This is a genomic window from Pseudomonas sp. 3A(2025) (assembly GCF_054589175.1).
In genome coordinates, this window is sequence record NZ_BAAILM010000008.1 from 1 (window position 1) to 57,671 (window position 57,671).

At 60.8% G+C, this 57,671-nt stretch carries 51 protein-coding genes and 1 pseudogene (1 of these 52 running past the window's edge); 30 read left to right on the top strand and 22 right to left on the bottom strand.

Going from position 1 to position 57,671, the window contains the following annotated elements; all coding sequences use genetic code 11:
* On the top strand, positions 1–2,471 hold a 2,471-nt coding region (locus ACYP2A_RS02120), incomplete at its 5' end, for a beta strand repeat-containing protein (RefSeq protein WP_459742327.1).
* Positions 2,472–2,502: 31 nt separating this feature from the next.
* Positions 2,503–3,726 (top strand): glycosyltransferase family 4 protein, encoded by a 1,224-nt coding sequence (locus ACYP2A_RS02125; protein ID WP_459742328.1) that lies wholly within the window; start codon positions 2,503–2,505, stop codon positions 3,724–3,726.
* A 5-nt stretch (positions 3,727–3,731) separates the two neighbouring features.
* On the opposite strand, the gene ACYP2A_RS02130 is transcribed toward ACYP2A_RS02125, so the two are convergent.
* Positions 3,732–4,634 (bottom strand): LysR family transcriptional regulator, encoded by a 903-nt coding sequence (locus ACYP2A_RS02130; RefSeq protein WP_459742330.1) that lies wholly within the window; start codon positions 4,632–4,634, stop codon positions 3,732–3,734.
* A 99-nt stretch (positions 4,635–4,733) separates the two neighbouring features.
* Here ACYP2A_RS02130 and ACYP2A_RS02135 point away from each other — a divergent pair, with 99 nt between their 5' ends.
* The 9 genes and pseudogenes from ACYP2A_RS02135 to pqqD all read left to right on the top strand — a co-directional run bounded on the left by ACYP2A_RS02135 (position 4,734) and on the right by pqqD (position 13,282).
* Positions 4,734–5,609 carry an MBL fold metallo-hydrolase gene (locus ACYP2A_RS02135; RefSeq protein WP_459742332.1) on the top strand — a complete coding sequence of 292 codons (876 nt, stop codon included), beginning with the start codon at positions 4,734–4,736 and terminating at the stop codon, positions 5,607–5,609.
* 342 nt (positions 5,610–5,951) lie between these two features.
* Positions 5,952–6,722, top strand: a pseudogene (locus ACYP2A_RS02140) (MCP four helix bundle domain-containing protein); the annotation flags it as partial.
* Entirely contained in the window at positions 6,714–7,577 is an 864-nt protein-coding gene (locus tag ACYP2A_RS02145; RefSeq protein WP_459742679.1) for a methyl-accepting chemotaxis protein, read from the top strand. The pseudogene ACYP2A_RS02140 and the gene ACYP2A_RS02145, both read left to right, overlap by 9 nt.
* Before the next feature lie 88 nt (positions 7,578–7,665).
* Positions 7,666–8,718: an FUSC family protein gene (locus ACYP2A_RS02150; protein WP_459742333.1), complete on the top strand. Its 1,053-nt coding sequence runs from the start codon at positions 7,666–7,668 to the stop codon at positions 8,716–8,718.
* 104 nt (positions 8,719–8,822) lie between these two features.
* Positions 8,823–9,734 (top strand): substrate-binding domain-containing protein, encoded by a 912-nt coding sequence (locus ACYP2A_RS02155; RefSeq protein ID WP_459742335.1) that lies wholly within the window; start codon positions 8,823–8,825, stop codon positions 9,732–9,734.
* Positions 9,735–9,782: 48 nt separating this feature from the next.
* Complete coding sequence (locus tag ACYP2A_RS02160) at positions 9,783–10,250, top strand: Lrp/AsnC family transcriptional regulator (RefSeq protein ID WP_459742337.1); 468 nt, start codon at positions 9,783–9,785, stop codon at positions 10,248–10,250.
* Positions 10,251–10,400: 150 nt separating this feature from the next.
* Positions 10,401–12,080: a flavin monoamine oxidase family protein gene (locus tag ACYP2A_RS02165; protein WP_459742339.1), complete on the top strand. Its 1,680-nt coding sequence runs from the start codon at positions 10,401–10,403 to the stop codon at positions 12,078–12,080.
* A 15-nt stretch (positions 12,081–12,095) separates the two neighbouring features.
* The gene (locus tag ACYP2A_RS02170; RefSeq protein WP_459742341.1) at positions 12,096–12,881 is read left to right on the top strand and encodes a carbon-nitrogen hydrolase family protein; all 786 of its coding nucleotides are present in this window, start codon (positions 12,096–12,098) and stop codon (positions 12,879–12,881) included.
* Positions 12,882–12,979: 98 nt separating this feature from the next.
* Positions 12,980–13,282 (top strand): pyrroloquinoline quinone biosynthesis peptide chaperone PqqD, encoded by a 303-nt coding sequence (gene pqqD / locus ACYP2A_RS02175; RefSeq protein WP_459742343.1) that lies wholly within the window; start codon positions 12,980–12,982, stop codon positions 13,280–13,282.
* Positions 13,283–13,296: 14 nt separating this feature from the next.
* Here the strand turns inward: pqqD and ACYP2A_RS02180 are convergent, their stop codons facing one another.
* From ACYP2A_RS02180 to ACYP2A_RS02205, 6 genes are all read right to left on the bottom strand, one after another.
* Entirely contained in the window at positions 13,297–13,458 is a 162-nt protein-coding gene (locus ACYP2A_RS02180; protein WP_045484381.1) for a YqaE/Pmp3 family membrane protein, read from the bottom strand.
* Positions 13,459–13,807: 349 nt separating this feature from the next.
* Positions 13,808–15,586, bottom strand: a complete 1,779-nt coding sequence (locus ACYP2A_RS02185) for an acyl-CoA dehydrogenase C-terminal domain-containing protein (RefSeq protein WP_459742345.1) — start codon at positions 15,584–15,586, stop codon at positions 13,808–13,810.
* Between the two features lie 168 nt (positions 15,587–15,754).
* Positions 15,755–17,050 (bottom strand): GGDEF domain-containing protein, encoded by a 1,296-nt coding sequence (locus ACYP2A_RS02190; RefSeq protein ID WP_459742347.1) that lies wholly within the window; start codon positions 17,048–17,050, stop codon positions 15,755–15,757.
* A gap of 251 nt (positions 17,051–17,301) precedes the next feature.
* Positions 17,302–18,834: a UxaA family hydrolase gene (locus ACYP2A_RS02195; protein ID WP_459742349.1), complete on the bottom strand. Its 1,533-nt coding sequence runs from the start codon at positions 18,832–18,834 to the stop codon at positions 17,302–17,304.
* A gap of 88 nt (positions 18,835–18,922) precedes the next feature.
* Positions 18,923–20,110, bottom strand: a complete 1,188-nt coding sequence (locus tag ACYP2A_RS02200; RefSeq protein ID WP_459742351.1) for an L-talarate/galactarate dehydratase — start codon at positions 20,108–20,110, stop codon at positions 18,923–18,925.
* A 15-nt stretch (positions 20,111–20,125) separates the two neighbouring features.
* Positions 20,126–21,514, bottom strand: a complete 1,389-nt coding sequence (locus ACYP2A_RS02205; RefSeq protein WP_459742353.1) for an MFS transporter — start codon at positions 21,512–21,514, stop codon at positions 20,126–20,128.
* A gap of 256 nt (positions 21,515–21,770) precedes the next feature.
* On the opposite strand from ACYP2A_RS02205, the gene ACYP2A_RS02210 reads away from it, so the two are divergent.
* Positions 21,771–22,826, top strand: coding sequence for a LacI family DNA-binding transcriptional regulator (locus ACYP2A_RS02210; protein ID WP_459742355.1), 1,056 nt, complete (start codon positions 21,771–21,773; stop codon positions 22,824–22,826).
* Between the two features lie 27 nt (positions 22,827–22,853).
* Here the strand turns inward: ACYP2A_RS02210 and ACYP2A_RS02215 are convergent, their stop codons facing one another.
* The 7 genes from ACYP2A_RS02215 to bioB form a co-directional block, all read right to left on the bottom strand.
* The gene (locus ACYP2A_RS02215; RefSeq protein WP_459742357.1) at positions 22,854–24,659 is read right to left on the bottom strand and encodes a phenylacyl-CoA dehydrogenase; all 1,806 of its coding nucleotides are present in this window, start codon (positions 24,657–24,659) and stop codon (positions 22,854–22,856) included.
* A gap of 342 nt (positions 24,660–25,001) precedes the next feature.
* The gene (locus tag ACYP2A_RS02220) at positions 25,002–25,298 is read right to left on the bottom strand and encodes a pyrroloquinoline quinone biosynthesis protein PqqE (RefSeq protein ID WP_459742358.1); all 297 of its coding nucleotides are present in this window, start codon (positions 25,296–25,298) and stop codon (positions 25,002–25,004) included.
* A gap of 137 nt (positions 25,299–25,435) precedes the next feature.
* Positions 25,436–26,125 (bottom strand): dethiobiotin synthase, encoded by a 690-nt coding sequence (gene bioD, locus ACYP2A_RS02225; protein WP_459742360.1) that lies wholly within the window; start codon positions 26,123–26,125, stop codon positions 25,436–25,438.
* Complete coding sequence (gene bioC / locus ACYP2A_RS02230; protein WP_459742362.1) at positions 26,122–26,934, bottom strand: malonyl-ACP O-methyltransferase BioC; 813 nt, start codon at positions 26,932–26,934, stop codon at positions 26,122–26,124. The genes bioD and bioC overlap by 4 nt, the downstream gene beginning before the upstream one ends.
* Entirely contained in the window at positions 26,927–27,658 is a 732-nt protein-coding gene (locus ACYP2A_RS02235; protein WP_459742363.1) for an alpha/beta fold hydrolase, read from the bottom strand. The genes bioC and ACYP2A_RS02235 overlap by 8 nt, the downstream gene beginning before the upstream one ends.
* Positions 27,651–28,841: an 8-amino-7-oxononanoate synthase gene (gene bioF, locus ACYP2A_RS02240; RefSeq protein ID WP_459742365.1), complete on the bottom strand. Its 1,191-nt coding sequence runs from the start codon at positions 28,839–28,841 to the stop codon at positions 27,651–27,653. The genes ACYP2A_RS02235 and bioF overlap by 8 nt, the downstream gene beginning before the upstream one ends.
* 15 nt (positions 28,842–28,856) lie before the next feature.
* Positions 28,857–29,915, bottom strand: a complete 1,059-nt coding sequence (gene bioB, locus ACYP2A_RS02245) for a biotin synthase BioB (protein ID WP_459742367.1) — start codon at positions 29,913–29,915, stop codon at positions 28,857–28,859.
* A 101-nt stretch (positions 29,916–30,016) separates the two neighbouring features.
* On the opposite strand from bioB, the gene ACYP2A_RS02250 reads away from it, so the two are divergent.
* The 8 genes from ACYP2A_RS02250 to ACYP2A_RS02285 all read left to right on the top strand — a co-directional run bounded on the left by ACYP2A_RS02250 (position 30,017) and on the right by ACYP2A_RS02285 (position 39,307).
* Complete coding sequence (locus ACYP2A_RS02250; protein ID WP_459742369.1) at positions 30,017–30,757, top strand: phosphoribosyltransferase family protein; 741 nt, start codon at positions 30,017–30,019, stop codon at positions 30,755–30,757.
* A 34-nt stretch (positions 30,758–30,791) separates the two neighbouring features.
* Positions 30,792–31,556 carry a TOBE domain-containing protein gene (locus tag ACYP2A_RS02255; protein WP_459742371.1) on the top strand — a complete coding sequence of 255 codons (765 nt, stop codon included), beginning with the start codon at positions 30,792–30,794 and terminating at the stop codon, positions 31,554–31,556.
* An 81-nt stretch (positions 31,557–31,637) separates the two neighbouring features.
* Complete coding sequence (locus ACYP2A_RS02260) at positions 31,638–33,539, top strand: PhoX family protein (RefSeq protein ID WP_459742373.1); 1,902 nt, start codon at positions 31,638–31,640, stop codon at positions 33,537–33,539.
* 125 nt (positions 33,540–33,664) lie between these two features.
* Complete coding sequence (locus ACYP2A_RS02265) at positions 33,665–34,639, top strand: serine/threonine protein kinase (protein WP_459742375.1); 975 nt, start codon at positions 33,665–33,667, stop codon at positions 34,637–34,639.
* Positions 34,640–34,669: 30 nt separating this feature from the next.
* Positions 34,670–35,557, top strand: coding sequence for an EamA family transporter RarD (gene rarD / locus ACYP2A_RS02270; RefSeq protein ID WP_459742376.1), 888 nt, complete (start codon positions 34,670–34,672; stop codon positions 35,555–35,557).
* A gap of 587 nt (positions 35,558–36,144) precedes the next feature.
* Entirely contained in the window at positions 36,145–38,682 is a 2,538-nt protein-coding gene (locus ACYP2A_RS02275) for an S-type pyocin domain-containing protein (RefSeq protein WP_459742378.1), read from the top strand.
* Positions 38,683–38,697: 15 nt separating this feature from the next.
* Positions 38,698–38,958, top strand: a complete 261-nt coding sequence (locus tag ACYP2A_RS02280) for a bacteriocin immunity protein (RefSeq protein WP_459742379.1) — start codon at positions 38,698–38,700, stop codon at positions 38,956–38,958.
* Positions 38,930–39,307, top strand: coding sequence for a bacteriocin immunity protein (locus tag ACYP2A_RS02285; protein ID WP_459742381.1), 378 nt, complete (start codon positions 38,930–38,932; stop codon positions 39,305–39,307). Before ACYP2A_RS02280 ends, ACYP2A_RS02285 begins: the two co-directional genes overlap by 29 nt.
* Positions 39,308–39,390: 83 nt before the next feature.
* Here ACYP2A_RS02285 and ACYP2A_RS02290 read toward each other — a convergent pair whose 3' ends face one another.
* A complete protein-coding gene (locus tag ACYP2A_RS02290) occupies positions 39,391–39,915 on the bottom strand; it encodes a glycine cleavage system transcriptional repressor (RefSeq protein WP_459742383.1) in 525 nt (174 codons plus the stop codon).
* 332 nt (positions 39,916–40,247) lie between these two features.
* Between ACYP2A_RS02290 and ACYP2A_RS02295 the strand changes: the two genes are divergently transcribed.
* The gene (locus ACYP2A_RS02295) at positions 40,248–42,425 is read left to right on the top strand and encodes a malate synthase G (RefSeq protein ID WP_459742385.1); all 2,178 of its coding nucleotides are present in this window, start codon (positions 40,248–40,250) and stop codon (positions 42,423–42,425) included.
* Between the two features lie 42 nt (positions 42,426–42,467).
* Here the strand turns inward: ACYP2A_RS02295 and ACYP2A_RS02300 are convergent, their stop codons facing one another.
* Positions 42,468–42,914 carry a response regulator gene (locus tag ACYP2A_RS02300; RefSeq protein WP_459742387.1) on the bottom strand — a complete coding sequence of 149 codons (447 nt, stop codon included), beginning with the start codon at positions 42,912–42,914 and terminating at the stop codon, positions 42,468–42,470.
* A gap of 170 nt (positions 42,915–43,084) precedes the next feature.
* On the opposite strand from ACYP2A_RS02300, the gene ACYP2A_RS02305 reads away from it, so the two are divergent.
* The 7 genes from ACYP2A_RS02305 to ACYP2A_RS02335 all read left to right on the top strand — a co-directional run bounded on the left by ACYP2A_RS02305 (position 43,085) and on the right by ACYP2A_RS02335 (position 49,436).
* Positions 43,085–45,019: a putative nucleotidyltransferase substrate binding domain-containing protein gene (locus tag ACYP2A_RS02305; protein WP_459742389.1), complete on the top strand. Its 1,935-nt coding sequence runs from the start codon at positions 43,085–43,087 to the stop codon at positions 45,017–45,019.
* Positions 45,016–45,729, top strand: coding sequence for a 3'-5' exonuclease (locus ACYP2A_RS02310; protein ID WP_459742391.1), 714 nt, complete (start codon positions 45,016–45,018; stop codon positions 45,727–45,729). The genes ACYP2A_RS02305 and ACYP2A_RS02310 overlap by 4 nt, the downstream gene beginning before the upstream one ends.
* Before the next feature lie 114 nt (positions 45,730–45,843).
* Positions 45,844–46,362: an RNA polymerase sigma factor gene (locus tag ACYP2A_RS02315; protein WP_459742393.1), complete on the top strand. Its 519-nt coding sequence runs from the start codon at positions 45,844–45,846 to the stop codon at positions 46,360–46,362.
* Between the two features lie 7 nt (positions 46,363–46,369).
* Positions 46,370–47,362 carry a FecR domain-containing protein gene (locus ACYP2A_RS02320; RefSeq protein ID WP_459742681.1) on the top strand — a complete coding sequence of 331 codons (993 nt, stop codon included), beginning with the start codon at positions 46,370–46,372 and terminating at the stop codon, positions 47,360–47,362.
* Positions 47,363–47,431: 69 nt separating this feature from the next.
* Positions 47,432–48,553 (top strand): PepSY-associated TM helix domain-containing protein, encoded by a 1,122-nt coding sequence (locus ACYP2A_RS02325; RefSeq protein WP_459742394.1) that lies wholly within the window; start codon positions 47,432–47,434, stop codon positions 48,551–48,553.
* Positions 48,550–48,732, top strand: a complete 183-nt coding sequence (locus ACYP2A_RS02330) for a hypothetical protein (protein WP_459742395.1) — start codon at positions 48,550–48,552, stop codon at positions 48,730–48,732. The genes ACYP2A_RS02325 and ACYP2A_RS02330 overlap by 4 nt, the downstream gene beginning before the upstream one ends.
* Positions 48,733–48,806: 74 nt before the next feature.
* Positions 48,807–49,436: a glutathione S-transferase family protein gene (locus ACYP2A_RS02335; protein ID WP_459742397.1), complete on the top strand. Its 630-nt coding sequence runs from the start codon at positions 48,807–48,809 to the stop codon at positions 49,434–49,436.
* 102 nt (positions 49,437–49,538) lie between these two features.
* On the opposite strand, the gene creD is transcribed toward ACYP2A_RS02335, so the two are convergent.
* Positions 49,539–50,903, bottom strand: coding sequence for a cell envelope integrity protein CreD (gene creD, locus ACYP2A_RS02340; RefSeq protein WP_459742399.1), 1,365 nt, complete (start codon positions 50,901–50,903; stop codon positions 49,539–49,541).
* A gap of 315 nt (positions 50,904–51,218) precedes the next feature.
* Between creD and ACYP2A_RS02345 the strand changes: the two genes are divergently transcribed.
* Positions 51,219–52,157 (top strand): Abi family protein, encoded by a 939-nt coding sequence (locus ACYP2A_RS02345; protein ID WP_459742401.1) that lies wholly within the window; start codon positions 51,219–51,221, stop codon positions 52,155–52,157.
* A 62-nt stretch (positions 52,158–52,219) separates the two neighbouring features.
* Here the strand turns inward: ACYP2A_RS02345 and creC are convergent, their stop codons facing one another.
* The 3 genes from creC to rloA2 are packed head-to-tail and all read right to left on the bottom strand — an operon-like array spanning position 52,220 to position 54,893.
* Positions 52,220–53,638: a two-component system sensor histidine kinase CreC gene (creC, locus tag ACYP2A_RS02350; RefSeq protein WP_459742402.1), complete on the bottom strand. Its 1,419-nt coding sequence runs from the start codon at positions 53,636–53,638 to the stop codon at positions 52,220–52,222.
* Position 53,639: 1 nt separating this feature from the next.
* Positions 53,640–54,332, bottom strand: coding sequence for a two-component system response regulator CreB (gene creB, locus ACYP2A_RS02355; protein WP_459742404.1), 693 nt, complete (start codon positions 54,330–54,332; stop codon positions 53,640–53,642).
* Positions 54,333–54,389: 57 nt separating this feature from the next.
* Complete coding sequence (gene rloA2 / locus ACYP2A_RS02360) at positions 54,390–54,893, bottom strand: retropepsin-like aspartic peptidase RloA2 (protein ID WP_459742406.1); 504 nt, start codon at positions 54,891–54,893, stop codon at positions 54,390–54,392.
* 169 nt (positions 54,894–55,062) lie between these two features.
* Here rloA2 and ACYP2A_RS02365 point away from each other — a divergent pair, with 169 nt between their 5' ends.
* Positions 55,063–55,941 carry an acyltransferase gene (locus ACYP2A_RS02365; RefSeq protein WP_459742408.1) on the top strand — a complete coding sequence of 293 codons (879 nt, stop codon included), beginning with the start codon at positions 55,063–55,065 and terminating at the stop codon, positions 55,939–55,941.
* A 32-nt stretch (positions 55,942–55,973) separates the two neighbouring features.
* Here ACYP2A_RS02365 and fdhA read toward each other — a convergent pair whose 3' ends face one another.
* Both fdhA and ACYP2A_RS02375 read right to left on the bottom strand, forming a co-directional pair.
* Positions 55,974–57,173 (bottom strand): formaldehyde dehydrogenase, glutathione-independent, encoded by a 1,200-nt coding sequence (gene fdhA, locus ACYP2A_RS02370; RefSeq protein ID WP_459742409.1) that lies wholly within the window; start codon positions 57,171–57,173, stop codon positions 55,974–55,976.
* Positions 57,174–57,338: 165 nt separating this feature from the next.
* Positions 57,339–57,671: the end of a formyltetrahydrofolate deformylase gene (locus tag ACYP2A_RS02375; RefSeq protein ID WP_459742411.1), read on the bottom strand. Its footprint extends 525 nt past the window's final position; the window shows 333 of its 858 coding nt (coding positions 526–858); the start codon falls outside the window, past its right edge; it ends in the stop codon at positions 57,339–57,341.

Consider the following 57,671-nt stretch of genomic DNA (forward strand, 5'->3'; position numbering starts at 1 on the left):
ATTACAGCGCAGCCAACGGTCTCGGCTATCAGGGCGGCAACCCACTCGCCCCCGCAAACGGCTACCTGCGCCTGATCCAGGACGGCAAAAACACCCTGCTCCAATACGACGAAGATGGCGCTGCCGGCAAAAACTACACCTGGCACACAGCAATCACCCTGCAAAACGTGCTGGCCACCGCCGTCAACGGCAACAACTTCAAAGGCCTGTCCATCGAAGGCACCGCCGGGGCCGATACCCTCACAGGCGGCTTTGGTGTCGACATCCTCAACGGTGCCGGCGGCAACGACATACTCAACGGCGGTCAGGACGCCGACTCCATGACCGGCGGTCTCGGCAACGACACCTACTACGTCGACAACCTCGGCGATGTGGTCATCGAAAAGCTCAACGAAGGCACTGACACTGTGCTCTCCACGGCCAGCGACTACACCCTGTCGGCCAACGTCGAGAATGGCCGCATCACCACTGGCAACGCAGCGAACCTCACCGGCAACGCTCTGAATAACGTGATCTACGCCGGCACAGGCAATAACAAACTGTCTGGCGGTGCAGGCACCGACACCCTCTCGTATCTGTACGGCGTCACCGGCAGCAACGGCGTGAAGGTCAGCCTGGCCAGCACCGTAGCGCAAGCCACGGTGGGTTCAGGCACCGATACCCTCACAGGCTTCGAGAACCTGACTGGCTCGCGCAACAACGACAGCCTCACCGGCTCCAGCGGCAATAACGTGCTGGATGGCGGCCTGGGTAACGACACCCTCGTCGGCGGCGCAGGCGATGATACCTACGTGATCAACAGCAGCAGCGACGTCATCATCGAGAACGCCGGTGGCGGCACCGATACGGTCAATGTGCAGTTCAGCGGTTACACACTGGGCGCCAACATCGAGCATGGCCGCATCAGCACCACGGCCGCCGCCAATATCACCGGCAACAGCCTCAGCAACACCCTTTATGCGGGCGCGGGCAATAACGTCATCATGGGCGGCACCGGCACAGAGATCGACACCGCTTCTTATGCCGATGCCGCTAGCGCGGTCCGGGTTAGCCTGGCGATCACCACGGGGCAGGCCACGCTGGGTTCGGGCACCGACACCCTGATCAATATCGAGAACCTCACCGGCTCGAACTTCAACGACACGCTGACCGGCAGTGCCGGCAACAACGTGCTCAATGGCGGCGCCGGCAATGACAGCATGGCCGGTGGCGCTGGCAACGATGTCTACTACGTGCACCAGAACGCCGATGTGGTCATCGAAGCCGCCAATGCGGGCACCGACACCGTGTACAGCTACGCGACCAGCTACACGCTGAGCGCCAACGTCGAGAATGGTCGCATCCTCGCCACCACCGCTTCGAATCTGTATGGCAACGCCCTGAACAACGTCATCCATGCCGGGTCTGGCAATAACGTCCTGGCCGGCGGTGCCGGTACCGACACGCTGTCTTATCTGTACGGCGTCACCGGCAGCAACGGCGTGAAGGTCAGCCTGGCCAGCACCACGGCACAGGCTACCGGCGGCTCCGGCTCCGACACCCTGTCCGGTTTTGAAAACCTGACTGGCTCCGGCAACAACGACAGCCTCACCGGCTCCAGTGGCAATAACGTCCTGGATGGCGGCCTGGGCAATGACACCCTGACCGGCGGTGCCGGCGACGACACTTATGTGATCAACAACAGCAGCGACGTCATCATCGAGAAAGCCGGCGAAGGCACTGACACGGTCAACGTGCAGTTCAGTGGCTACACCCTGGGCGCCAATATCGAGAACGGCCGCATCAGCACCACGGCAGCCGCCGACATCACCGGCAACAACCTCAGCAACACGCTGTATGCCGGCGCCGGCAACAACGTCATCATCGGCGGCACCGGCGCAGAGATCGACACCGTGTCTTATGCCAGCGCCAGCAGCGCAGTCAAAGTCAGTCTGGCGATCACTACCAGTCAGGCCACACTGGGCTCGGGCACCGATACCCTGGTGAATATCGAAAACCTCGTCGGCTCGAACTTCAACGACCTGCTGACCGGCAGCGCCGGCAACAACGTACTCAACGGCGGCGCAGGTAACGACAGCCTCTCGGGCGGCAATGGCAACGACACGCTGATCGGCGGTGCCGGCAAGGACACCCTCGTGGGTGGTGCTGGCAACGATGTTTTCGACTTCAACGCCGCCTCCGAAACCGGTATCACCAGCGCCACCTGGGATGTCATTTCAGGCTTTGTTCGTGGCCAGGACAAGATCGATCTATCGACCATCGACGCCAACACCACGACCCTCACCAATGACGCCTTCGATTCGCTGATCGTCGGCGCGGCGTTCTCGGGGCGCTTCACGTCGGTGGGCGATCTGTATTTCGACAACAAGGCACAGGTGCTGTATGGCAACATCGACGCCGACGCGGACGCCGAGTTCGCGATACAACTGATTGGCGTGAGCACCTTGAGCACGGCCGATCTGGTTCTCTGACTTAACTTGCACCCGGGAAGGTGATCGATTAATGCGCTACCTCTTCATTCACCAGAACTTCCCGGGCCAGTTTCGCCATGTCGCCAAGGCGCTGGCCGATGACCCGCAAAACGAAGTCATCGGCCTTGGCGAGACGTCCAACCTCAAGGCGCGAGGCGTGTTGCACCCACGCATTCGCTTGCTGGGCTATCAGCGCGGCACCGGCGGCAACAAGCAGACTCACCACTACCTGCAAGACTTCGAAGGACACGTGCGCCGTGGGCAAAGCATTGTCCGGGTGCTGTTGATACTGCGCGATGACGAAGGCTGGCAGCCGGATGTCATCGTCGCCCATCCCGGCTGGGGAGAAGGTCTTTTTCTGAAAGACATCTTCCCTCAGGCGCGGATCATTCAGTACTTCGAGTACTACTACCACGGCACCGGCGGCGATGTCGGTTTCGACCCGCAATTCCCCAGCAGCCTGGATGACCGGCTGCGCGTACGCCTCAAGAACAGCACACAACTGCACAGCCTGATGGGCTGCGACCAGGGCATCTCGCCGACCCGCTGGCAGCAATCGCGCTACCCGGCGGATCTGCAACACAAGATCGAGGTCATCCACGAAGGCATCGATACACAGGTCGTCAAACCCGCACCCGACGCCTGGGTCGACATCAACGGCCAACGCTTCCAGCCGGGCGACGAGGTGGTCACCTATCTGGCGCGCAATCTGGAGCCTTACCGCGGATTCCACACCTTCATGCGCAGCCTGCCCAGGCTCCAGGCGCTGCGGCCGAACGCCCGAATCATCATCGTCGGCGGCGACGGCGTCAGTTACGGCGAACGCTTGCCCGAAGGCCAGACCTACCGCAAACGCTACTGCGCCGAAGTGCAGGACAAGGTCGACTGGAGCCGGGTGTTCTTCGTCGGCACACTGGCCTATGCCGACTATTTGAAGATCCTGCAAATCTCGGCCGCGCACATCTACCTGACCTATCCCTTCGTACTCTCGTGGTCGATGCTCGAAGCCATGGCCGCCGGCTGCCTGCTGCTGGCGTCCGACACCGCACCGGTCACTGAGGTCATCGAAGACGGTAGCAACGGCCTGCTGGTCGACTTCTTCGACCCTGAGCGGCTGGCCGAAACAGTCGCCGAGGTGCTGGCCGATCCTGCGCGCTACCAGACACTGCGCGACAACGCACGCCAGACCATCGTCGAGCGCTACGACCTCAAGAGCGTTTGTTTGCCGCGGATACTGGATAAATTGCGCGGCTGAGTCTCCTATACACCCGCCCAATCCTTGGTATCGGCAAACCACTCCACCAGAAAATCCAGCAACGTACGCAGTGCCACCGGCATGTGCTTGCGTGAGGCGTACACCGCATGAATGCCCATGCTGACCGGTTGGTGATCGGGCAATAACGCCAACAACCGCCCGCTGCGGATCAACGGGGCGACAAGGTAAGCAGGCAGCAAACCGATGCCCGCATGATTGAGTACGGCCTGCATCAGGGCCACCGCATCGTTGCTGCTGATGGTGCCGCTTACCCTCACCGCCAGCGGCTCGCCGTGACGCTCGAAACGCCACAAGGCATGATCGTGATAGGCATGGGTCAGGCAGTTGTGGCGCTCCAGGTCTTCGGCCTGGCTCGGCGCGCCGTGGCGCTGCACATACTGTGGCGAGGCGCAGACCATGGATTCACAACGGGCCAGGCGCCGGGCGATCAGTTGCGGGTCGATGTCGTCGCTGATGCGGATCGCCAGATCGATGCCTTCCTCGACCAGGTTGACCGTGCGATCGAACAGTTGCAGGTCGACGTTGACCCGTGGGTAACGCACCACGAATGCAGCCACTGCCGTCGTCAGTTGTGCCTGGCCGAACGAGGTGCTGCAGGTCAGGCGCAATTGCCCGCGCGGCTCGTCCTCGGGCTGTGCGACACACGCCTGAATATCTAACGCCTGCTCCAGCAGGCGCCGGCATCTGGGCAACACCTCGCTGCCAATACTGGTCAGCGTCAGCCGCCGCGTGGTGCGGTGCAACACGCGCCCGCCCAGCCAGGACTCCAGATCCTGCAGGCAGCGCGACACCACAGGCCGCGACAACCCGAGCTTTTCGGCCGCCGCCGTCTGGCTGCCGCATTCGACCACGGTGACAAACACCTGCATGGCGAGCATTCGGTCCATTCTATTCGTCCGTTTTGCGCAACAAACATGGCGGGAATCTAGCATTTTTCTTATCGATTACAGCAACTATCGTTTGCACTCCCTGCATTGGAGTCCGTCATGTCCAAATCCTTTCTTTCGCCCCTGCTCGCCAGCCTGTCCTTGAGCCTGAGCGCCAGCGTATTTGCCGCCCAACCGTTGAAAGTCGAGCCCTATAACCCTGGCCACGACGCCATTTTCCCGGTGGCTTCGGTGCTGGTCACCGGCGAACATGACGCCATTCTGATCGATGCCCAGTTCGGCAAGGGTCAGGCCCAGAAGCTGGTGGAGAACGTGAAGCGCAGCGGCAAACAGCTCAAGAGCATCTACATCAGCCACGGCGACCCGGACTACTATTTCGGCCTCGACACCCTGGTTGCCGCCTTCCCGAATGTCGAGGTGCTGGCCAGCGCACCGACCGTCGAGCACATTCAGCACACCATGAAAGACAAGCTCGCCTATTGGGGCCCGAAACTGGGCAGCGACGCGCCGGGCAAGCTCATCGTGCCCAAGGTGCTCAAGGGCAATCGTCTTGAGCTCGAAGGCCAGGCGCTGGAAGTGATCGGCCTGGATGGCCCGCAGCCTGATCGCAGCTTCGTGTGGATTCCGTCGATCAAGGCGGTGGTCGGCGGCGTGGTGCTGTCGAGCAACCAGCATGTGTGGATGGCCGACACCCAAAGCGCCAAGTCGCATCAGGACTGGCTGGCCACGCTGGCCAAAATCGAAAGTCTGAAACCGTCGATCATCGTGCCGGGCCATGCCTTGCCCGGCGCTCAAGGCCCGGCCGAATCGCCGGCGTTTACCGCCGACTATATCCGCACCTTCGACAAGGAAACGGCCAGGAGTAAAGACTCCAAGGCGCTGATCGACGCCATGAAAGCGCACTACCCGGGCCTGGGTGAAGAGTCCAGCCTGGAGCTGAGCGCCAAAGTGGCCAAGGGTGAAATGAGCTGGTAATCGAACCCTGTTTGTAAGCGATGCACATACCGCCCGGGCCCAAGAAGCCTGGGCGGTAATTTTTCTTGTATCGATCAAGGCAATTAGCCATTATTAATTGTCCTACAATAAAAGCTCGCCAAGCCCCCTGCTTGTTCCAACCGTGAACAACATTCAAGCAGCCTTGCTTTCGGCAAAGGCCCATCCAGTGGTTTCCAGTTCAGGCATTCAACGGCCTGTCCGGGCGAAGCCTGTCTCATCAGACGCTGTTTCAAAATCCAGTCCGAACCTGAACGTTTCTGTGACCTGGCCCATGGCTCATGTGCGCCGGATATGACTTTAAAACTGCCAAAAGGAAGATGTATGAACTTAAGGAACTTGCCCGTCGGAAAACGAGCCGCGCTCATTTTCCTGCTGTTGGGCGCCCTGGTCCTGGCCATGGGGCTGACCGCGCTGTTTCAGGCCAAGCGCATGGACACCGCCACCGATGAAGTGCGTGAGGTCTGGTTGCCTGCAGTACTGGTGCTGGGGGATATCGGTACCAATCTGGGCCGGGCCCGGGCCGTGACCTTGCGCAGCGTGCTGCAGGACGACCCCGTCGAGCGCAACAAGAACGTCGCCCTGGTCCACGCCATCAACCAGAGCCTGCCCAAGGACATGAAGGCTTACGAAGACACCATTCAGGTGCCTGAGGACCGTGCCCTGTTCAACGATTTTCGCGCTCGCAGCGAGCGTTACCATGACGTGCAGAAAAAGACCCTGAACGCCATCGAGAACGGTCGACGCGATGAGGCCATAGCGCAGATAAACGGCCCATTGGCCGAGTATGCCGACGCCATGATGACCTCGCTCAATGCCCTCAGCCGCTACAACGCCGATGGCGCCATTGCCTCGTCCAATGTCAGCAGCGATACCTTCGATGAGGCCTTCGTCATTATCGTCTGTGCCTTGCTGGCCATCCTGCTGGCAATGATCGTCATCGCCGTTGCCCTGACCCGCAGCATCGTCAAGCCGTTGGCCGATGCCGTCAGCGTGGCCGACCGGGTTGCCAGTGGCGACCTGACCCAGAACATTGTGGTCAGCGGCGCCGATGAGCCAGCGCAATTGCTCACTGCCCTGAGCCGTATGCAGCACAACCTGCGCGACACCATCAGCCAGATTGCTGCGTCGTCGGACCAACTGGCTTCGGCCTCCGAAGAACTGCACTCGGTCACCGAAGACGCCAGCCGTGGCCTGCATCAGCAGAACGCCGAGATCGAACAGGCCGCCACCGCCGTCAACCAGATGACCACGGCCGTCGAAGAAGTGGCGAGCAATGCGGTGATCACCGCCGAAGCCTCCAAAGACGCCGACAAGAGCACCGCTGAAGGCCGCGACAAGGTCAATCAGGCGCTGGAGTCGATCCAGTATCTGGTCGCCGATGTAACGACCACCTCCGATGAAATCGAACAACTGGCCGGTCGGGTCAACGAGATCAGCCGGGTGCTGGACGTGATTCGCTCGATTGCCGAGCAGACCAACCTGCTGGCCCTGAACGCCGCCATCGAGGCAGCCCGTGCCGGTGAAGCCGGACGCGGCTTTGCCGTGGTGGCCGACGAAGTGCGTGCCCTGGCCTACCGCACCCAGCAGTCGACCCAGGAAATCGCCAGCATGGTTGGCGGCATCGAGTCGGGCTCCGAGCGTGCCGTGGGCGCAATGGCCAGCAGCCGCCAGCGGGCCGACACCACACTGGAGGTCGCTCGCGCAGCCAACGACGCACTGGCCCTGATTGCCGAGTCGATCACCTCGATCAATCAGCGCAACCTGGTGATTGCCAGCGCCTCGGAGCAACAGGCACAAGTCGCTCGCGAAGTGGACCGTAACCTGGTGAATATCCGCGACCTGTCGCTGCAGACCTCTGCCGGCGCCAACCAGACCAGCGCGGCCAGCCAGGAGCTGTCGAGCCTGGCCGTGGGTCTGAATGCCATGGTTTCGAAATTCCGGGTCTGATCCTTTTCGCCAAAGCGCTGTCAGTAATGGCAGCGCCATTTCCAGTTATGGCTTACTGCATACTCCTTCGCTGACGGTCCGCTCACGCATGCTCAATATTCGCCCTGCTTCCATCCCTTCATGGCTGCGCCCCGTGTTGCGGCCCCTGCTTGATCCTTATCGCCGTTACCGCCATGCCCGCCTGATCCACGCCGCACGCATCGCCGTCGGCTTGCTGGTGTCGATCCTGCTCACCAGCGGCCTGAACCTGCCCCATGGCGAATGGGCCTCGGTGACCATGCTGATCGTCATTGGCGGCCTGCAACACCACGGCAATATCCGCAAAAAGTCCGTCGAGCGTGCTTATGGCACCTTGATTGGTGCAGGGCTGGGGCTGCTGGTGGTGGTGCAACAGGGCTACCTGGAAATGTCTCTGCTGACCTACTGCCTGATGTCGGTGATGTGCGGTTTCTTTGCCTATCACGCCATCGGCAAGGGCGGTTATACCGCGCTGCTGTCGGCCATTACCCTGTTTATCGTCGCCGGCCACGGCATCAACCCGATCAGCGACGGGCTGTGGCGCACGGTGGATATCCTTATCGGTATCGCCCTGGCGCTGGCGTTTTCCTTCGCGCTGCCGCTGTATGCGGTGTTCTCCTGGCGCTACAACCTGGCCAGCGGCCTGCGCGATTGCGCCAAGGTGTATGGGCGCATCAACCAGGGCCAGTCGGTGACCGCCGACGAACACCTCAAGCTGACCGCCAGCCTCAACGCCACCATGCTGCAACTGCGTTCGCTGCTGCCATCGGTGTCCAAGGAAGTGAAGATTTCCATGGTCGAGCTGGACACCATGCAGAGCCAGTTCCGCATGTGCCTGAGCCTGCTGGAGATTCTCGGCAATAGCCGCCCGGCCAGTCCGGGGACTGAACTCAAGGCCGCGCTGGATGCCGATTACCGCCAGAACCGCCGGCGCCTGCTGGGCATGGCCAGGGCATTACAGACCGGTGCCACCGAACACCTCAAGCGTAATTTCGAACCGGCGACGCCAGCGGTGATTCCGGCAGAACTGACCGGTTACCGGCTGATGACCCAGCAACTGACCCACACCCTGGAACAATTGCAGGCACGCCTGGACAAGACCGCGCGGCGCTGGAAGCTGTAAGACCTTATGGAAAATAATTTTTGGACCAAGATTGATTCAGAATTTATATTCCACTACTGTCGATCCCATTCCGATTCAAACAACAACACGGACAGGATCACCCCATGAAACGAGTCTTGCTCGGCGCCTGCGCGCTGGCCATGTCGATGGCGGCCCATGCAGAGCTGCGGATCGGCGTCACGGTCGGCAATCTGGATAATTACATTTCCTATCTGGTCGGCGCCATGCAGGACCAGGCCAGGCAGTCGCCTGACGGCGTGCGCCTGCAAGTCGAAGACTCGGCCAGCGATGTTGGCCGTCAGCTCAGCCAGGTTGAAAGCTTTATCAACCAGAAGGTCGACGCGATCATCGTCAACCCGGCCGACACCGCCGCCACCAAGCGCATCACCGACAAGGTCAAACAGGCTGGCATCCCGCTGGTGTACGTCAATAGCCGCCCCGAGGTCGACACGCTGCCCGACGGCGTGGTGTTTGTCGGCACCGACGAACGCGCCATCGGCCGCATGCAGATGGAGTACCTGGCCGAGAAGATGAACGGCAAGGGTAACCTGGCGATCATCCTCGGCCGCCTGGCGCACAGCGACACCCGCAAGCGCACCGACGGGGTCAAGGATGTGCTGGGCAAATACCCGGACATCAAGGTCGTCGAACAACAGAGCGGCGACTGGCAGCGCGACCAGGGCATGAACATCATGAACAGCTGGGTGGTATCGGGCGAGAAGATCGACGCCGTCGCCTCCAACAACGACGAAATGGGCATCGGCGCGGCCATGGCGCTCAAGTCCGGCGGGCAATCAAATGTGCTGGTCGGCGGCATCGACGGCACCCCCGATGGCCTGATGGCGATCAAGAACAGGATGCTCACCGTCAGCGTCTTCCGCGACCCGCTGGCCATGGGCGCCAAGGCCGTCGACACCGCGCTGGCACTGGTCAAGAAACAACCGATACAGGGTGATGTGTGGCTCGAAACCCAGTTGGTGACGGCAGAGAATTATCAACAGTTTGTGCGTAAGTAATCGCCGTCGGGTCGGGTAATCTCCTAACATGCACGGCCCTGTCAGGAGATGCCCTTGTCCACCCTTCGCCCCCCCGTTCTCGATGAAATCGATCGTCAGTTGATCGCCGCCTTGCAGCTCAATGCTCGCGAGAGCGTCGCGGTGCTGGCCCGGCAACTGGGCATTGCGCGCACCACGGTGACCTCGCGCCTGGCGCGGCTGGAGAAAACCAGAGTCATCACCGGCTATGGCGTGCGCCTTGGGCAACGGGTCACCGATGGCGGTTTACAGGCGTATGTCGGCATCACCGTGCAACCGCGCTCCGGTAAGGAAGTGCTGCGCCGGCTCAGTTGCCTGGCCCAGGTCCAGCAACTGTGCGCGGTCAGTGGCGAGTTCGATTACGTGGCCTGGCTGCGCACCGATTCGCCCGAGCAACTCGACCAGTTGCTCGACCTGATCGGCAGCGTCGATGGCGTCGAAAAGACCACCACTTCGATCATCCTCAGCAGCAAGGTCGACCGCAGTCAGCCGGTCTGATTGAGCTGAAATCGTCATAGTGACGCACACCTTCGTCATATCGACGTATCAATCGACAGATCGACAACACATTGCGCCTTATTAACGTACGCACACCTGCCTAGACTGTTTGCTATTCGTGTACCCCGCAGTCGACCAGGGCCGTCAGTCATGAAACACACTCGCCACCGCGCAGACGTTGAAAAGCCGATCACCATGTTCGGCCCGGATTTCCCTTTTGCCTTCGACGACTGGATTACCCATCCGGCCGGGCTGGGCAGCATTCCTGCCGAGCATCACGGCAGCGAAGTAGCCATCGTCGGTGCCGGAATCGCCGGCATGGTGGCCGCCTATGAACTGATGAAGCTGGGCCTGAAGCCGGTGGTTTACGAGGCGGCACAAATGGGCGGCCGCTTGCGCTCGCAGGCCTTTGAAGGCGCAGAAGGCATCATTGCCGAACTGGGCGGCATGCGCTTTCCGGCCTCAAGCACCGCCTTTTACCACTATGTCGACAAGCTCGGCCTGGACACCCAGCCCTTCCCCAACCCGCTGACGCCAGCCAGCGGCAGCACCGTGGTCGATCTGGAAGGCAACACTTACTACGCCCAAAGCCTCAGCGACTTGCCAGCCCTGTTTCAGGAAGTGGCCGATGCCTGGGCCGATGCGCTGGAGTGCGGTGCGCAATTTGCCGCGATCCAGCAGGCGATCCGCGACCGCGATGTACCGCGCCTCAAAGCCTTGTGGAACGAACTGGTGCCGCTGTGGGATGACCGCACCTTCTACGACTTCGTCGCCACCTCCAAGGCCTTCGCCAAACTGTCGTTCTACCACCGCGAAGTGTTTGGTCAGGTCGGCTTCGGGACTGGCGGCTGGGACTCGGACTTTCCCAACTCGATGCTGGAAATCTTTCGTGTGGTGATGACCCACTGCGATGAAAACCAGCACCTGATCGTCGGTGGCGTGCAGCAGGTACCGCTGGGCATCTGGCGTCATACACCGCAGCGCTGCGCCCACTGGCCAGCCGGCACCAGCCTGTCGTCGCTGCACCACGGCGCGCCGCGCACCGGGGTCAAGCGTATTGCCCGCAGCGCCGACGGACGCCTGGCGGTCACTGACAATTGGGGCGACACCCGCCAGTACGCAGCGGTGCTGACTACCTGTCAGAGCTGGCTGCTGACCACCCAGATCGAATGCGAAGAATCGCTGTTCTCGCAGAAGATGTGGATGGCGCTGGACCGCACCCGCTACATGCAGTCGTCGAAAACCTTCGTGATGGTCGACCGGCCATTCTGGAAGGACAAAGACCCGGAAACCGGCCGCGATCTGATGAGCATGACCCTCACCGATCGCCTGACGCGTGGCACTTACCTGTTCGATAACGGCGACGACAAGCCGGGCGTTATCTGCCTGTCGTATGCGTGGATGAGCGATGCACTGAAGATGCTGCCGCAACCGATCGACAAGCGCGTGCGCCTGGCACTCGATGCGCTGAAAAAGATCTACCCCAAGGTCGACATCGCCGCGCACATCATTGGTGACCCGATCACCGTGTCGTGGGAAGCCGACCCGAACTTTCTCGGTGCCTTCAAGGGCGCCCTGCCGGGGCATTACCGCTATAACCAGCGGATGTACGCGCATTTCATGCAACAGGACCTGCCCAGCGAGCAGCGCGGCATGTTCCTGGCCGGCGATGATATTTCCTGGACCCCGGCCTGGGTCGAAGGCGCGGTGCAAACCTCGCTTAACGCGGTGTGGGGCATCATGACCCACTTCGGCGGCCGGACCCACGCCGACAATCTGGGGCCAGGCGATGTATTCCATGAAATCGGCCCGATTGCGCTGGGCGACTGACTTGACGAGGTGCTTATGCGTATTGCCCTGTACCAATGCCCACCGTTGCCGCTGGAGGTCGACGCCAACCTGGCGCGCCTTGCCCGCCAGGCCGAGGCGGCAGCGCAGCAAGGTGCGCAGTTGCTGGTGTGCCCGGAGATGTTCCTGACCGGCTACAACATCGGCGCACCCGCCGTGCAGCGCCTGGCCCAGCCCGCCGACGGCCCGGCGGCGCAGCAGATTGCCGACATCGCCCGCCGCACCGGTGTGGCGATTGCCTATGGTTACCCCGAGCGTGGCGAAGACGGCCAGGTGTATAACGCCGCCCAACTGATCGACCGTCATGGCGCGCGGCTGGGCAATTACCGCAAGACTCACCTGTTCGGTGATCTGGACAAGAACATGTTCAGCGCAGGAGGCGATCAGTTTCCACTGATCGAGCTGGACGGCTGGCGCCTGGGGCTGCTGATTTGCTACGACGTGGAATTTCCGGAAACGGTACGGCGTCTGGCGCTGGCGGGCGCCAACTTGATTCTGGTGCCGACGGCGAACATGGTGCCGTTCGATTTCGTCTGTGAGGTCACCGTGCGCGCACGGGCTTTCGAGAACCAGTGCTATCTGGCCTACGTCAATTACTGTGGCAGCGAAGACACGGTGCATTACTGCGGGTTGAGCAGCCTCAATGGCCCGGACGGCAGCCGCCCGGTGCTGGCGGCTCGGGACGAACAGCTATTGATCACTGACCTGTCGGGCCAAGGCATCGAAGCAGCGCGGGCGCTGAATGACTATATGGCAGATCGTCGCCCGTCTTTGTATCGCTGATCAGCGTTTAGTCCGAGACGACCCTTTGCTGGAGACTACACTTTGCCTGAGGCCCGGCAATCCCTGAGCGGGCACTGTGTCTGGCAGAGGTAGTCCTTATGAAACTGGGTCACGCGCACCACTCAGAACTGGATCGTACGCTCACCCCGCACTGGCACCGCGACTGTAGCCTGGAGCTGGCACCGGACGGCAATGGCCATGTCTTGCACATCAGGCCCGGCGGCATGATTCGCCTGGATGACGACACGACTCGCATAAGCGAGTTGGTCGATGGCCAGCGCAGCGTTCAGCAGATCATCGACACCTTGCACAGCCGCTTTCCGAACCTGCCGGAAATGGGCACCGATGTCGATGAATTCATCAGGCATGCGCACGATATGCAGTGGATCGTGCTGGTTTGAGCAGAGCCTGCTGATTACTTGCGGCTGGCGATGATGTACACGGCGTGGATGATGCCGGGGAAGTAGCCCAGCAGGGTCAGCAGGATATTGAGCCAGAAAGCGCCGCCGAAGCCGACTTGCAGGAACACGCCCAGTGGAGGCAGCAGGATGGCGATGATGATGCGAATGATGTCCATGGGTAAGCTCCTGATTGAATGGCCGTGATGGCCTGTGCTCAATCGACCCTTGGCCGCTACAGGGGTTCCATGCCTTCTGGCATACCGCCATTATTCATCGCATGTGCAAAAAACGCGGACAAAGAAAACCCCGCCGAAGCGGGGTTTTCCAGACTGTTTCCCTGACATCCCTTTCTTCCCACCGTCCTGGCAGGCTTCCCTACGTGTCCCTGTTATTTTGGTTGCGCATCCTGCGCGACGTCCATGTAGTTAGATTATCTTTGGATCCCTTTTTTCGGAAGAGGCTATTTGTCACCACGGCGTGTAAGCCAAAGCTTACAAAATGACAACGATTCTCAAAACCTGATGCTCAAAACTGGGAAGCCTCCAGCAGATACAACGATTCGCTGCCTGCGCGCACCGACGCATCCAGCGAATGAATGCGTGGCAGCAGCCGGGCAAAGTAGAAACGCGCAGTACCGAGCTTGCTGGCATAGAAGTCTTCTTGCGTCTCTTTGCCCAATGCCGCGCCCGCCATGCGCGCCCACATCCAGGCATAAGCGGTGTAGCCGAACAGATGCAGATACTCCACAGACGCAGCGCCGATTTCGTTCGGATTGCGCTGCGCACGCTCAAGCACCCACCAGGTCAGGTCATCGAGCTTGTCCAGCGCACCCCGTAGCGGCTCGACGAACTCGGCCTGGCGACTGTCGGCCGTCTTGATGAAGTGACGCACCTCATTGGAAAACAACCGGTACCACTCACCCTGCGAGCCGACGATCTTGCGCCCGACCAGGTCCAGCGCCTGAATGCCGTTGGTGCCTTCGTAGATCTGGGTGATGCGCACGTCGCGCACCAGTTGCTCCTGCCCCCACTCGCGAATGTAGCCATGGCCGCCCAGAACCTGCTGACCATGCACGGTGATTTCGAGCCCCAGATCGGTCAGGAAAGCCTTGGCCACCGGGGTCAACAGCGCCACCAGTGCATCGGCACGCTGACGCTCCTGAGCGTCTTCACTGTACTTGGCGATGTCCAGTTGCAGCGCGACATAGGCGGTGAATGCACGGCCACCTTCGTTGAGTGCCTTCATGGTCAGCAGCATGCGCCGTACATCGGGGTGCACGATGATCGGATCGGCGGCCTTGTCGCGATTCTGCGTGCCGGTAGGGGCACGGCTTTGCAGACGCTCACGGGCATAGTCGATGGCGTTCTGATAAGAACGCTCGCCCGAGGCCAGACCCTGGATCCCGACGCCCAGACGCTCGTAGTTCATCATGGTGAACATCGCCGCCAGGCCCTTGTTCGGCTCGCCGATCAGATAGCCCTGCGCGCCGTCGAAATTCATCACGCAGGTGGCCGAGGCCTGAATGCCCATCTTGTGCTCGATGGAACCACAGGTCACCGCATTGCGCTCGCCCAGGCTGCCGTCTTCATTGACCAGAAACTTGGGCACCAGAAACAGCGAAATGCCCTTGGGACCGGCCGGCGCATCGGGCAGCTTGGCCAACACCAGATGAATGATGTTCCCGGCCAGATCGTGTTCGCCGCCGGTAATGAAAATCTTGCTGCCGCTGATCGTGTAAGCGCCGTCGGCCTGAGGCTCGGCGCGGGTACGGATAATCCCCAGATCGGTACCGGCATGGGCTTCGGTCAGGCACATCGAACCGCTCCAGAGGCCGGCGTACATGTTGGGCAGGTACGTGGCCTTGAGCGCTTCACTGGCGTGGTTGTTCAGCGACACGCAGGCGCCGGAGGTCAGCATCGGGTACAGGCCGAACGCCAGGCTGGCGGAGTTGAGCATCTCTTCGACCAGCGCGCCAACCACCTTGGGCATGCCCATGCCGCCGAACTCGGGGTTGCCGCCAACCCCCACCCAGCCGCCTTCGGCATAGGTGCGGTAGGCCTCTGGGAAACCGGCCGGCGTGGTGACCACGGTGTCGTTCCAGTGGCAGCCTTCTTCGTCGCCATTGCGGCTCAGCGGTGCGATGCTCTTGCTGGTGACCTTGCCGGCTTCTTCAAGGATGGCGTCGACGGTTTCGGTGTCGACCACCTCGGCCAGGGCCGGCAAACGGGCCCAGAGTCTGGAGACGTCGAACACTTCATTAAGGACGAAGCGCATATCGCGCAGCGGCGCTTTATAGTCAGCCATGGCATACCTCGTGAACGGGAAGCTAAAGACACGAACAATGAAGCCGGACCCGCTATGACCAAGGCCGCACTTCGAAGAGCCCGAGTGTAGCCGAACAACTATTGCGACACATAGGGTCTGCTTGTGACTGGATAGTTTTTCCCAGTCACAAAAATGCGCCCGTCAGGGCTACGCGGTATCGGCCACACGCGTCGAACCGCGTCTTTGCGGCTGTCCATAGGCAATCACACAGTTGCGACCGGCACCTTTGGCGGCATACAACGCCTGGTCGGCTGCCTTGAGCACTTCGTCGGGCGTACGCTGTTCGGGCTGACGTTCGGCCACACCCATGCTGACGGTCACCGAAACGCTGCTGGCCTGACCTGCACCGCGGCGTAACCGCCCCTGTTGATCGTCTTGCGGGCGATTGTCAGGGTTGCGCAGCTGAATCTGATAATTGGCGATGGTTTCGCGGATCGCTTCCAGGTGCGGCATACACTCCTCCAGCGTTTTGCCGGGGAACACAATCGCAAACTCTTCACCGCCATAGCGGTAGGCCTTGCCACCACCCTGAGTGATTTTCGACAGTTTGCTGGCCACCAGGCGCAGCACCTGGTCGCCGACATCGTGGCCATGGGTGTCGTTGAATTTCTTGAAGTGATCCACATCGCTCATCGCCAGCACGTAATTGCGCCCCAGGCGTTGCAACCGCTCGTTGAGCGCTCGCCGACCCGGCAGCCCGGTCAACTCGTCGCGGAAGGCCATTTGATAGGCTTCCTGCGCCACGGCAGCGGCAATCATCAACATGACCTGGCTGCACATGATGTTCAGGGTGAACGGCAGAATGAAAGTCTTGGGCAACGCCCAGAACAACCCCAGCAAGCCAACCAGTTGCGCGGCATGCAGCGGGCGCGGCTTGTTCAGGTACTGCCAGATCAACACCCCGAAAGCGATCAGAAACATCACATACGACAGCTGGATCAGGCTCATCCACGAACCATGCAACGCCGGCCAGCGAATGTCCGCCAGCCAGTTCTGCACTTCAAGCGGATAACTCTGTTCAAGCCCCAACGCCACGCCCCCGACCACCAGCAGCACGGCCAGGCGCGCAACCAGATCCTGGAACAGATGCGTGCGCTCTTCCCAGGCGGCATACAGGCCGTACATCACCGGTAGCAACAGGCACATCAGGTGGAACACTACCGCCGCATCGTCCCGCACCACACCATTGTCGCGATAGAAATCGGTCTGGGTGTCGAGCAGGTAATAGGCGATGTACACGGTGACCATCAGCGCCAGCTCGCGCTGGCGGCGATACACCGCGCAATACGCGCCTCCCAGCAGCAACACCAGGGTCGGCAGGACATTGAAGAGGGAAGTAAAGAAAACGCTCAGGTCTTTGACATAAGCCGCCGCAAGGCCGCCCACAAACAGAACGCCGGCAGGCAGAAAGTGACTCAGTCGTGCAGCAGATGGACGCAACAAGGGGGATGTCTCCTACTCGGCATCAGAAAATGGCCCGGCATAATGGCATTGTGCCTTTGCTGGGTAAGTAATGCATTCAGCAGGAACTAAATAGCTAACTAATTTCTGTAACGGCAGGGATCAGGAAAGGTTGATTGCAAATAGCTATTAGCGATAATTCTTCATGAAAAAAAGACCGGCACAAGGTGCCGGCCGTACGACCAAGAAGTGGTTGTCAATGCATAAGACCGTGAGGTAGCAATCGCGAAGTTTTAAGCCAGAACACCAATCTGCCACGGGCAGAATTCATCCTCGCCAAGCCCGTTCAGTTCGCTGCGGGTCGGCGTACCCGAAGCATGCTCCAGCAAGCGCTCAAAGATTTCCTGGCCCATTTGCACAATGGTCTTGTCGCCATCGATGATCTGCCCGCAATTGATGTCCATGTCGTCGCTCAGGCGCTGGTACATCGGCGAATTGCTGGCCAGTTTGAAGGTCGGTGCCGGCAGCGAGCCAAAGCAGGAGCCGCGCCCGGTAGTAAAAGCAATCAGGTTGGCACCGCCGGCAATCTGCCCGGTGGCCGACACCGGGTCGTAGCCGGGCGTGTCCATGAACACCAGACCTGAAGCGGTCACCGGGTGGGCGTACTCGTAGACTTCCATCAGCGGCGCATTGCCGCCCTTTTTTGCCCCACCGAGGGATTTTTCCAGCACATTGGCCAGGCCCCCTGCGTTGTTGCCGGGACTGACCCGGCCATTGATCTGGGTATCGCGACCACGGTTATATTCCAGCCACCAGTCGATGCGCTCGATCAGCTTGCGCCCCACCTGCGGCGACACGGCGCGGGCAGTCAGGGTGTGCTCGACACCGAAGATTTCCGAGGTTTCGGACAGAATGGCCGTACCGCCATGGCGCACCAGAATGTCCACGGCCGCGCCCAGCGCCGGGTTGGCCGACAGACCGGAAAAACCATCCGAGCCACCGCACTGCATGCCGATCATCAAGTGCTCGGCCGACACCGGCTCGCGCCTGGCTCGATCGGCAAGCGGCAGCATGCCTTCGATCAGCGCAATGCCTTGCTCAGTGGCGCTTTTCACACCACCGACCTCCTGAATGATCAGCTTCTTGAGCATCTCGCCTTCCAGCAAGCCTTCCTGCTCGAAGAAACCATGAATATTGTTGCGCTCGCAGCCCAAGGCAATCACCACCGCGCCGACGGTGTTGGGGTGCTTGATATAGCCGCCGATGGTGCGGCGCAGCAGGTCCATCGGCTCGCCGGTCATTTCCATGCCGCAGCCGATCTCGTGCACGAACGGCACCACGCCATCGATGTGCGCGAAGTTTGCCAAACGTTCGGCGTCAAAATGGTTGGCGATCTTGCGCGCTACCGTGGCACCGCAGTTGCCGACCACGAACACGCCGAGGTAATTGCGCGTCGCCACGCGACCGTCCTCGCGTACGATGCCCTGAAAGGTCGCCCGCTGTGCAGGGGCCAACAGATCGGTCGGCACGTAATCCAGACCGTAGCGGTAGTCGCGGGCGGTCTCGCCGAAGGCGATGTTGTGGCTGTGCATCCAGGTGCCAGCCGGCAGGTCCTCGGCGGCATAACCGATGACGGTGTTGTATTTAAGCACCGGCTCGCCCTTGGCGATCAGGCACGCCGCGACCTTGTGTCCTTGCGGTACGGGCTGGCGCGTGGTCACGCCTTCGCTGTGGATAACCGTTGCGACGGGAATCTCGATGCGCGCGACGACAACATTGTCGGCGGCATCCAGACGAATGACGGGGCTGACTTCACGGTTGTTCATAAGGGTGACTCTAGTTATGGGGACGCATGCTCAAGGCTGCAAACAGCGGCGCGACAACTGCCGCGCCGCTGTCCGGGCTTAACGGGACTCAGGGGCGCTTGCCGAACTCAGTGCTGTGCTGGGTCCAGGCCAGTGCCTGCTCGCTGAGCGAGAAACCAAGGCCCGGACGATTGGGCACCCACATGCGTCCGTCGCGCAGCTCAAGACGCTCGTTGAACAATGGCTCCAGCCACTCGAAATGCTCCAGCCATGGTTCTTCCTGATAGGCCGCCGCCAGGTGCAGGTGGATTTCCATGGCGAAGTGCGGCGCCAGCTTGAGGCCCTTGAAGCTGGCCAGGTTCATGATTTGTAGAAACGGCGTGATGCCGCCCACCCGTGGCGCATCGGGCTGAATGAAATCGCAGCCGCGGGCATTGATCAGTTGGGCGTGCTCGCCAAAGCTGGTGAGCATTTCGCCGGTGGCAATGGCCGTGTCCAGCGACGCCGCCAGTGCCGCATGGCCTTCTACGTCATAGCAGTCGAGGGGTTCTTCGATCCAGGTCAGGTCGAATTCTTCGAGCTTGCGGCAGAAGCGCTGGGCGGTGACCCGGTCCCATTGCTGGTTGGCATCGACCATCAGCGGGAAGCCTTCACCCAACTGCTCGCGCACCGCCTTGACGCGCTTGTAGTCAATGCCGGTATCAGGCTGGCCGACCTTGATCTTGATTCCGCCGATACCGTTGCCACGCGAGATCTCGACGTTTTCCAGGACCTTTTCCAGCGGCGTGGACAGATAACCACCAGAGGTGTTGTAGCACTGCACCGAGTCACGATGGGCACCCAGCAACTTGGCCAGTGGCAAACCGGCACGCTTGGCCTTGAGGTCCCACAGGGCGATGTCGAACGGGGCGATGGCCTGGGTGGTCAAGCCGCTGCGGCCCATCGAGGCACCGGCCCAAAGCAGCTTGTTGAAGATTTTGGCGATGTCATTAGGGTCTTCACCGAGCAGGTTCGGCGCGATCTCTTTGGCATGGGCGTACATGCCAGGGCCACCGGCACGCTTGGAATAACCGAAGCCGATGCCTTCATGGCCTTCACGGGTACGAATCTCGGCGAAGATAAAGGCGATTTCGGTCAGTGGTTTCTGCCGGCCGGTCAACACCTTGGCATCGCTGATCGGCGCGCCCAGCGGCAGCACGGTGTAAGACAGTTTGACCCACTCGATGCTGTCGGTGCTGGCCTGGCCACGCTGCATGGATGCGATTTTGGGGTCGATGTAGACGTTGCTTTCGATCATGGAAATAGCCTCTTGTTATTGAGCCGAAGGTTGGCCGGTCAGGTCGCTCAGTTGCAGGCGCTTGAGCGTGCCGACGATAAACAGGTAGGAAAACGCCGCCAGCAAGCCGTGGGCGCCGACGTAGAACAGCGCGCTGTTGAACGAGCCGCTGGAATGCAGCAGGTAACCGATCACCACCGGCGTGACAATGCCGGCGGTGTTGCCCATGGCGTTGAACACCCCGCCGGTCATGCCGACCATTTCTCGTGGCGCCGTGTCGGCCACCACGCTGAAGCCCAGGTTGCCGAAGCCCTTGCCGAAGAACGCCAGGCTCATGACGGCAATGACCAGCCACTGGGTGTCGACGAAGTTGCACAGCATCATGGTCGAGCTGAGCAGCACGCCGGCGATGATCGGCGTCTTGCGGGCAATGCTCAGCGATTGGGTGCGGCGCATCAGGTAGTCGGAAAAGAACCCCGAAGAGATGGCGCCGATCAGGCCGCACAAGGCCGGAATCGACGCGACCAGGCCGGCCTGCAAAATGTCGAAGCCACGCTCTTTGACCAGATAGATCGGAAACCAGGTGACATAGAACCAGGTCACCGCACTGACGCAGTACTGGCTGATGAACATGCCCAGCAGCATGCGGCTCTTGAACAGCAGGCCGATTTCAGCCAGCGAGCTGCGCCGGTTGCCCCTGGGCTGGGCAGCTTGCCCCTCCAAGTCGACCAGGCCTTCGCCCTGGCGAATGTATTCAAGCTCGGCGGCATTCATCTTTGGGTGCTTGACCGGCAGGTAGTAGTTCATCCACCAAATCACCGCGATGCCCAGACCCACCAGGCCCATGATGATGAACACGTACTCCCAGCCAAAGGCGTAGCAAAGCCAGCCCATGAACGGCGTGAAAAAGGCCAGCGAGATGTATTGCGCGCTATTGAAGATGGCCCCGGCCATGCCGCGCTCCGAGGACGGAAACCAGGAGGCAATGACCCGGGTACAGGCCGGCCCCACCGGTGACTCCGCCACCCCGAGCAGAAAGCGCAAGGCCAGCAGCAGGGGCACGATCATGCCGATGAAATGCACCAGGCCCATGCAGACGGTGAAGATGGACCAGACCACAATGGCGATGGTCAGGGATTTCTTCGAACCCAGCCGGTCACTGAGCCAGCCGGCAGGAATCAGGAAAACCACATACGCCCAACTGAAGATGGAAAACAGATAACCCATTTCCACCGAACTGATGCCCAGTTCCTTGCTCATGTCGGAGCCGGCGACCGCCAGTGCCGCCCGGTCGCCGCTGCTCAGCGCCAAAACCATGGTAATCAGCGCCAGGGTCAGGTAGCGATAGCGACTTGCACCGATCGCACGAGCCACCGCACCGACCTTTGACGGCTCTTGCGCGGCATAGCTGTTCTGGTTGTTCATCTCCAATGCCTCATTATTTTTATTGGCGTCATGAAGCGCCCGAACGACAAAGGGCCTGAACCATGACAGCGCTATCAAATGACAGCGCTGTCAAAATAGTAGAAGCATTGCGCATGGCGTTGCAAACCGCCTTTTCCGGGAAATTCCCGTTAACTGGGAATGCGTTCCGAGCGACCGGATCGACCGGGCTTTGCGCTAGAATCGCGGCATTGAATAATCGCGCTCCGCCGCCGCTGCCTGCCTTGAAGGTCACCTCATGCTTGAAACGCCCTCCGGCACCACCGGTCGCCTACTCTCGGCTCAACCGATCAGCAATCGAACCGCCACCGTCACGCTCGACGACGTTGCCAGGCTGGCCAAGGTGTCGCCCATTACCGTTTCACGGGTCATCAACCGGCCGGAGCTAGTGTCGGAGAAAACCGCCAAACGGGTGAAAAGCGCGATTCGCAAGACCGGCTATGTACCCAACCTGCTGGCCGGTGCGCTGGTGTCGCAGCGCAGTCGACTGGTCATCGTGGTTATACCGACGATTGCCAGCCGCGCCTTTGTCGATACGGTCAGCCAGTTGGGGCTGCGTCTGGCAGCGGCGCGCTATCAGCTACTGCTCAGCCAGTCAGACCTCACAGCGGCCGATGAGTCCGAACTGATCGACAGCATTCTTGCCAGGCGCCCGGATGGCCTGGTGCTGACCCGCCGGCTACACACCGAACAGGCACGGGAAAAGCTGCTGGCGCGTGGTATTCCGGTGATCGAAGCCTGGGAGCTGCATGACCAGCCCATCGATACGGTGGTCGGCTTTTCTCACGAAGCGGTGGGCAGGGCCATGGCCGAACACATGATAGAGCGCGGTTACACCCGCATTGCGCTGATCTGGAGCGACGACGCCCGTGCTGCCCGGCGCCGGCTGGCGTGTATGCAGCGCCTTGCTGAGGCCGGTATCGAGGTGGTTGCCTGTGAGCTTGAGCCGGTGCCGGTCAATATGGGCAATGGCCGCCAGGCAATGGCGCGCCTGCTCAAGGCGGGGGTACGGATGGATGCGGTGATCTGCAGTATCGATCAACTGGCACAAGGGGTCATGGCCGAAGCCCAGGCCCAGGGTATGCGCGTGCCGCAGGACGTGGCGGTGATCGGCTTCGGCAACCTGGAATTCGCCGCACACACCCACCCGCGCCTGACCACCGTCAATGTCGATGGTGGCCGGATCGGCTTGCGCACCGCCGAGTTGCTGCTGCAACGCATGGATGGCAGCCTGTCACGTGGCAAGCACAGCGAGGATGTCGGCTTTGATCTGGTAATCCGGGAAAGCACCTGAAGGGCACCTCCCCGTAATCACAGCCTGTCAGTAACCCAGACCGAAGTCCTCTTCTTTCATGTCCATCAGGTTGGCAGCGCCCGACACGATTGCCGCTGCATGGGTGCGGGTACGTGGCAGGATGCGCTGGTAGTAGAAGCGCGCGGTCTGCAGCTTAGCCGTGTAGAACGCCTCTTCCGAAGTGCCTTCAGCCAGTTTCTGTGCAGCAGCACGCGCCATGTCGGCCCAGAAGTAGGCCAGGCATGCGTAGCCTGAGAACATCAGGTAATCCACCGAGGCGGCACCGACTTCTTCGCGATCTTTCATCGCGGCCATACCGACTTTCATGGTCAGTTCGCCCCACTCCTTGTTCAACGCCGCCAGGGGTGCGGTGAACTCGGCGATGGCCTCGTTGCCTTCGTTGGCCTGGCAGAACTTGTGGACGATTTTAGTGAAGCCCTTGAGCGCCTCGCCTTGGGTCATCAGCACCTTGCGGCCCAGCAGGTCCAGCGCCTGGATGCCGGTGGTGCCCTCGTACAGCATCGAAATGCGGCTGTCGCGCACGTTCTGCTCCATGCCCCATTCGGCAATGAAACCGTGGCCACCGTAGATCTGCACGCCATGGTTGGCCGACTCGAAGCCCACCTCGGTCATGAACGCCTTGGCGATCGGGGTCATGAACGCCAGCAGGGCGTCGGCGGCCTTGCGCTGTTCCTGGTCTTCGCTGTACTTGACGATGTCGACCTGCTTGGCGGTGAAGTACACCATCGCGCGGGTGCCTTCGGCGAAGGCCTTGATGGTCAACAGCATGCGCCGTACATCGGGGTGCACGATGATCGGGTCGGCAGCCTTGTCCGGGGCCTTGGGGCCGGTCAGCGAGCGCATTTGCAGGCGGTCGCGGGCGTATTTCAAGCCGCCCTGAAACGCCACTTCGGCGTGTGCCAGGCCTTGCAGCGCAGTACCCAGGCGTGCGGTGTTCATGAACGTGAACATGCAGTTCAGGCCCTTGTTCGGCGGGCCGATCAGGAAACCGGTAGCGCCGTCGAAGTTCATCACGCAGGTGGCGTTGCCGTGAATGCCCATCTTGTGTTCCAGCGAACCGCAGGCCACGGCGTTGCGCGTACCGATAGCGCCTTGGGCGTCAGGCAGAAACTTGGGCACGATGAACAGCGAAATGCCTTTGGTGCCGGCCGGCGCATCGGGCAGACGCGCCAGCACGATATGGACGATGTTATCGGCCATGTCGTGTTCGCCTGCGGAAATGAAGATCTTGGTGCCGCTGACCTTGTAGGAACCATCGGCCTGAGGTTCGGCCTTGGTGCGCAGCATGCCCAGGTCGGTGCCGCAGTGCGATTCGGTCAGGCACATGGTGCCGGTCCACTCACCCGACACCAGTTTGGTCAGGTAAGTCTCTTGCTGCTCAGGCGTGCCATGTTCGGAAATAGTGTTCATCGCGCCATGCGACAGGCCCGGGTACATGCCCCACGACCAGTTGGCCTCGCCGACCAGTTCACTGATTGCCAGCCCCAGCGATTCAGGCAGGCCCTGACCACCGTGATCGACATCATGGGCCAGGCTCGGCCAGCCGCCCTCGACGAATTGCTTGTACGCCTGCTTGAAGCCGGTCGGCGTCTTCACTCCCGACTCGCTCCAGGTACAGCCTTCGGTATCACCGACGCGATTCAGCGGTGCCAGCACCTGCTCACAGAACCTTGCACCCTCTTCAAGAATGGCATCGACCATGTCGGGGGTAGCGTCCTGGCAGGCTGCAAGGCTCTGGTAATGGGCCTCGTAACCCAGCAGCTCATCACGCACGAATCGAATATCACGCAAGGGGGCCTTGTAGTCAGGCATAGCTTGTAACCTCTGCTGGTGAATCCCGAATGAATGACTGACCGGTCGTGACGGGAACGCTTTTACTGCCGTTGGCGCTTGACGCTGCCTACCGATCAAACAGATGTTTGAAACTTACGTTTACACCCGAACCTTGTCAATAGCGCATTGCCCGGCGGCTGCCTCATGCAGGCGCAAAGCCGCACAGACCGTGGCCTGCAGCACAAGCGGGGATGTATAGGGGAAGTCTAGTCGAGGGGCAGCCAGTTGCGACCATGAAACAGCATGGCGGTCAGCATCAACGCAAAAACGACAACGCCGTGCGCAAAGGCACGGCGTTAACGGTAAAACGACCTGAGGGGATCAGGCGTAGGTATCGATCAGCGTACCCAGTGCTTCACTGCTGGCACGTTGTGCTGCAACGCCCGCTTCGACCTGAAACTTGCCGGCTTCGAGCTCGACAATGTTGGAAGGCAGATCGGAACGCTGGCTACGGTCAACGGAGCGCAGATTCTCCAGCTGAAAATCAGAGGACTGGCTGCGACCAGACACTTCGATGCTGTTACTGGCGATCTGGGAGGCCGCCTGATCGACACGATTCTGCCCGACCTGAATTGCACTCAGGCCTGGATAAAGCGTGTTGTTCATGGATATTTGCATAAGCCAATCCTCAGCTCATAGAAAGCAAGGCCTATTAAAACAGGGATGAAGGCAAAAGGCCCCACAAAAAGACTAATGGTAATGGCCCCAGCAATAGGTTAAATCTTGATCAATCGCCAAAGCACCTTGCAGATCAGCTACCTGCGCCGTAACAGCGGCTCAAGCGTCAAATAATCAGCCACTGTTTCAGCAACAGGCTGTAACAGTCGTGGCACCTGTCCGAGACAAGGCGCAGGCAATTGCGCAACCAGCGTCGCCAGATTGTCCTGCAGCCGTGAGGTCTGTGCATCGACGATATTGGCCACCCAACCGGCCAGTATCAGGCCGTCGCGAGCGATGGCTTCGGCCGTCAGCAACGCATGACTGATACAGCCCAGGCGCACGCCCACCACCAGAATGACCGGCAGTTTCAGGGCAATCGCCAGATCGGACAGATGTTCATCGCCACTTAGCGGCACCCGCCAGCCACCCGCCCCCTCGATCAACGTGAAATCGGCTTCACGCGCCAACAGCCGCTGCATCGGCGGCAGTAAATCAGACACCCGCAGTTCCAGCCCCGCCTCCCGCGCTGCCAGATGCGGCGCGATGGCCGGCTCGAATGCGAACGGGTTGACCTCTTCGTACGTCAGCGGCGTGGTGCATTGCGCAAGCAACGCCAAGGCATCGCTGTTACGCAGGCCATTGCCGACAAGCTCGCAACCGGAAGCCACCGGCTTGCCGGCCGCCGTGCTCAAACCGGCACGGCGGGCCGCCTGCAACAGCCCGGCGGCGATGGTGGTCTTGCCGATATCGGTGTCGGTTCCGGCGATGAAAAACGCAGCGCTCATGAATGTTTTTCCAGCACGACATAAATGGCCTGATAGGTCGCAGGCAAACCCTGGTCCTGGCGAAAGTCTTCGTAAGCCTCGACCAGCCCACGAATCCGCTTGCGGCCGGTCAGGCCGGTGGCACGGCCGGGATTGAGGTTATGCGCGCCCAAGGCTTTAAGCTCGTGAGTCAGGCTGCGCACGTCCGGGTAATGCAGCACATGCGCACGGACTTCCAGGCTGCGAATGCGCAGCCCGCTGGCCTCGCACAATTGCTGATAGGCATCCTGTTCGCGGAAGCGATTGACATGCACCAGTCCATCGACGCGCTGCCAGCTGCTGCGCAGCTCATGCAAGGTGCCGACGCACAGGCTGGAAAACGCGAACACGCCACCGGGGCGCAATACCCGCCGTGCCTCGCTGAGCACCGCTGCAAAGTTGGCGCACCACTGCACCGCCAGGCTGGAAAACACCAGGTCAACGCATTCACGTTGCAGCGGCAAACTCTCGGCATCGCCAGCGACAAAATGCTTCGCCCCGCCCTGCGGTTGCGCGTGGCGCAGCATGCCTTCGGCAATGTCCAGTGCCACACCCTCGGCCGCACCAAAGCGTTGCCCCAGCGCACGGCTGAAATGCCCGGTGCCACAGCCCAGGTCGAGCCAGCGAGCAGACCTCAGTTGAACAGGCAACTGCGCCAGCAAATGCTGACCCACCGCACGTTGCAGTTCGGCCACGCTGTCATAACTGGCCGCCGCACGAGAGAACGAAGCGGCCACGTGTTGCTTGGTCGGCAGTCCACCCGGCAACGGGATAGCAGAAAGATCAGTCATCGTCCGACGCTCGTAAAAAAGCCCGGATCGCCGCCGCCACGCCATGCGGGCTTTCCAGAATAAAGGCATGGCTGGCCTGTTCGATCAGGCCCACTTCGACATCCGGCAGCAGCGCCAGCAAGTCACTCGCCGCCTCGGCCGGAACAAACGCATCGAGCCCGGCAAACAGGTGCAGTTGCGGCCCACGATAACTCTGCAAGGCCTCGCGGGTATCGAGCCGTTCAAGCACGCGCAAGCCATCGAGTAATGCTTGTCTGGAAAGGTGCGGCGCCGCGGCCTTGAGCTGGCGCGACAGGCCACGCGGGTCTTCGCCGCCCTGGCTGCACAGCAGGCTGAAACGCTTGAGCGTCGCTTGCGGGTCTTGCTCGCAGCCGGCCAGAAATGCGACGAAGTCGGCCTCCGGCAGCGCATGCGGCCAGGCGCCGCGCGGCACGAAACAGGTATTGCTGGCCAACGTCACAAGGCCACAGCAATGTTCACCACGCCGCGCCGCCAGTTCAGCCGCGAGCATGCCGCCCAGCGACCAGCCGCCCAGCCACACATCGTTGGGCAGCGTGGCATCCAGCTCGTCGAGCCAGGTCTGCACGTCGCTGGTGCCAGGCTCCGGCAAGGGTTCGATCTCGACGTTCAGGTGCTCGTCCAGCCCGCGCAAGGCGGCGGCCAACGGCTCCAGCGGCGAAACACCCAGACCCCAGCCGGGCAACAGCACCAGACGATTACGCATGTGTCGACTCCACCGTTTCATCCACACCCAGCAGTGGCCAGCACTGCGCCAGTGCCTCCAACAATAGCTGCACTTGCTCAGGTGTGTGTGCGGCGCTCAAGGTCACCCGCAAACGGGCGCTGCCGGCCGGCACGGTCGGTGGACGAATAGCCGTCACCAGCAGGCCGCGCTCCCGCAGCAATTGCGACAGGTGCAAGGCACGCCCGGCATCGCCGATCATGATCGGCTGAATCGGCGTAAAACTGTCCATCAGGCGCAGACCGATCTGCTCGGCACCCTGACGAAACTGCTGGATCAACGCAGCCAGATGCTCACGCCGCCAATGCTCGCTGCGCAGCAGCTCCAGGCTCTTGAGCGTCGCGCAGGCCAGCGCCGGCGGCTGGCTGGTGGTGTAGATATACGGCCGCGCGAACTGGATCAGTGTCTCGATCAACTCTTCGCTGCCGGCCACAAACGCCCCGGAGGTGCCAAAGGCCTTGCCCAGCGTACCGATCAGCACCGGTACCTCATCGATGCCCAGGCCAAAGTGCTCGACACTGCCACCGCCATTGGCGCCCAGCGGGCCGAAGCCGTGGGCATCGTCGACCATCAGCCAGGCGCCGCGACTTTTTGCGGTGCGCGCCAGCGCCGGCAAGTCGGCGATATCGCCATCCATGCTGAACACGCCATCGGTCACCACCAGGCTATCGCCCACCGCCTTGTCCAGCCGGGCATGCAGGCTGGCCGCATCGTTGTGCAAATAACGGCTGAAACGTGCACCGCTGAGCAAGCCGGCATCCAGCAACGAGGCATGATTGAGACGGTCTTCAAGCACCGAATCGCCCTGCCCGACCAGCGCCGTGACGGTGCCCAGGTTGGCCATGTAGCCGTTGGAAAACAGCAATGCGCGCGGGCGTCCGGTGAACTCGGCCAATGCCAGCTCCAGCTCGTGATGCGGGCCGCTGTGGCCGATCACCAGATGCGAAGCGCCGCCGCCCACGCCCCAGCGCTCGGCACCGGCCTGCCAGGCGGCAATCACCTGCGGGTGGTTGGCCAGGCCCAGATAGTCATTGTTGCAAAAGGTCAGCAGCGGCTGGCCGTCGACCACCGCCAGCGGACCTTGCGGGCTTTGCAGCAGCGGCCGCTGACGGTACAGCTCGGCGGCGTGGCGCGCATCGAGCCGCGCCCGAAGATCGAAAGACATGCTGACCTCGCGTGATCAGGCCGAGACCGCGTTATAGAACATCGAACTGCTTTGCTGCTCGACCAGCGCCTGCTCGATGGCGGCCTGGTGCACTTCGTCCGGGTGCTCTTGCCCGGCTTCTGGCTGGATGCCCAGGCGGGCGAACAGCAGCATGTCCTTGTCGGCCTGCGGGTTGGCGGTAGTCAGCAGTTTTTCGCCGTAGAAAATCGAGTTGGCGCCGGCAAAGAACGCCAGGGCCTGCATCTGCTCGTTCATCGCCTCGCGGCCCGCCGACAGCCGCACATGCGACTGGGGCATCAGGATGCGCGCCACGGCCAGCATGCGGATGAAATCGAACGGGTCGACCTCTTCGGCATTTTCCAGCGGCGTGCCAGCGACCTTGACCAGCATGTTGATCGGCACCGACTCGGGGTGCTCGGGCAGGTTGGCCAGCTGGATCAGCAGGCCTGCGCGGTCGTCCAGCGACTCGCCCATGCCGAGGATGCCGCCGGAGCAGATCTTCATCCCGGCATCGCGCACGTAGGCCAGGGTTTGCAGGCGCTCGGCGTAGGTGCGGGTGGTAATGATGTTGCCGTAGAACTCCGGCGACGTATCGAGGTTGTGGTTGTAGTAATCCAGGCCAGCGGCGGCCAGCGCCTCGGTCTGCTCCAGATCGAGACGACCCAGGGTCATGCAGGTTTCCAGGCCCATGGCCTTCACGCCTTTGACCATCTCCAGCACGTACGGCATGTCTTTGGCCGAAGGATGCTTCCAGGCCGCGCCCATGCAGAAGCGGGTCGAGCCGATGGCCTTGGCGCGGGCGGCCTCTTCCAGCACCTTTTGCACCTCAAGGAGTTTCTGCTTGTCGAGGCCGGTGTTGTAGTGGCCCGACTGCGGGCAGTACTTGCAGTCTTCAGGGCAGGCGCCGGTCTTGATCGACAGCAGGGTCGACACCTGCACGCGGTTGGCGTCGAAATGAGCGCGGTGCACCGTCTGCGCCTGAAACAACAGGTCATTGAAAGGCTGCACAAACAGTGCCTTGACCTCGGCTAAAGTCCAGTCGTGACGCAGGGTAGCAGTGATGCTGGCGCTCATCGGGCGGCTCCTTGTTGAAATCGGACACAACGCCTGGGTGCAAAGACCACAGGCGCGACACGGTTGTTCGGCTTGATTTTCGGCATAGTTAAGGAATGACAATGCCTTGTCAACCACATGAAGATTCACAGGTTTACATCTGGTTAAAAAACAAACGATTCTGCTTATTGTGCGATGAGCCCAGCGACAGTGAAATGCCGCTGTGCGTGCCGTGCGAGGCCGAGCTGCCGTGGCTCAACGCACAATGCCTGTGCTGCGCTCTGCCGCTGCCGGGCTTCGATGGCCACTGCCTCGATTGCACCTTGAAGCCGCCAGCGTTCAGCCAGGTGATTGCACCGTGGGAATACCGCTTCGTGGTCGACCGGCTGATCACCCGCTTCAAGCACCAGGGCCAGTGGCCGCTGGGCCGGCTGCTCGCCGAACTGATGACGCACTACCTGCAGCACCGCTTCGATGAAGGCCTGCCACGCCCCGACATGCTGCTGCCGGTGCCACTGGCCCGGCAGCGTTTACGCCAGCGCGGCTTCAATCAGGCTGCGATGCTGGCCGGCTGGATGGGACACGCGCTGAATCTGCAGGTGGATGAACAACAACTGCTGCGCATCCGCGAAACTCCGTCGCAGCAAGGCCTGGATGCCAAGGCCCGCAAACGCAACCTGGCCGGTGCCTTCACGCTGCGCGACAGCGATGCGCTGCGCGGCAAGCACCTGGCAATCGTCGACGATGTCGTGACCACCGGCACCACCGCACAGGCACTGGCCTACCTGCTGATGCAAGCCGGCGCGCAGCGGGTCGACATCTATTGCCTGGCACGCACCCCTGCGCCGCCAGCTTTGGCTTAGACTCAGTGCCATCATTCGCCATCGACTGCCCGTCATGCCGCTACCGCCCTCGTTGAGCCAATACATGGTGCGCCGCCCGCAGCGTCTCGCCCTGCTGCAACACATCGCCGAGCAAGGCTCGATCACCCGCGCCGCGAAAAGCGCGGGCCTGAGTTACAAGGCCACCTGGGATGCCATCGACGAGTTGAACAACCTCGCGCACCAGCCGCTGGTCGAGCGCAGTGTCGGCGGGCGTGGCGGTGGCGGCGCGAAGCTGTCGCCTGAAGGCGAACGCATCCTGCGCCTTTACCAGCGCCTGCAAGCCTTGCAGGCGCACGTGCTGGACGCTGCCGAAAGCGACGCCGACCTCGACCTGCTCAGCCGCCTGACCTTGCGCACCAGCGCGCGCAATCAGTTGCTCGGGCGCATCCACAGCATCACCCGTCAGGGCAACAACGACCTGGTGCGCCTGGCCTTGCCGGGCGAACGGCTTATCGATGCGCAGATCACTCATGACAGCCGCGTGCGCCTGGACCTTGAGACCGGCGTCGAAGTGGTCGCGCTGATCAAGGCCGGCTGGTTGCAGGTGCTCGCGCCGGACCAGGCGCCCACGCCCGGCCATAACAGCTTGCTGGGCCAGATCGAGACCCTGCTCGACGCCGAGGACGGCCCCAGCGAAGTGCGCATCGTGCTGCCCAGCGGCCAGACCCTGTGTGCGCTGGCCGAAGCGCAGCAGCTCACCGTGCTGGGGTTGAGTGGCGGCAGTGCGGTGCAGGTGCAGTTCGCGCCGTCGCAGGTGTTGCTCGGCACGGTCGTGTAAGCATTCACGGCGTCATCGCGCCGACACATTTTCGTCATGACAGTAACTTAATGTGGCTGCCACACCCGTGGAGCCGCGACGATGAAACTATTAGAAGACCACCAGTCCACTGATCTTGAAAAAATGCTCGGCCTCAGCCGCCGCAGCTTCATCGGCGCCGGCGCCCTGTGCGGTGCAGCGCTGTTTCTGGGCGGTGACCTGCTCAGCCGTACCGCGCTGGCCACCGGCGTCAGTGAAGCCAACCGCACCTTGCTAGGCTTTGACGGCATCGCAACGGCGACCGCCGACAGCATCAGCCTGCCACCAGGCTATCGCGCCTCGGTGCTGATCAGTTGGGGCCAACCACTGCACGCCAACGGGCCGGCCTTCGACGCCAGCGGCCAAGGCAGCGCCGAAGCCCAGGAAGTGCAGTTCGGCGACAACAACGACGGCATGAGCCTGTTCCCGATGCCCGGTCATCCCGACCGCGCACTGCTGGCGATCAACAACGAATACACCAATTACCGCTACCTGTACGCCCACGGCCAGGCGCCGCAATCCGCCGAAGAGGTGCGCAAGGCGCTGGCCGCCGAAGGCGTCTCGGTGATCGAAATTGCGCGCAAGAATGGCCAATGGCAGTTCGTGCAGGGTTCGAGCTTCAACCGTCGCATCCACGGCAATACGCCGATCACCCTGAGCGGCCCAGCCGCCGGCCACGACTGGCTCAAGACCGCCGCCGACAGCAGCGGCCGCCATGCGCTGGGCACGTTCCAGAACTGCGCCAACGGCAAGACGCCGTGGGGCACGTACCTGACGTGCGAAGAAAACTTCACTGACTGCTTCGGCAGCAGCGACCCGCAACAGGCATTCGATGCCGGCCTGAAACGCTACGGCGTGGTGGCGGCCAGCAAGGAGATTGGCTGGCACCCGTTCGATCCACGCTTCGACGTGGCGAAAAACCCCAACGAGGTCAATCGTCACGGCTGGGTGGTAGAAATCGACCCGTTCGACCCGAAATCGACGCCGGTCAAACGCACCGCGCTGGGCCGTTTCAAACACGAGAACGCGGCGCTGGCCCAAACCAAAGGCGGTCGCGCCGTGGTGTACATGGGCGACGACGAGCGCGGCGAGTTCATCTACAAGTTCATCAGCCGCGACAAGATCGACCCGGCCAACCCCAAGGCCAATCGCAACCTTCTCGACCACGGCACGCTGTACGTGGCGCAGTTCGATGCGGGCGACAACAACCCGGATCGCCCCAAGGGCAAAGGCCGCTGGGTCGAGCTGACACACGGCAAGAACGGCCTGGACGCCGCCGCCGGCTTCAACAACCAAGCCGAGGTGCTGATTCACGCACGCCTGGCGGCCAGCGTGGTCAAGGCCACACGCATGGACCGCCCGGAATGGATCGTGGTCAGCCCCAAGGACGGTCAGGTGTATTGCACCCTGACCAACAACAGCAAGCGCGGCGACGACGGGCAACCGGTCGGCGGCCCCAACCCACGGGCCAAGAACCAGTACGGGCAGATCCTGCGTTGGCGCGAAGCCGACGATAACGCCTCGGCCATGGAATTTGACTGGGACCTGTTCGTGGTCGCCGGCAACCCGACGGTGCACCCCGGCACGCCGCAGGCAGGCTCGGCCAACATCAACCCGCAAAACCTGTTCAACAGCCCCGACGGCCTGAGCTTCGATGCCGCCGGCAGGCTGTGGATCCAGACTGACGGCGACTCCAGCAACACCGGCGACTTTGCCGGCATGGGCAATAACCAGATGCTCTGCGCCGACCCGCACAGCGGCGAGATCCGCCGCTTTCTGGTGGGGCCGGTGGGCTGTGAGGTCACCGGCATCAGCTTTGCGCCGGACTACAAGACGATGTTCGTCGGCATCCAGCACCCGGGCGAAAATGGCGGCTCGACCTTTCCCGAGCACCAGCCGGGCGGCAAGCCGCGCTCATCGGTGATGGTCATCACCCGCGAAGACGGCGGCATTATCGGCGCGTAGGACTGGCTTTAGCCGGGAAACAGGCACCGCGTAACGCCCTTCCCGGCTAAAGCCGGTCCCACGGGGAAGGTGGTCTGCGTTACCATCTCCGGTCGCGCAACGGTTCGTTGCGTACAGGAGCCAGCATGTCCCATCCTTTCGCAGCCCTCACCCCCGACATGGTGCTCGATGCCGTAGAAAGCATCGGCTTTCTCAGCGACGCCCGTATCCTGGCGCTCAACAGCTATGAGAACCGGGTTTATCAGGTCGGCATCGAAGACCAGGCGCCGTTGATCGCCAAGTTCTATCGCCCGCAGCGCTGGAGCAACGAGGCGATTCTGGAAGAACACAGCTTCACCGCCGAACTCGAAGGCATTGAAGTGCCGGTCGTCGCGCCGCTGGTGCACAACGGCAAGACCCTGTTCGAACACGGCGGCTTTCGCTTCACCCTGTTCCCGCGCCGTGGTGGGCGTGCGCCGGAGCCGGGCAATCTCGATCAGCTTTATCGCCTTGGCCAGTTGCTGGGACGCCTGCACGGGCTCGGTGCCAGCCGCGATTTCGAACATCGCGAAGCATTAGGCGTACAGAACTTCGGCCATGACTCGGTCAACTACCTGCTGACCAATAACTGCATCCCGCGCTCGTTGCTGCCGGCTTATGAGTCGGTGGCCCGCGACCTGCTCAAGCGTGTCGAAGACGCCTACGCCGCCACCACGCACACCAATATCCGCATTCACGGCGACTGCCACCCGGGCAATATGATGTGCCGCGACGAGATGTTCCACATCGTCGACCTCGACGACTGCCGCATGGGCCCTGCGGTGCAGGACATCTGGATGATGCTGGCCGGCGACCGCCAGGAATGCCTCGGGCAACTGTCGGAGCTGATGGACGGGTACAACGAATTCCACGACTTCGATCCGCGCCAACTGGCCCTCATCGAACCGCTGCGCGCCCTGCGCCTGATGCATTACAGTGCCTGGCTGGCACGGCGCTGGGATGATCCCGCGTTCCCGCACAGTTTCCCCTGGTTTGGCACCGAGCGTTACTGGGGCGACCATATCCTGGCCCTGCGCGAACAACTCTCGGCCTTGCAAGAAGAACCTCTGAAACTGTTCTGACACTGCACCACCCAGGCACAAGGAACCACCATGCACACTGCCAATCCGCGGCGCGGATTAATTCTGGGCCTGAGCGCCTATACCATCTGGGGCCTGTTTCCGCTCTACTTCAAGGCCGTTCAGGCGGTCCCGGCGATCGAGATCATCATCCACCGCGCACTCTGGTCGGCGCTGGCCGGCTCACTGCTGCTGATGCTGTGGAAACATCCCGGCTGGCTCAAGGAACTGCGCGACAACCCGCAGCGCGTGGCCATCCTGGCGCTGAGCGGCACGCTGATCGCCAGCAATTGGCTGATCTATGTTTGGGCCGTCAATAACGGGCGCATGCTCGAAGCCAGCCTGGGTTACTACATCAACCCATTGGTCAACGTGCTGCTCGCCCTGATCCTGCTTGGCGAGCGGCTGCGGCCTATTCAATGGCTGGCGGTGGCACTGGCCGCCACCGGGGTTGCCCAGCAAGTCTGGCAGGTCGGCAGCCTGCCGTGGATATCGCTGGCACTGGCGCTGACTTTCGGCTTCTACGGGCTGATTCGCAAAAAGGCCCCGGTGGCTGCCTTGCCGGGGCTGGTCGTGGAAACCTGGCTGCTGGTGCCGCTGGCCCTCGGCTGGCTGCTGCTGAACCCCAACGCCGACAGCCTGCAACCCGAGATTCTGCACAGCTCGATGATCTTCTGGCTGGCCGCTGCCGGCCCGGTCACGCTGGTGCCGCTGGTGTGCTTCAACGCCGCCGCACGGCACCTGCCGTTCGCGACCCTGGGCTTTCTGCAATACATCGGCCCGACGCTGGTCATGCTGCTGGCCGTACTGGTCTACGGCGAGCACCTGGCCGCCAGCACACTGGTGACATTCTGCTTTATCTGGGCCGGCCTGGCGGTGTACAGCATCGATGCCTGGGTCAACCTGCGCAAAAGAGCCTGATCAAAAAACAACCAAACCTTTGCAGCCCTTATGGAACGTGGGCTGCAAAGGGATACCCCAAGCTTATCCACAGGCAGGTGCAGGTTAATTGTGCACAAGACCGCGAAGCTGACTGTTTTTTGACCAACAGGCGCAAAGCCTTGCTGCACGTGGCGTAGCGGGTTGATTCCCCAGCTTATCCACAGGCAGGTGCAGGGAAAGACTGGATAACCTTCAAGGCGCGGCTTCGTCGCACAATTCCAGCTTTTACCCTCTGAAAAGATATCCCTGCTTCAACGTACCGGTCCTGGTCGGTTGAAATTATTACAGCGAAAAAACCGAGCTAATTATCAGGGCTTGGGCAGTATTCAATCGCCTTTAGCCAGCCCCAAAAACAATAAATATATACCGCACACCATCCATTAAACCCGCCCATGATCTTCGAAACTCAATCCTCAACAGTGAGCGCCTGATGAACTCCAGCCGCATGATTGCAGTTTCGTTCCAACAGTAACTTTCAGCAATATCACGCCCACTCTATTACCGCCATGGTATTGGGTGAACGATAAATGGCGCACGGTTAAGATTTCCAGGATGGAAAGCACAGCATGAGCAATGAAAATCATATTCCAGGACAAACGTTTCACTTAAGGCCTCTCGTTATAAATCCGGATCGCGAGCAAACGTTTAGTTTCGGCAGTATCGGAGGCGGCGGCTACAGTGGCCACGGTGATGGATGGGGCGCACAGGAAGGACCGCACCGAGGAGAAGGAAGTCCTGGTAGACCAAGAGAAATAGCCATACCTAATGTGATGGCCGACTTCATGGCTGAGCAAATTCAAGGTCAACTGGCTATTGATAACGAATACAATGCACGGTTCGAAAATCTGCCAGCCGATACAGATCGTGAATGGGAAGAAAAAAAGCAAACCATAAAGGGTGGCAAGCACTTTTCCAGTGCGCAATCAGCGGAAAGTGATCAAACGGCAACACTGCAACTCATTGAGCAGAAACAACAGCAGTCCGCATCCATCATCCCTGCCATGTATGGGCTTGATGGCCATGCTCCTTTCTATTTAATGAACGTATTGCCGGTACAGAGGATTCGTCAGCTCTGGAATTCCGGCCAAATGAATCAAGACAATCTTTTGGCTGCTTACGCGCTTTTCGACAGTGCCTATAAAGCGGCATTGGAATATAAAAGGCTTTATTTATCCGTTGACCGATTAGCCGAGAAACTTCCCGAGTTAGCCAGACAGAAGCAAACTGCAGAACAGGCTACACCGCTCGATGAGGCTGCCTGGGCAGTCGCTCAGCAACAACGAATCAGGATGATCGAGCTGGAGCGCGATATCCATGCTCAAAAACTTCCAGAGTTTCTACAGACCGAGCTTGTCAGCGCAGCAGGCTCCGTCGCTCATCTGACACTGACCCAGGCATTAACGCACTACAAAGCTGTGCTCGAGAGCATGGCAGCCAATCGTTTGGCAAATATACAACCCATCGAGGTATACGAGAGGTCCAAGAGGACCGGCGTTCTGCCCTCTTCGACCAACCCAAAGGTCAACGCCCCACTCAGCAAACCGGAACTGGAAGCGCTGAATGAATTAGTGCATTTGCAACACACCACCGACCTTGGAAAAAGATGGATTACTCACCACGACGCAGTACTCAAGGAAGAATCAGCCAGGCATTTGAATTATGCCGCACGTGCCTTAAACGGTCTGATTGACCGCTCTCACCAAGCCGAGCAAATGGCTGAAGCCAGGCGTATTGCCCAAGAACAGGCACGCATCGCAGCAGAGGCCGAAGCCAAACGCATTGCTCAAGAAAAGGCACGTATCGCCGCCGAAACTGAAGCCAAGCGCGTTGCACAAGAAAAAGCACGTATCGCCGCCGAAGCTGAAGCCAAGCGCGTTGCACAAGAAAAAGCACGTATCGCCGCCGAAGCTGAAGCCAAGCGCGTTGCACAAGAAAAAGCACGTATCGCCGCCGAAGCTGAAGCCAAACGTATTGCCATCGAACAGGCGCACGTTGCCGCAGAAATAATCAGAACCGCCAACACCTTCCGCGTCTTGGGTTCTGTTGCAGCAACCCAATCAGTCGTCATGACCTCTTGGGGGCCAATTGCAGTTACTGAAGGCGCGACGATCAGCCTGCAAGCTGCCGTCCGCGCCGCAGTCATAGCACTGGCTGATTTACTGGCCGGTACAGTCACGGCCTTTTTCGTGGGCGTAGCGGCTCTGGTGTACACCCCTAAGCTGGCCAATGGCGAGTTACCCCAGCGTTTCAGCTTCAGCACACCGCTGTCCGACCTTGCCCCTGAACTCAATCAGGACTTGCCTGCTATTGCGGCCATTGCCGGTACGGTCGACGTTCCTTTTCGTATCAGTTCACAAACCGCCGCTGATGGACAAACGAAAATCATCGTCGTCAAAACGGACGGTGAGGCGGTGCCTTCCAGGGTCAAAGTTGTCACTGCAACCCATGATCCCAAGAGCAACACCTATTCTTTCACCACCCCCGACCAGCCACCTCGAACCCTGACATGGACGCCAGCCGTACCGCCGATTGACAGTTCGACATCCCTGCCCGTCGAACAGCCGCCTCCGACTGTCTACCCTGGCGCCGAAGTCGCGCCCACCGAAGGAAGGATTGATACCTTTCCGGAGCTGGCAGAAACAGGGTTCGACGATTACATCCTGACCTTTCCGCAGGATGCGGGCTTACCGCCGCTCTATGTGATGTTTCGGGACCGTCGGGGTGATCCAGGGGTTGCGACAGGTTATGGTCAGCCGATTACTGGGAACTGGCTTGAACAGGCCGTTCACGGTAAAGGAGCGCCGATCCCGGCACAGATTGCAGATCAATTGAGAGGTAAAGAATTCAAGAACTTCAGGGAATTCAGGGAAACGCTTTGGAAAGCGGTGGCCAATGATCCTGGGCTATCTGCTCAGTTCTCACCCTCTAACCTGGCTCGAATGAGGCGTGGTAGCTCTCCTTTTGCTCCGCCCTTAGAATCTGTAGGAAGAAGAAAAAGATTTGAAATACACCACATAATATACTTGAAAAATGATGGCGAACTATACGACGTGGATAACCTACAGATGCTTACACCGAAAAAACATATCGCAACACATCAATAACCAAGGAGACTCAAAATGATATTTAAAGAAAAATTAGCAGACTACACTGAGAGCGAATTCCTTGAGCTTGTTACAAAAATATGCACAGCAGATACAGCTTCAGAAGAAGAAGATGACCAACTGGTTGAGCATTTCTCTACTATCACTGAGCACCCCCAAGGCTACGGTGTAATTTTTTACCCTGAAGCAGGCGCCGATGATAGTCCACAAGGTATTGTAGCGTTCATAAAAGAATGGCGCGCAGCCAATGGCAAGCCCGGCTTCAAGCAAGGCTAGTTACGCCTACATACTCCAGTCGCCATTACATAACAGCGACTGGAGCCTCTTCACTGCAAAGATGGGTAAGAACAGGGTAAGCGAACAAATGCAACTGAAAGGCAAATTTGAAGACTACACCGAATCAGAGTTTTTGGAGTTAGTCACAAAAATCTGCATGGTCGAAGTAAAGTCCGAAAAAGAGCATATATCCCTCGTCAGGCATTTTGGAAAAATTACTGAGCACCCACAACGCTATGGCGTAATCTACTATCCAGATCCCGAAATGGAGGAAAGCCCTCAGGGCATTGTAGACTTCATAAAAAACTGGCGAGCTACCAACGGAAAGCCCGGCTTCAAGCAGGCCTGACTGCAACACCACTCCAGCCTTCATCATGTAAAGAAGGCTGGAGCCTGCTTTATACGCCAATGCCTCTCATGCGACGCAACACCTCAATCCTCCTCGCGCAACTCCAGTTCCACCATCAAATCATCCGCCAGCGTTTCCAGGCGCGCCTGCAGATCATCCAGCGTCACCGTGGCGGGCACACCCAACACCGCTTCAGCACGGAACATCCACTCTCCGCTCATCGGTGCAGTCATGACTTCAGTCACCAGCCGCTCGACGTTGACGCCCTGCCCGGCCAGCAAGCGAGTGATATCGCGCACTATTCCGGGGCGATCGGTGCCTACCAGTGCCATATGAATGGGCGTCCAGACGCTGGTAGTTTCTTCTGCATCCTGATCTTCGGCCAGCAGTACACGAATGTCATGGCTGGCCAGTTCATGCAGGGCAGTGACTAATGCATCGCGTTGTTCAACCGGTACACCGACGCGCAGGATGCCGGCGAACTGCCCGGCCAGCCGCGACATGCGGCTTTCCAGCCAGTTGCCGCCGTGCTCGGCGATGCAGTGGGCGATGCGTTCGACCTGCCCCGGTTTGTCGGGGGCAACCACGGTAACGACCAGATGATTCACAGGCGATTCCTCTTGTAGTGATGGACAGGCATGCAATCGACTGACAGCCAGTATAGAGCACGCTGCAAGTGTTCCGACCAGTCGGACCGGTCCGGCACGATTCCTGTACGGTTTTGCGCGGATTTCGACAATACCTCGTCAGGACGATACCAAGTCCTGCGCCTTATGTGACCGAACAGAACCGCATGGTCGTTTGGTGACGTATTTTAGTCGCATTCTCACCCGTCAATTCATCATGTAGTATCCATCGGCGCGCACTACATAACGGGTTTCACCATAATCAAATGCGTTCGCAATACGGGCGCAACAGCTGAGCAGAGTGAGGCAAGGCAATGACTGAATACGTTCAAGTCGGCGATCTGCGGGTCGCCAAGGTTCTTTTCGATTTCGTGCAGAACGAAGCCGTACCCGGAACCGGCGTCGATGTGGCTGCCTTCTGGAGTGGGGCGGATGCACTGATTCACGAACTGGCCCCCAGAAACCGCGCATTGCTGGACAAGCGCGATGAGCTGCAAGGCAAAATCGATGCGTGGCATCAAGCCAACGCCGGTAGCGCGCATGACGCCGTCGCCTACAAAGCGTTCTTGCAGGACATCGGCTACCTGCTGCCGGAGCCTGCGACGGTGCAGATCAGCACCCAGAATGTCGACGAAGAAATCGCCACCATGGCAGGCCCGCAACTGGTCGTGCCGGTGATGAATGCCCGCTTTGCACTCAACGCGGCCAATGCGCGCTGGGGCTCACTGTATGACGCGCTGTATGGCACCGATGCGATCAGCGACGAAGGTGGCGCCGAGCGCGGCAAGGGCTACAACAAGGCCCGTGGCGACAAGGTGATTGCCCGCGCCAAACAGTTGCTCGACGAAGCCACGCCGCTGGCCGGTGCTTCGCATGCCGATGCCACCGCCTATGCACTGGTCGACGGTAAACTGACCGTCACCCTGAACAATGGCACTGAAACCGGCCTGCAGGATGAAGCCCAACTGGTCGGCTTTCAGGGCGATGCCAGCGCCCCTATCGCCATCCTGCTCAAGCACAACGGCTTGCACCTGGAAATCCAGATCGACGCCAGCAGCCAGATCGGCCAGACCGACCCGGCCGGCGTCAAGGACATCCTGCTGGAAGCGGCGCTGACCACCATCATGGACTGCGAAGACTCCATCGCCGCCGTCGATGCCGACGACAAGACCGTGGTCTATCGCAACTGGCTGGGCCTGATGAAAGGCGACCTCGCCGAAACAGTGAGCAAGGGCGGCGAAACCTTTACCCGCACCCTGTACCCGGACCGCAGCTACACCACGCCGGCCGGAGGCGAAATCACGCTGCATGGCCGCTCGTTGCTGTTTATCCGCAACGTCGGCCATTTGATGACCATCGACGCGATCCTCGACAAGCACGGCAACGAAGTGCCCGAAGGTATTCTCGACGGCCTGGTGACCAGCCTGGCAGCGATCCACAACCTCAAGGGCAACACCTCGCGCAGCAACAGCCGCAGCGGCTCGGTGTACATCGTCAAGCCGAAGATGCACGGCCCCGAGGAAGTCGCATTCACCAATGAGCTGTTCGAGCGCATCGAGCAAGTGCTGGGCCTGACGCGCAATACCCTGAAAGTCGGGATCATGGACGAAGAGCGCCGTACCTCGGTCAACCTCAAGGCCTGCATCCAGGCGGCCAGCGAGCGTGTAGTGTTCATCAACACCGGTTTCCTCGACCGCACCGGCGACGAAATGCACACCTCGATGGAAGCCGGCCCCATGGTGCGCAAGGCGCAGATGAAGGCCGAGAAATGGATCGGCGCCTACGAGAATTCCAATGTCGATATCGGCCTGCGTTGTGGCCTGCAAGGCCGTGCGCAGATCGGCAAGGGCATGTGGGCCATGCCTGACCTGATGGCATTGATGCTCGAACAGAAAATCGCCCACCCGCTGGCCGGTGCCAACACGGCCTGGGTGCCGTCACCGACCGCTGCGGTGCTGCACGCCCTGCACTATCACCAGGTCGATGTGTTCGCCCGTCAGACGGAACTGGCCCAACGCGAACAGGCCTCGGTGGACGATATCCTGACCATCCCGCTGGCCGCCAACACCGACTGGACGCCCGAAGAGCTGCGCAACGAGCTGGACAACAATGCCCAAGGCATTCTCGGTTATGTCGTGCGCTGGATCGATCAGGGCGTGGGCTGCTCCAAGGTGCCGGACATCAACGACATCGGCCTGATGGAAGACCGCGCCACCCTGCGCATCTCCAGCCAGCACATGGCCAACTGGCTGCGCCATGGCGTGGTCAGCCAGGAACAAGTGCTGGAAAGCCTGCAACGCATGGCTGTCGTGGTCGACCGGCAAAACGCCAACGACCCGCTGTACCGCCCGCTGGCCCCGGACTTCGACAGCAATATCGCCTTCCAGGCGGCGATCGAGCTGGTCATCGAAGGCACCCGCCAGCCTAACGGCTACACGGAGCCGGTGCTGCACCGTCGTCGGCGTGAGTTCAAGGCTAGCCTCGTTAGCTGATTTGCGTGCAAAAGACTGCGTGGTGTTCCGGACACCACGCAGTTACCCCATCCCCAACTCCCGCTTCACCAATTTCACCAACTGCTTGGTATTGATCGGCTTAAGCAGAAAATCCACCACGTTCAAATGCATGGCATCGATGGCATCGCGCACGTTGGCGTCGCCGGAGACGATGATGATCGGCAGTTCTGCATCGTCCGAGCTGCGTATCTGGCGGATCAATTCCAGTCCGTCGCCGGGGGCCATGCGCAGGTCGGTGATCAGCAGGCCGATGGAGTGGCAGCTTTGCAGCGTTTGCAGCGCACCGCTGACACCGGAGGCGGTCAGGCAACTGATGTCGTTGAGGCTGAGGATCTCAGCCAGTATTTCGCGCGCGTCAGTGTCGTCATCGACGATCAATACCCGCTGGGGCGCCTCACAGTGCGCAGCGTGCATGACTTCGTTGAGCGCTTCACGCTCTTCGTCGCTGAGAATGTCGTGGTCGATCATGGGAATCTCATCATTGCCTGGACTCATTCTGCCAGTCGTTCAAGAACAACGTTTGACGCGATGCAGTCTGGCCACAGGTTCCCGGCTCAGGCGTAAGACTTACGTCCAATGGGCACTGGGCACCAAGCGGCCGACCATGGCCATCAATAACAAAAAATGCGGTCCACGTCATGAGTAAAGCAGATGCCTTCACCGAGGCAGGCAAAACTGCGGTGCTGCAAAATATCCACGGCACCATGCAGTTCCTGCAAAAATTTCCGCCGTTCAACCAGATGGAAAACGCCCATCTGGCGTATCTGGTCGAACAATGCCAGCTGCGTTTCTATGCCGCCGACGACAGTATCATCAAGCCGGCCGACGGTGCTGTAGAACACTTTTACATCGTCAAACAAGGCCGGGTGGTCGGCGAACGCCCGCATTCGGCCAGACGCGGCACGGAAACCACCTTTGAAATCACCACCGGCGAATGCTTTCCGCTGGCCGCCTTGCTCGGTGAGCGTGCCACCCGTACCGAACACCTGGCGGCTGAAGATACCTTTTGTCTGCAATTAAACAAGCCGGCCTTTATCAAACTGTTCGCGCTGTCGACCTGCTTTCGCGACTTTGCCTTGCGCGGGGTCAGCAGCCTGCTCGACCAGGTCAATCTGCAAGTCCAGCAGCAGGCGGCGCAGACCCTCGGCACCCAATACTCGCTCAACACCCGGCTTGGCGAATTGGCCATGCGCCATCCGGTGATGTGCAGCGCCGAGACGCCGATGCGTGAAGCGGTCAAGCTGATGCACGAGCAGCAGGTCGGCAGCATCGTGATCGTCGATGAGCAACAGGCGCCGCAAGGGATTTTCACCCTGCGCGACCTGCGCGAGGCGGTCGCCGATGTGAACGCCGATTTCAGCCACGGCATCGCCCGCTTCATGAGCCCGTCGCCGTTTTACCTGAGCCCCGACGCCAGCGCTTTCGATGCAGCCATTGCGATGACCAGCCGGCATATCGCCCACGTGTGCCTGGTGCGCGACGGGCGATTGTGCGGCGTGGTGTCCGAGCGCGATCTGTTTTCCTTGCAACGGGTCGACCTGGTGCATCTGGCGCGCACCATCCGCAATGCCCCGCGTGTCGAGGCGCTGGTACACCTGCGCGGCGATATCGTGCAACTGGTCGACCGCATGCTGGCGCATGGCGCCTCATCGACGCAGATCACCCAGATCATCACCTTGCTCAACGATCACACCGTGTGCCGGGTCATCGAACTGACCCTGGAAGAAAAAGGCGATCCGGGCGTGCCGTTCAGCTGGCTGTGCTTCGGCAGCGAAGGCCGCCGTGAGCAGACACTGCACACCGACCAGGACAACGGCATTCTGTTCGAGGCGCAGGATGCCAGGCAGGCCGCCGAGATCCGTGAGGTGCTGCTGCCGATTGCCGAGCGCATCAACCAGAGCCTGGCGCTGTGCGGCTTTACCCTGTGCAAGGGCAATATCATGGCCGGTAACCCGGAGCTGTGCCTGTCGCGCAGTGAATGGGCGCGACGCTTCTCGGCGTTTATTCGTGAAGCGACCCCGGAAAACCTGCTGGCCTCCAGCATCTACTTCGACCTGCGCGTGGTCTGGGGCGATGAAAGCGGCGGCGACAGCCTGCGCCGCGGCATCCTTGATCAAGTGGGCGATAACCGCTTGTTCCAGCGCATGCTGGCCGACAACGCCTTGCGCCATCGCCCGCCGGTGGGGCGCTTCAAGGATTTCGTGCTGGCGCGCAAGGGCAGCGACAAGGACACCCTGGACCTCAAGACCGAAGGCCTGACGCCGTTCGTCGACGGTGCACGGCTGCTGGCGCTGGCCAACGGCATCGAAGCGATCAACACCCTGGAGCGCCTGCGCCAGTTGGTAGAACGCGAAGTCATCGATCCGCTCGACGGCGCCGCCTATGAAGAGGCCTACCATTTCATCCAGCAGACGCGCATGCAGCAGCATCAGCTGCAAAGCCGACAGAATCTGGCGTATTCCAACCGGATCGACCCCGACACCTTGAATCATCTGGACCGACGTATCCTGCGCGAATCGTTCCGCCAGGCCCAACGGCTGCAAACCAGCCTGACCTTGAGATATCAGCTTTGAACCTGTTCCAGTGGCTGCGCCCGCGCAGCAAAAAAACGCCGCTGACCGACGACCAGCAACGGCGCCTGGCCGCCCTGCCGGCCTGTGCGCCCCTCAACGAGCAACCCTTGCGCCAGCAGCGCTGGGTGGTGCTCGACCTGGAAACCAGCGGTCTGAACATGAACCGCGATCAGGTGCTGTCGATCGGGGCGGTGGTCATCGAAGACGGCGCCATCGACCTCGGCCAACAATTCGAATGCACCATCCAGCGCGTCGATCATCAGCTAAGCCCGGCGGTGCTGATCCACGGCCTGGCGCCCAGTGTGATCGCCGCCGGCAGCGAGCCGGTCGAGGCGTTGCTCGACTTCATGGCGTTTCTGGGCGACAGCCCGGTGCTGGCCTTTCATGCACCGTTCGATCAGCACATGCTGACCCGCGCCCTCAAGGACAGCCTGGATTACCGTTTGCAGCATCCATTTTTCGATGTCGCCGAAATCGCCCCGATGCTCTGCGAGCAGGTCAATCTGCGCCAGGCCGGGCTGGACGACTGGACGCAGCATTTTGGCCTGCACGCCGAAGAGCGCCACCACGCCAGCGCCGACGCGCTGGTCACCGCCGAACTGGCGCTGATCCTGTTCAGCCATGCGCGGCGCCAACAGATCGACAGCCCGGCACGGCTGGAACACGCGTTGGGCCAGTGGAGGCGGCGCAAGCAGTCACACTCGTTCTGACCCGGCATTGCCGGACGCACAGCAGGCGACAAACGTCGATTGCCAGCCAGATGGCGCTCTGCCAGAATCGCGAATAGTTCTTGTTACTTAACGCATTCCTGTTTGGGGCCCTTCGTGTCGTCAGTGCAAAACCCTCACCGCGAACTCGTCGGCGCGTTGTACCGCGACCATCGCGGCTGGTTGCTGAGCTGGTTGCGGCGTAATGTTGCCTGCCCGCAGCGCGCCGAAGACCTGAGCCAGGACACCTTCGTGCGCTTGCTCGGCCGTGACGAACTCAACACGCCCAGCCAGCCCCGTGCGTTTCTGGCCGCCGTTGCCCGAGGGCTATTGTTCGATCATTTTCGCCGCGCCGCACTGGAACAGGCCTGGCTCGACGAACTCGCGCAACTGCCGCAGGCCGAGCACCCGTCGCCCGAGACGCAGCACCTGATTCTCGAAGACCTCAAGGCCATCGATGCGATGCTGGCCAAACTGTCGAGCAAGGCCCGCGCCGCTTTTCTCTATAGCCGCCTGGACGGTCTGGGCCATGCCGAGATTGCCGAGCGCCTGGGCGTGTCGGTCTCGCGGGTGCGTCAGTATCTGGCGCAAGGCATGCGCCAGTGCTACGCCGCTCTGTATGGCGAGCCGACCTGAAATGAGCCTGTCTTCACGTCCGGTCCCGGCCCATGTGCTGGAAGCGGCCATCGCCTGGCAACTGAGCCTGGACTGCGCCGCCGAAGACGCCACCGAGCGCAAGGACTTCGCCCATTGGCTGGGTGCCAGCGAAGAACATGCCCGGGCCTGGAGCCAACTGGGCATGATCAACCAGCGTTTCGAGCTGCCGGCAGGCCCTGCGCGGCGGGCCTTGCAGCAATCGCCTGGCACGCTGCGCAAGCGCATCGGCAAGTTCGGCGGCGGGCTGGTCAGCCTGGGCCTGGCCGCAGGATTGGCGTTGTTTGTCGGCGATCGCTATCTGCCCATCGGCTACTGGCTGGCCGATCAACGCACCGCTACCGGCGAACAGCGCAGCGTGCGCCTGGCCGACAACACGCTGGTGCGCCTCAACACCCACAGTGCCATCGATGTGCGTTTCGATGACAAGCAACGCCGCGTGATCCTGCGTGACGGTGAGATTCTGGTCGAGACCGGCAACCACGATGACCCGCGCCCGTTTATCGTCGAAACCCGCGACGGCAACATGCGTGCCCTGGGCACGCGCTTTCTGGTGCGTCGCGAAACCGAGGGCACGCGCCTGAGCGTGCTGCAATCGGCGGTGGCCGCGCAACCCAGGCGCAACACCGGCGAACAGGTCCTGCGCGAAGGTCAGCAAGTGCTGTTGAAAGCCGACGGGCTGGGACCGTTGCTCAGCCTGCCAGTGGGCAGCGACGCCTGGGTACGCGGCATGCTGGTGGTCGACAACGTGCGCCTGGGCGATCTGCTCGCCGAGCTGAGCCGCTACCGGCCCGGTTATCTGGGCGCCGATGATCAGGTCGCCGACTGGCGCATCACTGGCAGCTTCCCGCTGGCCGACACCGACCTGGCGCTCATGGCGCTACTGCCGACCCTGGCCGTGCGCATCGAACAGCACACGCCATGGTGGACCCGCATCGAACCGCGCGAAGACGCCAAAGCCACTGCGCCGGTAAAACCCTGAAACATCTTTAGCCCTGTCACTTGTGCAGCCTCGTGCGGCTTAGCAAGATTCGGGACTACGGAACTCACCATGAAAAGCCACACCGTGCGTCGCTGGTCATTCGTGCATACCTGGAGCAGCCTGATCTGTACGCTGTTTCTGTTGATGCTCGCCATCACCGGCCTGCCGCTGATTTTCCATCACGAAATCGACCACTTGCTCGGCGATGCACCGGCCTTTCGCGAAATGCCGGCCGATACGCCGCACCTGAACTTGCAACAACTGGTCGAGGCCGCGCAGGCACATCGTCCGAACGAAGTGATGCAGTATCTGGGCTGGGACGAAGACGATCCCGACGGCGTGCTGGCCATTACCGCCGCCACGGCCGGCACTGACCCAAACCTGTCGCATACCTTCGCCCTCGATGCGCGCAGCGGCGAAGCGCTGGAAACGCCATCGGCCAACGGTGGCTTCATGATGGTCATGCTGCGCCTGCATGTGGACATGTACGCCGAGCTGCCGGGCAAACTGCTGCTGGCGTTCATGGGCCTGTTGTTCGTGGTGGCGATTGTTTCCGGCACCGTGCTGTATGCGCCGTTCATGCGCAAACTGGGCTTTGCCAGTGTGCGCGTCGACAAATCGCCGCGCACCCGCTGGCTCGACCTGCATAACCTGATCGGCATCGTGACCCTGACCTGGGTGCTGGTGGTGGGCATTACCGGGGTGATCAGCGCCTGCGCCGACCTGCTGATCGCCTCGTGGCGCAACGATGCGCTGGTCAGCATGATCGCCCCGTACCGTGACGCCCCACCGCTGACCGAGCGTGCCCCGGCCGATAACCTGCTGAACATCGCCCAGGCCACCGTACCGGGCATGACCCCGGACTTCATCGCCTTCCCCGGCACACGGTTTTCCAGCGAGCACCATTACGCGGTGTTCATGAAGGGCAACACGCACCTGACCTCGCACCTCTGGACCCCGGTGCTGATCGACGCCAGGACCCTGAACGTCACCGCCGTGATCGCCAGGCCCTGGTACATGGACGCGCTGGCCATGTCGCAACCGCTGCATTTCGGTGATTACGGCGGCATGCCGATGAAGATTCTCTGGGCGGTGCTGGATGTGCTGACGATCATCGTGCTGGGCAGTGGCCTGTACCTGTGGTGGGTCAAACGCCGCGCCAGCCGCGTCGCCGGGCCGGTGAATGCATGAGTAAACCATCGACCCTGTGGAAAACTTTCGCCGCGCCGGGCTGGATCGCGCTGCTCATCGCTGTTGGCCTGTTCGCCGCCCTGCTGGGCGATGGCGCCTGGGATGTGCCGGTGTGGCTGGGCATGGGCATTGCGGCGGGATTGAGTATCAAAGGCCTGCTGAAACGCAAAGGCCGCTGACCTGGATTTTACGAACATTGCGCGGCCGTCTGGCGCTGTCTAGTCTATGGGACTGTCCCAATCGAGGAACACGCATGTCAGCGCCCACCATGACCCTGTATTTCAATCCGGCTTCGCCGTTTGCCCGCAAGGTGGTCATTCTGCTTCATGAAACCGGGCAACTGGACCGCGTCCAGTTGCAGCCAACGATCCTGACCCCGGTCAATCCCTCGACCGAACTCAACCACGACAACCCGGCCGGCAAGATCCCGGCCCTGCGTCTGGCCGATGGCAATATCATCCATGACAGCCGGGTGATTCTCGATTACCTCGATTACCAGCATGTCGGCAATCCGTTGATCCCCCGCGAGGGCTCGGCGCGCTGGCGGCGCCTGACCCTGGCCTCGCTGGCCGACGCCCTGCTCGATGCCGCCTTGCTGATCCGCTACGAAACCGCCCTGCGCCCCAAGGAACTGCACTGGCCGCTGTGGCTGGACAACCAGCAGAGCAAGATCGAACGCACCCTGGCCTATTTCGATCAGGAAGCGATCACCGAACTCAGCGCCCCACCGTTCGACATCGCCGCCATCAGTACCGCCGCCGCGCTGGGCTATCTGGATTTCCGCCAGCCCGACCTCAACTGGCGCAGCAGCTACCCGCGTCTGGCCAACTGGTACTTCGAGGTCAGCCAGCGGCCTTCGATGCAGGCCACCCAGCCCTCCTGAGTGACCGTCCTGCTGCCGGCGGCGGTGCCGGCAGCAGGTTGACGATGTGTGCCAGCAGGCATCGGGCCAGGCGCTGTTCCTGGCGCAATAACGACTCTTCTTTCATTGCGCTTCTCCGGCAGCAGGCTTGGCGCTGATGCCCGGCGCAATCGAGTACCAGTCCAGTTTGCGGGTCAGCACCATGAACACACCCAGCAAGCCGAACAGCAGCAACGACCCCATTAGCAAGGCGTAGTCTTCAGCGCTCAGCAAGCCATAGAGCAAGCCGTACAGCGCCGCCAGACCCGCCGCAAACCCCAGCCCCTGCAACACGCCGCGCAGTACGTGGCTGACATAGAAGCCGATCAGCAATACACAGCCGCCCGCCGACAACAGATAAGCGGTGGCAAACCCCAGGTGCTCGGACAACGACAGCAGCATCAGGTAGAACAGCGCCAGCGCCGCACCGACCAGCGCATATTGCACCGGGTGCACCGCCATGCTTTTGAGCACTTCGAACAGAAAGAAGCCGGCAAAGGTCAGGGCAATGAACAGCAGCGCATATTTGATCGCCCGATCGCTTTTCAGGTACTGGTCCACCGGATCGATGAAGCTCACGCCAAAGCTGCGGCTTTGCAATTCGCCGCACTGCTCGGTCAGCAGGCAACTGCTCAGCGCCTGTTCCAGGTTGGTCGAGAAGAACGTCGACTGCCAGGTCGCCGTGAAGCCTTCGGCAGAGATTTCCCGCTGGGTCGGCAAATAGTTACCGATGAAGCTGGGGTGCGGCCAGTCGGCGGCCAGTTGTACCTGGCTGGACTTGCCAACCGGGGTGATATTCAGCTTGCCGGTGCCTTGCAGGTTCAGGTCGAAAGCAAAGTCCAGACGAGTCGTCTGCTTGCCATCCAGCACCGGCAAATCGGCGCTGACACCCTCGCCCAGTCGCGTGACCCGTGTACCGGGCTCGAACTCAAGACTCTGGCCATTGAGCTGCAGCTTCAGCGCATTTTCGATACCGCGTACATCGCTGATGCCGACGGCCAGAAACGGGCGGTCAAAGCTGTAGTCTTCGAAGCCATCTTCCAGGCCGAATTTTTCGGGCAGTTCGAAATGCCCCTTGATCTTGCTGTCGGCATGGAACAACCGCGCTTCATAGATACCCCGTGCGCGCAGCTCGGTACGCACCTTGCCATCAAGCTCGAAACGCTCCGGCAGAAAGTACAAAGAGCCGCGCTCTTGCCGGGTTTCAAGATAACGCTCGTCGGTCTGCTCTCTGGTTTTCCACACCCGCACGGTCTTGCGATACGGCACCACCACCAGCGGCCCGCTGATGTGCTGGCTGTAACTGGAACTGCGCGCAATATCATCCAGCACACCGTCACGCTGCGCCTGCCGCTCACTGATCAGCCCGCCGATCATCAACAGCGGAATCAACAACAGCAGGATCAACAACGCGATCATGCCCAACTTCATTGCCAGACTTCGATTCATGGGGACTCTCCCTGTTTGCTATGGGGAAAGTCTGCAAGCGCCGTGTGGAGCGATGATGGGCGGAATGTGGAGATTGTGTGGGAAATTTCGGAGTTATCCGAAGTCCTTGCCTAATAAATTGGCGCGCCTGGACGGTTAGAGGATGATGCGCCGTCTGGCTATAGATCCACGATAGATTTCCAGATTTCACAAAGCAAAAACCCCGCAGCTTGGCGGGGTTCTTACTCTGGTACACGGGCACGACTGGCGCTAACCAGAAAACCCGCGTTTCGAGAGCGACCTTAGTAGAAAACCAACGAGCTGACAAGGGACTTCATGCTTTCTCACCTGACCGCACCCCGCCTCAAAACGCTGGAGACGTTCTTCGTTACCAAGACTGAAAGCGACCTGTTCGGCTGCTATGCCTGGACCCAGGCTGTTGGCTCTGCCTTGCTACCGATTCTTGGCGATCTTGAAGTCAGCCTGCGCAATGCCCTGCATCGCGGTCTATCACAATACTATGGCGGTGTAGACAGCTTCGAATGGATGCTGAAAACGAGGCCAAACCCTACGAACGCAAAGACTCCCACCTCATGGCACAAGCTGAAAACGAACACCTGTGATGAGATTCAAAGGGCCGTTGAAAAAATCGAAAAACGTAAGGGCAAAGGCAAAGCAAGCATTGATGACATCATTGCCAAGTTTCCATTTGGTTTTTGGGAAACGATCATCAAGGGGCTGAAGCATTCTTCGCATCCTACCGGAATGCAGGAAAGCGTACTGACCGTGACTTTTCCATATGCTCCCGATCTTGCAACCACGCCTTACCGTCATTCAGCATTCGTCAACAGGATAGCCAACCTCTTGTATCAGGTACGCGATGTTCGAAACCGTATTGGCCATCATGACCAGATATGGAGAACGCCCGAGTTCGATGCTCATGGCAACCTGGGCTTCATTCCGCGCCGACCGCGCCAGACAGTGAACAGCCTGAAGCTCCTGGCCGATAGAGTCGCCTGGCTTGCGGGGTGGATCGATCCGAGTATCACCGACTACATCAAAGCATCTGATCACTGGTGTTCGCTGCAGGCATTGCTGACCAAAGATGCATTAGTGATCTATCGAAAAAATAGTGGAAAGACCGGCACATATGAAGCGGTGCTGCGCTCATCACCGCACGTGTGCGTTGAAGCCTGGCCAACCTGGAGTCCGCAAACACCTGACCGGGTACACAGAATGAACCATCGCAGAATGACCAAGGCTATTTACTACTGACGGTTGGTCCCCAGAAGCTGACCATCTGTTTGAGATACGGAGCCTCGCTCAGAAAGATCAATTCACGGCAACCACACGCTCACCAACACCCCGCCCTCGGCATTTTCGATGCGCAATTGACCGCCGTGCAACTGCACCACTTCGGCGACGAAATTGAGTCCCAGCCCGGTGCTTTTACGCCCGGTGTGCGGGCGTGGCAGCGAATAGAAGCGCTCGCACAACCGCGCCAGGGCGTAGTCGGGAATCGCCTCGCTGCTGTTGAACAGGGTCAGTTGAATGCCGTCGTCCTGGCGCTCGGCGGTCAGGCGCAGGGTGCCGCCGAGCGGGGTGAAGTCCAGGGCGTTGTCGAGCAGGTTGGCCAGCGCCTGTTGCAGCAAAAAGCGCTCGCCATGCAGGCACAGGGTCCGGTCGATGCGGTGCTCGACGGCCAGTTGCAGGCGCTCGACGGCCACCGTGCGGGCCGCCAGCAATTCATCGACCAGCGCGGCCAACGGTATCGCCACCCGCTCTTCCAGTTCCTGGCGCTGTTCGACCATGGCCAGGTTCAGCAGCCGTTCGATCAATTGTTGCATGCGCTGGCTTTCGTTCTGGATATTGCTCGCAAAGCGCTGGCGCTGGGGTTCGGGCATGTCGTCCTGAAGCAGTTCGGCGGCGCCGCGAATCGCCGCCAGCGGGCTTTTCAGTTCGTGGGTCAGGGTGTGTACGTAGCGCTCGACATAGGCCTTGCCTTCAAGCTGGGTGCGCATATGCTCCACGGCGGTGGATAACTGCTCCAGCTCGCCACCGCGATAATGCGGCAGCTCGGCGCGCTGGCCTTCGCTGACCGCCTGGGCATAGCGGGTCAGGCGGCGCAGCGCCGAACTGAGCCACCAGGAAAACAGCGCCCCCATCAGCAGCCCCAGCACCATCAGCCCGCCGCCGTACCACAGCAGGCGGCGCTCGGCGCGGTCCACATAAGGTTGCAGCGAGCTGTTGGGCTTGGCCACGGTGACCACGCCGATAATCGCGCCTTTATCGAGGATCGGCGCGCCGACGTGCATCACCGACGAGTTGGAGTCTTCAGGGTCGCTGCGGGTCGAGCGCGCCCCGTACTCACCGCGCAAGGTCAGAAAGACATCGTTCCAGCGCGAGTAATCCTCGCCCACCGCAACGCCGGCCGAGTCGAGCAGCACGATGCCGCGGGCGTCAGTGACGTAGATGCGATTGTTGACCTTTTTCTTGCGCAGCTCCCAGATCGTCGCTTCGGGCTCACGCAGGCCGTAGTCCTTGAGCACCTCGTTGAAGCGGCTCTGGCCCAGCGTGCCCTTGCGCACATCGTCCTGAAAGATTTCCGCCAGCAGGTTGGCGGTGTCGACCAGGGTTTCTTCGGTCGACTGGCGTACGCCGGGGCGCACTTCCTTCATCACCGTGCTGAGCACGAAATACCCGGTCAGGGCGATGAACACCGCATACACCAGAAAGATCCGGATACTCAGCGACATGCTAGCTGTGTCCAGGGCTGAAGCTATAGCCGATACCGCGATGGGTCTGGATCGGCTCCGCGTCGGCCGCCACCAGCCGCAGCTTGGCACGCAGGCTCTTGATGTGGCTGTCGATGCTGCGCTCATAGCCGGCATCGCAGGCTACGCCCAAGGCATCGAGCAATTGTTCACGACTGAACACCCGTTCCGGTTGCTCCAGCAGGCATTGCAACAGGCGAAATTCGTGGCGGGTCAGGCTCAGCGGCTGGCCGCGATAGCTGATCTGCACGCGCTCAAGGTCCAGCTGAAACAGGCCGTTGCCGGCAGCCTGAACCGGCGCTGCGGCTTCACGCGGCAGCATACGTTTAAGGATGGCTTTGACCCGTGCTGCAACCTCACGCGGGCTGAACGGCTTGACCACATAGTCATCGGCACCGATTTCCAGGCCCACCACGCGGTCGATCTCGGCGTTGCGGGCGGTCAGGAACATCACCGGCACGTCGCTGAAGCGGCGCAATTGCTTGCAGGCCTCGAAGCCGGTGATGTCCGGCAGGCCGACATCGAGAATGATCAGGTCGGCCGGCGTCTGCCGCTGGTGCTCTACGGCCGCCTGGCCAAGCTCCAGCCAGGCGGTGGTAAAACCCTCGCTGTGCAGGGCATAGATCAGGGTGTCGGCAATCGCGACTTCGTCTTCGACAATCAGAATATGCGGCATGGCATCCAGGCCCGTGAGCGATGGCGAAACGGTGCGCGATTGGCCAGCAATCGTCAATCAGCAATCGGGCTTGTCAGCGGTATAGCGCCGCGCCGGGTTGACGGCGGCATCGAACTCGCGCAATGCCTTGGCGCCGATCAGCAACGGATAGTTGAAGTGGCTGCGGTCCACCAGGTTGACCTCGACCGTGCGCTGTTCCTTGCCCAGGCACAGTTGCAGCTCGATCACCGGCCGCTTGGCCGCCTCGACGCCACCTTCTTCTTCATCGTCTTCGTCGGCACGGCCCTTGATCTTGCTGATGCGCGCCAGCTTGTGCTCGAACACCTTGTTGCTCGCGCCTTCGGTGGCCAGGCGGAAGCGTACCCATTGCTCACCATCACGCTTGAACAGCTCGATGTCCTTGGCCGACAACGAAGCGGTCACCGCGCCCGTGTCCATCTTGGCCTTGAAGGTCTCACCGACCTCGGGCACCTTGATGTTCTCGTAACGACCGTAAAGGGTCGGATCGGCAGCCAGGGCAGGCAACGCCAGCAGGGACAACAGCGCCAGAACAGTCTTCACGCGATGGACTCCTCACAATGTCGGCGCCCGATTGGCGCCCGGTTTTAGACAGCGCTACGGCGCTTGGTTCGCGCGTAACGTTTCAAGAAACATCTGTAAGCACCTGTTTCGTTGGCGCGTCCAGTCAGGCTATCTATCATAGGCACACCACACACTCCCAGAGATTGCTATGCGCCGCGCCCTCACCGGCTGTTTCGTTACCCTGCTGTTGTTGACCAATACCCTGGTGCTGATCGGCCCGTTGCTGGTGTTTGCCCTGCTCAAGCTGATCTTTCAGGGCAATATGCGCGACCAGTGCTCGGCGGCGGTGATGTGGATTGCCGAGACCTGGGCCGAGGTCAACAAATGGATTTTTGCCGCCACCCTGCCGACCCGGTGGGACATTCGCGGCAACGCCGATTTGCGCACCGACACCTCGTATCTGGTGGTCAGCAATCACCAGTCATGGGTAGACATTCCGGCGCTGATCCAGACCTTCAACCGGCGCACGCCGTTCTTCAAGTTCTTCCTGAAAAAAGAACTCATCTGGGTGCCGTTCCTGGGCCTGGCGTGGTGGGCGCTGGATTATCCGTTCATGAAGCGCTACAGCAAGGCCTTTCTGGCCAAACATCCCGAACTCAAGGGCCAGGACCTGAAAATCACCCAAGCAGCGTGCGAGCTGTTCAAGCGCCAGCCGGTGACCATCGTCAATTATCTGGAGGGCACCCGCTTTACCCCGGCCAAGCATGCCGCCCAGCAATCGCCGTATCAGTACCTGCTCAAGCCCAAGGCCGGCGGCGTGGCCTTTGTGCTGGCAGCGATGGGTGAACAGCTCGATGCGATTCTGGATGTGACGGTGGTGTACCCCGACGCAAACATTCCGGGCTTCTGGGATTTGCTGTGCGGACGGGTGCCGAAAGTGATTATCGATATCCAGACCCGAGAGCTCGAACCTGCGCTGTGGCAAGGCGATTACGAGAACGACCCGGTGTTTCGGGCCAAGGTGCAGGAATGGGTGAATGGGTTGTGGGTCGAGAAGGACGAGCGGATTCGCAACATTCGCGGTTAAAGCCCTGCATAGGGCTTTAACCGCAAAAAGCATTACGCCGCGCTAAACAGCTTGTGCGGGTCAATGACGAATTTCTTCGGTACGCCGGCATCGAACTCGCCGTAGCCGGCCGGTGCCTGATCCAGGCTGATGACCTGCACGCCCACCACATCGGCGATGTTGATACGGTCCCACATGATCGCCTGCATCAACTGGCGGTTGTACTTCATCACCGGCGTCTGCCCGGTGTGGAAGCTGTGCGACTTGGCCCAGCCCAGGCCGAAGCGGATGCTCAGAGCGCCCTGCTTGGCAGCGGCATCGACCGCGCCCGGATCGTCGGTCACGTACAGGCCGGGAATACCGATTTTGCCGGCAACACGAACCACACCCATCAACGAGTTGAGTACGGTGGCAGGCGCTTCGGCCTTCACACCCTCGTGGCCATGGCCACGGGCTTCGAAGCCTACGGCGTCAACCGCGCAATCGACTTCCGGCTCGCCCAGCAACGCGGCAATCTGCTCGTGCAATGGGGTGTCGGTGGACAGGTCGGCAATCTCGAAGCCCTGCGCCTTGGCGTGGGCCAGACGAACCGGGTTGACGTCACCGACGATCACCACCGCAGCACCCAGCAAGCGCGCCGACGCCGCAGCGGCCAGACCGACCGGACCGGCACCGGCGATATACACCGTGCTGCCGGGGCCAACGCCGGCCGTTACGGCACCGTGGTAACCGGTGGGCAGAATGTCGGACAGGCAGGTCAGATCGCGGATTTTCTCCATCGCGCGGTCGCGGTCCGGCAGTTTGAGCAGGTTGAAATCGGCGTACGGCACCAGCACGTACTCGGCCTGGCCACCGACCCAGTCACCCATGTCGACATAGCCATACGCGCCGCCGGGGCGGGCCGGGTTGACGGTCAGGCACACGCCGGTGTGTTGTTCCTTGCAGGAGCGGCACAGGCCGCAGGCGACGTTGAACGGCACCGACACCAGGTCGCCGATTTTCAGGTTTTCGACGCCGCTGCCCTTCTCGATCACTTCACCGGTGATCTCGTGCCCCAGTACCAGACCTACTTGCGCCGTGGTACGGCCGCGCACCATGTGCTGGTCCGAGCCACAGATGTTGGTGGACACCACACGCAGGATCACGCCGTGCTCGATCTTGCGACCACGCGGGTCCTGCATTTTCGGATAGTCAATTTTCTGTACTTCGACCTTGCCAGCGCCGAGATACACCACACCGCGATTTCCAGACATGCATGTCACCTCTATTAGTTGTTGTTAACGAGGGGTGTCGCTTGCTGCCAAGGATGCGCTGAATCGAGCGGAGAATTTTCAGTGACACCGCCCTCAGCTATTCCAAAAACGACAAGGGCACAGATTAGTCGTTAATTTAAAGCTGAGAGGCGGTAGAGAAAGGAATCAGAGCACGACGGTGCGATTGGCGTTGAGGAACACACGGCGCTCGATGTGATAGCCGATGGCGCGGGCCAGGGTCAGGCATTCGATGTCGCGGCCCTTGGCGATCAGGTCTTCAGGGTAGTGCGCGTGGTCGACCACCTCGACACCCTGGGCGATGATCGGGCCTTCATCAAGGTCGTTATTGATGTAGTGCGCCGTGGCACCGACCATTTTCACGCCCTTGTTGTAGGCCTGATGGTACGGCTTGGCACCCTTGAAACCGGGCAGCAGCGAGTGATGGATATTGATCGCCTTGCCGTCCAGTTTGCGGCACAGCTCCGGCGACAGCACTTG

What these genes read in the sequence shown, in the direction of transcription:
- ACYP2A_RS02255 (WP_459742371.1), top strand. Translation starts at nt 30,792, where the DNA reads ATGCCGCTACCGCCCTCGTTGAGCCAATACATGGTGCGCCGCCCGCAG.
- ACYP2A_RS02280 (WP_459742379.1), top strand. Translation starts at nt 38,698, where the DNA reads ATGATATTTAAAGAAAAATTAGCAGACTACACTGAGAGCGAATTCCTT.
- ACYP2A_RS02295 (WP_459742385.1), top strand. Translation starts at nt 40,248, where the DNA reads ATGACTGAATACGTTCAAGTCGGCGATCTGCGGGTCGCCAAGGTTCTT.
- ACYP2A_RS02125 (WP_459742328.1), top strand. Translation starts at nt 2,503, where the DNA reads ATGCGCTACCTCTTCATTCACCAGAACTTCCCGGGCCAGTTTCGCCAT.
- bioF (WP_459742365.1), bottom strand. Translation starts at nt 28,841, where the DNA reads ATGTCTTTCGATCTTCGGGCGCGGCTCGATGCGCGCCACGCCGCCGAG.
- ACYP2A_RS02305 (WP_459742389.1), top strand. Translation starts at nt 43,085, where the DNA reads ATGAGTAAAGCAGATGCCTTCACCGAGGCAGGCAAAACTGCGGTGCTG.
- ACYP2A_RS02330 (WP_459742395.1), top strand. Translation starts at nt 48,550, where the DNA reads ATGAGTAAACCATCGACCCTGTGGAAAACTTTCGCCGCGCCGGGCTGG.
- ACYP2A_RS02150 (WP_459742333.1), top strand. Translation starts at nt 7,666, where the DNA reads ATGCTCAATATTCGCCCTGCTTCCATCCCTTCATGGCTGCGCCCCGTG.
- ACYP2A_RS02345 (WP_459742401.1), top strand. Translation starts at nt 51,219, where the DNA reads ATGCTTTCTCACCTGACCGCACCCCGCCTCAAAACGCTGGAGACGTTC.
- ACYP2A_RS02215 (WP_459742357.1), bottom strand. Translation starts at nt 24,659, where the DNA reads ATGCCTGACTACAAGGCCCCCTTGCGTGATATTCGATTCGTGCGTGAT.
- bioB (WP_459742367.1), bottom strand. Translation starts at nt 29,915, where the DNA reads ATGAGCGCCAGCATCACTGCTACCCTGCGTCACGACTGGACTTTAGCC.
- ACYP2A_RS02275 (WP_459742378.1), top strand. Translation starts at nt 36,145, where the DNA reads ATGAGCAATGAAAATCATATTCCAGGACAAACGTTTCACTTAAGGCCT.
- ACYP2A_RS02195 (WP_459742349.1), bottom strand. Translation starts at nt 18,834, where the DNA reads ATGAACAACCGTGAAGTCAGCCCCGTCATTCGTCTGGATGCCGCCGAC.
- ACYP2A_RS02165 (WP_459742339.1), top strand. Translation starts at nt 10,401, where the DNA reads ATGAAACACACTCGCCACCGCGCAGACGTTGAAAAGCCGATCACCATG.
- ACYP2A_RS02155 (WP_459742335.1), top strand. Translation starts at nt 8,823, where the DNA reads ATGAAACGAGTCTTGCTCGGCGCCTGCGCGCTGGCCATGTCGATGGCG.
- ACYP2A_RS02185 (WP_459742345.1), bottom strand. Translation starts at nt 15,586, where the DNA reads ATGGCTGACTATAAAGCGCCGCTGCGCGATATGCGCTTCGTCCTTAAT.
- fdhA (WP_459742409.1), bottom strand. Translation starts at nt 57,173, where the DNA reads ATGTCTGGAAATCGCGGTGTGGTGTATCTCGGCGCTGGCAAGGTCGAA.
- creC (WP_459742402.1), bottom strand. Translation starts at nt 53,638, where the DNA reads ATGTCGCTGAGTATCCGGATCTTTCTGGTGTATGCGGTGTTCATCGCC.
- ACYP2A_RS02210 (WP_459742355.1), top strand. Translation starts at nt 21,771, where the DNA reads ATGCTTGAAACGCCCTCCGGCACCACCGGTCGCCTACTCTCGGCTCAA.
- creD (WP_459742399.1), bottom strand. Translation starts at nt 50,903, where the DNA reads ATGAATCGAAGTCTGGCAATGAAGTTGGGCATGATCGCGTTGTTGATC.
- ACYP2A_RS02235 (WP_459742363.1), bottom strand. Translation starts at nt 27,658, where the DNA reads ATGCGTAATCGTCTGGTGCTGTTGCCCGGCTGGGGTCTGGGTGTTTCG.
- ACYP2A_RS02200 (WP_459742351.1), bottom strand. Translation starts at nt 20,110, where the DNA reads ATGATCGAAAGCAACGTCTACATCGACCCCAAAATCGCATCCATGCAG.
- pqqD (WP_459742343.1), top strand. Translation starts at nt 12,980, where the DNA reads ATGAAACTGGGTCACGCGCACCACTCAGAACTGGATCGTACGCTCACC.
- ACYP2A_RS02335 (WP_459742397.1), top strand. Translation starts at nt 48,807, where the DNA reads ATGTCAGCGCCCACCATGACCCTGTATTTCAATCCGGCTTCGCCGTTT.
- bioD (WP_459742360.1), bottom strand. Translation starts at nt 26,125, where the DNA reads ATGAGCGCTGCGTTTTTCATCGCCGGAACCGACACCGATATCGGCAAG.
- ACYP2A_RS02265 (WP_459742375.1), top strand. Translation starts at nt 33,665, where the DNA reads ATGTCCCATCCTTTCGCAGCCCTCACCCCCGACATGGTGCTCGATGCC.
- ACYP2A_RS02250 (WP_459742369.1), top strand. Translation starts at nt 30,017, where the DNA reads ATGCCTTGTCAACCACATGAAGATTCACAGGTTTACATCTGGTTAAAA.
- ACYP2A_RS02180 (WP_045484381.1), bottom strand. Translation starts at nt 13,458, where the DNA reads ATGGACATCATTCGCATCATCATCGCCATCCTGCTGCCTCCACTGGGC.
- ACYP2A_RS02130 (WP_459742330.1), bottom strand. Translation starts at nt 4,634, where the DNA reads ATGGACCGAATGCTCGCCATGCAGGTGTTTGTCACCGTGGTCGAATGC.
- ACYP2A_RS02260 (WP_459742373.1), top strand. Translation starts at nt 31,638, where the DNA reads ATGAAACTATTAGAAGACCACCAGTCCACTGATCTTGAAAAAATGCTC.
- ACYP2A_RS02325 (WP_459742394.1), top strand. Translation starts at nt 47,432, where the DNA reads ATGAAAAGCCACACCGTGCGTCGCTGGTCATTCGTGCATACCTGGAGC.
- ACYP2A_RS02285 (WP_459742381.1), top strand. Translation starts at nt 38,930, where the DNA reads ATGGCAAGCCCGGCTTCAAGCAAGGCTAGTTACGCCTACATACTCCAG.
- ACYP2A_RS02300 (WP_459742387.1), bottom strand. Translation starts at nt 42,914, where the DNA reads ATGATCGACCACGACATTCTCAGCGACGAAGAGCGTGAAGCGCTCAAC.
- ACYP2A_RS02135 (WP_459742332.1), top strand. Translation starts at nt 4,734, where the DNA reads ATGTCCAAATCCTTTCTTTCGCCCCTGCTCGCCAGCCTGTCCTTGAGC.
- ACYP2A_RS02220 (WP_459742358.1), bottom strand. Translation starts at nt 25,298, where the DNA reads ATGCAAATATCCATGAACAACACGCTTTATCCAGGCCTGAGTGCAATT.
- rarD (WP_459742376.1), top strand. Translation starts at nt 34,670, where the DNA reads ATGCACACTGCCAATCCGCGGCGCGGATTAATTCTGGGCCTGAGCGCC.
- ACYP2A_RS02170 (WP_459742341.1), top strand. Translation starts at nt 12,096, where the DNA reads ATGCGTATTGCCCTGTACCAATGCCCACCGTTGCCGCTGGAGGTCGAC.
- bioC (WP_459742362.1), bottom strand. Translation starts at nt 26,934, where the DNA reads ATGACTGATCTTTCTGCTATCCCGTTGCCGGGTGGACTGCCGACCAAG.
- ACYP2A_RS02160 (WP_459742337.1), top strand. Translation starts at nt 9,783, where the DNA reads ATGCCCTTGTCCACCCTTCGCCCCCCCGTTCTCGATGAAATCGATCGT.
- ACYP2A_RS02205 (WP_459742353.1), bottom strand. Translation starts at nt 21,514, where the DNA reads ATGAACAACCAGAACAGCTATGCCGCGCAAGAGCCGTCAAAGGTCGGT.
- ACYP2A_RS02145 (WP_459742679.1), top strand. Translation starts at nt 6,714, where the DNA reads ATGCAGCACAACCTGCGCGACACCATCAGCCAGATTGCTGCGTCGTCG.
- creB (WP_459742404.1), bottom strand. Translation starts at nt 54,332, where the DNA reads ATGCCGCATATTCTGATTGTCGAAGACGAAGTCGCGATTGCCGACACC.
- ACYP2A_RS02365 (WP_459742408.1), top strand. Translation starts at nt 55,063, where the DNA reads ATGCGCCGCGCCCTCACCGGCTGTTTCGTTACCCTGCTGTTGTTGACC.